Below are 55,721 nucleotides of genomic sequence, written 5' to 3' on the forward strand. Positions count from 1 at the left end.
CCCCCGACCAGGCCGAGGACGGCGGCGCAGGTGAACCCGGCGGCGACGGACCGGTTGACCTTCGCCCGCACCAGCCGCCGGTGCAGGGGGAGGAGCAGCGCGGTGCCGAGCAGGGCGAGCAGCACGGGAACGACGGCCGGCCGGAGTGACACGCACACCTGGATCCCGACGTAGACGACCCCGGCGACCAAGAGGATCACGGCGCACCAGGCGGCCAGCCGGCGAACGGGCTCCGGGAGCAAGTGCACGCGCCCAGCGTAGGGACCGGCGGCCTGGTTCCCCGCGAACGGCTCGCCCGCGTTCACACCGGGGGACTTCCGCACAGGACCAGAGCACAGGCCGCTGTCCTCCGACGCGGAGTCATCCCCACCCTCCTTCGCCACAGCGCCCCCGGCCACGCGACCCGGCGAACGTTCCCGCGCAGCAGGACGGAGATGCACAGCTGTGCGGAACCGACCGGCCGTACGGCGGCCGGACCGCAGAGTTCGCTTTCGCGGATCGGCGCCGGAAGCCTGAGGACGGACGGCGCCACTTCGACAGGTGCCCGCACGTCGCCGCGAACGCAAGAACCGGGCACGCCGCCCTCAAGTGGTCGCTCACCGAGGGCTCCACGGTGCACATGGGCCGTCCATCGCCGATCGTGTCCGGCTCTCGGACAATCCGGTGCCGCCGGACGAGGGCCCCGACGTCATCGCCGACCCGGGCCTTCCCGCTTCCATCACCCGCGCAGCGTCTGCCGGCCGCCCGTGTCCGTGCTGCCGTGGAGGAACACTGCCGTGCCGGCACCGGCCGTCGGCCCATGTGCGTCGATCGGAGGCCCGGCTATCTCTCCGGACGCCGCCTCGATACGCCGATGGAGGAGGTCTGCGGCACGCGCCGCCAGGACCCCCGGTGCGGAAGGTCGGGTTCAGAGCATCGACAGGCGGCCGAAGTCGGCAAGCGCCGAACTCAGACCTCGCCGTCCGCACGCTGCTGAGCTTCCGTCAGTTCTTCCAGGACTTCCAGCAGCGCCTTGGCTGTCCCGGGGCCTGCTCCCGGCAGCGCGGTCGAAGTGCCCGCACTGTCCCAGCCTTCGGTGCCGGCCAACTCCGGCGCGCCGTCGACCGTGCTCATGAGCGTGGTCCGTGAGGTGGCGACGCATTCCACCGCCCATGGCTCCTCCCGTACCCACGCTCGCTGCACCGCGTCGTGGAACGCCTGCTCCGTCGCGTGCTCGTCCTGCCCGTGTTCGTCCAGCAGCCGTTCCAGCAGCTCGGTCACGTACGGCACGGTGGTGTTGCTGATCCGCGGGCCGTCCGTCGGCCCGCCCTGCTGCGTGGGGCGATCGTCCATACCCCGGTCAACGAGCCGCCCGCCCGGGCAGCGGGGTGAAACCACGTGCCGCGGGCTGACGCCGGCCCGGAATCCCTCCGTTGCCCGATCCGCTCAGACACCGAGGGAGGCGCGGACGGTCGCGATCTCGTCGAGCAGCTCCTCCATGCGTTCGAAGCCCCGGTCGACGCAGCTCATGTCGACCCTGCACGCGGCCTGCCGGGCCCGCAGCAGCGGGTGATGGGCCACGGACACCGGGAAGGCCAAGGGATCGAGGTCCGGCGCTCCGGCCTGGAGCAGGTCGAGGCCGGAGCGGGTGCCGTCGGAGACGGAGAGCGACAGGGTGTCGAGTGCCTCCCCGTCGGCCGGCCACGGGAGCAGTTCTCCGCCGTTGGTCAGGAGCCGCTGCCCATGCCATCCCCGGGGCTGGAGCCAGGCGACCTGCTCCGCGACACGGTCCACGCCGAAGAGCCGGTGGACGAGGTCCGGCGGGGGCCGTACGCCGGACGGGGCGTCGGCCGCGGGCCAGGTGAGGCCCACGGCGGACGCCGCCGCCCGGTAGCCGTGCGCTGCCTTGCGCAGGGCCGGCAGGTCACCGAGCATCACGGGGTTGCCTTACACGACGGGTTTGCCTTCATGTCCTCACGGACGTGCCTTGGGTTGCATGCACAGGCCGGTCCCGCCCGGATTGATCCGGAATCCGAAGCTCGGCCCTTTCCCCCCCGACCCAGGGCGATCGGCAGCACGATGAACCTGTCCGTGTCCTTCACCTGGCACTTGCCGAAGAACGCGGAGAGGTCATGGGCTGAGGCAGCGACTCCGAGGTCGGCACCGGCCTCAGGGAAGCCCCCGCTCGCCGGCTACTACGCCTGGTCGCTCGGAAGTCGCCGCCGAACGGCCACGTCGCGACCCTCCGGTACTGGTCGGTGACCTCGTCGCCGTCGGTGTCGTTCAGTTCGGTCAGCTCGTGCTTCCGCGAGACGTACAGTTTGCCGTCCACGTACTTGATGCCCATCGGCTCCTTGAGGTTCCCGGCCTCGCCGACCGTGTTGTTGCTGCCGCCCCAGGTGGCCACAGCGAGGCGGCCGTCGGGCAGCCGGTCCATCGCGGAAACCTGCGGCTCGAAGCCGTTCGGCCGGAGGTCGGTCAGGGTGTAGTTCGGGTGCACGCCGGTCAGCGGCAAGCCGTCACCGGGCGAGTCCGTGCCTCCCTCGCACTCCTTGCGGCCCGGCGACGTCACGCGTACGACATCGGCGTCCGTGCTGAGCGCGGAGTTCGGTACGACACTGAAGCCGGAGGCGCCCGGAGGCTTCCAGGCCAGTGTGAGCTGCTGACCGCCGTCGCGCTCGAAGCGCTCGATGCGCAGCGAGCGGTGACCGGACGTCAGGTCGACCGTGGCGTCCTTGGGCGTCGGGCCGTGCGCACCGTCGTGATTGACGACCAGTTGGTCGTCGATCCACAGCCGGGACCCGTCGTAGCTGGTGAGCCGGAAGGTGTGGCTTCCGGCGGTGGGGACACGGAGGTTACCGATGACGTGTGAGACGAAATGGGACTCCAGGCCGAAGTCGTCGGCCGAGGACCAGTTGACCACCGGCATCAGCTTGTCGGTGCTCGGTGTCTGACCCGCCTTCAGGGTGCAGACCTCGCTCAGCGGTACCTGAACGTCGAAGACGCGCAGGGTGACTCCGGGTTCCTGGGGAGGGAGACCGGCGCCTGCTGAGGCGGGGGGCCTTGGTGACGACACCCAGGTCGATGGGCGGGTCCAGCGTGTCGAGGTTGGCCGTGGGCGGGATGAGCTGGTGGTCCAGGGTCAGCACGGCGACGGCCGCTTCGATGGCGCCCCCGGCGCCGAGCGCGTACCCGATGACAGTCACCACAAGCGGTCAGCAGCGCAGCCGAGGCGTTTCACGCAGATGCGCAGCCGGGTTCGTCGACGCCTGCCGAGAACTCTGCGGTGAACGCCGTCATGCCCAGCGCTGCGAGCGCGCCGGCGCTGATGCGGTCCACGTCGCCGCGTTCGGCCTTCGGCAGGGGAGCACCGGCGGCCTCGCGGGCGCGGGAGGCCGTGCCCAGCAGGCGGGCGGCCCGTGTCGGCTGCCCCAGCAGGACGCAGGCGCCCGCCAGCCCCTCGTAGGCGAGGGCGACGGCCCGCGGGTCGCCGCCTTCGCGGGCGACCGCGAGGCCTTGGCGGTGCAGGGAGAGGGCCTCGTCGGCGCGGCCGCGCTGTTCGGCGAGGAAGCCGAGTTCGGCGAGCAGGAGCGCGGGGCCGGGGCCGAAGTCGGCCTCCCGGTGCCAGGCGAGGGTCTTGTGCAGGTGCTGTTCGGCGAGGCCGAGGTCGCCCTCGCGCCGGGCGGCGAGCGCGAGGCCGATCTCCGCGTGGATCTCGCCCGCCGCGTAGCCGTGCTCGGCGGCCAGCTCCCTCGCCTTCCGGTGCAGTGCGGTCGCCTGTGGGACGTCACCGGTCAGCAGGGCGATCCTGCCGAGCCCGGTGAGCCTGTCCGCGGCGTGGGTCCAGAAGCCCAGTTCCTCGGCGCGGCGGAGGCCGTCCCCGTGCAGCTGAGCGGCGCGAGCGTAGTCACCGGTGATGCCGGCCAGCGCGGCCAGCGGATAGCCGGTCTGCAACTGCCCCCAACGGTCGCCGAGATCATCGAAGAGGGCGTGGCCCTCCTCGGCGCTGCGGCGCACCGTGGCCAGGTCGCCCCGCAGCAGGGCCTGCGTGGCCCGGGTGCTGAGCGCCGCGGCGGTTCCCCACCGGTCGCCGGCGGTACGCAGGCGGTCCAGGGCGCGGTCCACCAGGGTCTCGCTGCGGGACAGGTCCTCGCCCGCGCTGAGCAGGGCGTGGCCGAGGAACCAGACGCCACGCGCGCAACCGGCTTCCTCGGCGGCTGCCTCGTCGGGCGTCCGGACCGCACGACCGGGTCCCTGCGCGGTCAGCACGGTGAAACCCGCCTGCCACAGGAGTGCGTCGGACCGCAGCGCGGCCTCGGTGTCGCCGGGAACCCGCAAGGTCTCCTCCAGCGACCGCCGGGCCTCACTCAGCCGCCCGCGCAGGAACCAGTACCAGGCCGAGGCGAGCGCCAGGCGCAGCGCCCCTGAGGCGTCCTTCGACCGCACGGCGCGTTCCAGGGCACTGCGCAGGTTGGCGCGCTCCTGGTCGAGGAGTGCCAGCCGGCGCTGCTGCCCGGATCCGTGCAGGTCGGCTGCCGCCTGCTCGGCCAGCTCGGTGTAGTGGGCGTGGTGGCGCAGGTGCAGGGCGTCGGTCTCGCCCGCCTCCGCCAGCCGTTCCCGCGCGTACGCCGCTATCGACTCCGGCAGCCGGTACCGGGGGCCGTCGGCCACGGTGACCAGCGAGCGGTCCACCAGACGGATCAGCGGGCCGAGGACGTCCTGGTCACCGCCGCCGCACACCGTCTCGGCCGCTTCGAGGGTGCAGCCGTCGGTGAAGACCGCCAGGCGGCGCAGGACCGTCCGTTCGCCGTCGGTGAGCAGCCCCCAGCTCCAGTCGATCACCGCACGGAGGGTCCGCTGGCGCGGTGGTACGCCTCGGTGGCCGCCGGACAGCAGACGGAACCTGTCGTCCAGCCGGGCGGAGATCTCGTGCACGCCCAGCGCACGGACCCGGGTGGCGGCCAGTTCCAGCGCGAGCGGGATGCGGTCGAGGCGACGGCAGATCGTCGCGACGGCCGCCGCGTCGTGCTCGGTGACGGCGAATCCGGGCGCGGCGGCCGCGGCGCGCACCGCGAACAGGCGCTCGGCGTCGGCGTGCGACAGCGGTGGCACGGTCCACACGGTCTCCGCGGCCAGCCCGAGGGGTTCCCTGCTGGTGGCCAGGACGCGCAGCCCCGGGGCGGCGGCCAGGATCCGGCGTACGGTCTCGGCGGCCGAGTCGACGACGTGCTCGCAGTTGTCCAGCAGCACCAGCAGCCGCCTCGGACGCAGGGCCTCCTCCAAGCCCACCGCGCCCTCTTCGCGGATGTCCAACGCGGCGCTCAGCTGCTCGGCCACGTCCGTGGAACCGGCGAGGCCGACCATCCGGACCCCGTCGGGGTAGGCACCGGCCAGGCGGCCCGCCACTTCCTCCGCCAGACGGGTCTTGCCCACTCCGCCCGCCCCGGTCAGCGTCACCAGCCGGTGCGCGGCGAGCAGTTCACGTACCGCGGACACCGCTTCGGTCCTGCCGATCAGCCCGGTGAGGGGGGTCGTCAGGGTGCCGTGCCCGCTTCGCCGGGGGACCGGAGCCGCCCGCAGCGCCTGGTCGTGCTGGAGGACCGCCTGGTGAACGGCGGCCAGTTCAGGCCCGGGATCCACGCCCAGCTCCTCGGCCAGCCGCCCCCGCACCTCGGCGTAGACGGCCAGCGCCTCGGACTGCCGTCCGGACCGGTACAGCGCCCGGAGTTGAACGGCGCGCAGCCGCTCCCGCAGCGGGTGACGGGCCGACAGCTCCGCCAGTTCGCCGGTCAGAGCCTGATGCTCGCCCAGTGTCAGACGGGCCTCGGCGAGCGCTTCCAGGGCGGTCAGCCGCTGCTCCTCGAGTTGCCCGGCCGCGAATCGTACGAAGTCCAGGTCGCCGAGGCCGGCGAAGGCATCCCCCTGCCACAGCGCCAGGGCCTGCGTCAGCAACTCCGCCCTGCTGCGCGGGTCCTCGGTGGCGTACGCGGCAGTGGTCGTCGCGGCGAACCGGCCGGAGTCCACGTCGTCCGGGCCGACGCGCAGCAGGTATCCCGGTGCCCTCGACTCGACCAGCCGCTCGGCCCCGGGTTCGGCCCGCCCCAGGGCGCGGCGCAGCCGGGAGACCTTCGTCTGCAGGGCACCGGCCGGGTCGCGGGGCAGGCGGTCGCCCCACAGATCGTCCACCAGCCGGTCGGCCGAGACGGTACGTCCCGCGTGGACGAGCAGAACTCCCAGCAGCGCGCGGACCTTCGCCTCGGGGATGCCGACCGGCTGTCCGGCGGTCGTCGAGACGGTGAGCGGCCCGAGCACGGAGAAGTACATGGCCAAACCGTAACCGGGCGCCTTCCCGGCGCGGCCGCCCGGAGACCGACATCGGCCCGACAGCGTCCCGACAGCGCCGTTCCGCACAGTGAGGGCACACCGGATGAACCGGTCCGGGGAAACCCACGAGAACGAGCAGGAGTTGCCGCATGCCGGAGAGCGAAAACGAGGAACGGTCGGACGTCTCGGTGATCGGCCTGGGACAGATGGGGACCCGGCTGGCCCAGGCGTTCGTCGCCGCCGGCCACAGGACGACCGTATGGAACCGCACCGCCGCGAAGGCCGACGCACTCGTCGCGCAAGGCGCCTCCCGCGCGGCCACCGTGGACGCAGCGGCCGCCGCGAGCCCGCTGGTGGTGGCCTGCCTGCCCGACTACGCGACCGTACGGGACCTGCTCGGGCCGGTGGCGGAGAACCTGAGGGGCCGGACGCTGGTGAACCTGACCTCGGGCACGCCGCAGGACGCCACGCGGATGGCCGACTGGGCGGGCGAACACGGCGTCGGCTACCTGGACGGCGCCGCGATGAGCGGCACCCGGCTGGTCGGGCGCCCCGAGGCGCTGTTCGTGTTCAGCGGCTCCGAGCACGGCTTCGCCACCCACCGCGCGGTGCTGGCCGGTCTCGGCAACTCCGTACACCTCGGCCCCGACCCGGCGCTGGCCCCGGTGTACGACACCGCGCTGTTCGGCCTGGCGTGGGGCGCACTGTCCGGCTTCTACCACGCCCTCGCCCTGGCGGGCGCCGCCGGAATCGACCCGACCGCATTCGCCGCGGTGGCGACGCGGCACATGCCGTTCGTCACCTCGCTGATGACGGACCACGCGCACCAGGCCGAGGAAGGCCGTTTCCCGGACGACGACGGCACGGTCGAGGTGCACGCGGCAGCGGTCGAGCACCTCGTCCGCACCAGCAGGAGCCACGGCCTGCGCACCGACGTACCGGATCTGTTCGCGACCCTGCTGGAGCGGGCGGTGGCCGACGGGCACGGCCTCAGCGGCATCGCCGGCGTCATCGAGACGATCACGGAAGGAGAGCGGAATGCCTGAGCGGGCCGAGCCGCACATCACGGTCCTCGGCCTCGGCAGGATGGGCCTGCCGATCGCCGAAGCGTTCATCGACGCCGGCTACCGGACGACGGTATGGAACCGCACCGCCGCCAAGGCCGACGCGCTCATCGCGCGGGGCGCCACTCGCGCGGCCACCGCGGCCGAGGCGGTCGCGGCCGGCTCCCTGGTGATCGCGCCGCTCCTCGACCACAGCGCCGTACGGCGGACCCTTGACCCCGCCGGCGCGGCACTGCGGGGCCGCACTCTGGTCAACCTCGCCACGGTCACCCCCGACCAGGCCCGCGAGCTGGCCGCCTGGGCCGCCGGCCACGGCGCCGACTTCCTCGACGGCGCGATGATGGCCCTTCCTCAGACCGTCGCCACACCGGAGGGGTTCTTCCTCTACGGCGGCTCCCACGACGCCTTCACCGGCTACCGCCGGGAGCTGGAGACGATGGCTCCGGCGCACTACTTCGGTCCGGACCCCGGCGCGGCGGAGACCCATTCCCTGGCGCTCCTGGGCACCGGCTACGCGGCCCTCACCGGATTCCTGCACGCCGCGGCACTCCTCGACACGGTGGGCACCACCCCGGAGGAGTTCGCCCCGCTGGCGGCCCGATGGCTGCACGGCATGGCGGAGTTCGTGCCCGACCTCGCCCGCGAGGCGGGATCAGGGACATACGCGGACGGGGTTTCCACCGTCGACCTCAACCGGGTCGCGGTCGACGGCCTCATCCGCCTCAGCCGCGCCGGCGGGATCGCCTCCGACGTCCATGAGCCGCTGAAGGCCCTGCTCGACAGGCGGTCGGCCGACGGGCACGGGCAGGACAGCTTCTCCAGCGTGTTCGAGCTGCTGAGACCGCAGGGCACCCCCGAAGGATGAGCGCTCACCACACCGGCGGTGGCTCACCGTCCGGTCGGACCGGGTCGGCGACCCACCGACGAGCAGCCCGGCGAGGCGCCCCTCACCCACCGGTGCCGACTGCCGTGGGCCGCCGCCCAGGCCCCCCACGGGAGACCATCCCTACGACCGCTGGTGCGCAGCAGCCGGCGACCTCGCTAGGGTGGGCACCGTGCTTCAGCATCGGATCATCTGCCCGCCGCCCCGCTTCTGAGCGGGGCGTCGACCGGGGCCCGGCCGGATGAACAGGCCGTGGCCCTCCTCCGTGTTGCCTGATCGGCCGCTGATCCGCCGCTGGTCGGTTGACGCCCCGCTTTGACGCCGTTTCCTTTGTCGCGTCGAAGCCGGAGCCCAATTCTCATGTCCGCACGCTCATCTCTTTCCGCTGCGCCCATGCCGCGGAACGGCATCGCCCTGCTCGTTCTCGCCGGGGTGCTGTGGGGGACCGGTGGCCTCGCCGGTTCGGTCCTCGCCTCGTACACCGGCCTCGCCCCGGTGGCTGTGGCCACCTACCGTCTGCTGACCGGAGGCATCCTCATCACCGGATACGCCCTGGTGACGGGGCGACTCACCACCATGCCGCGCGAACCGCGGGCGCTGGCCCGCATCGCCACCGCCGGCCTGTTGCTGGCCTGGTTCCAGGCTGCCTACTTCGCAGCGGTGGCCGCCACCTCGGTCGGCCTGGCCACCTTGACCACGATGGTGGCCGTCCCCGTCCTGATCACTGCTGGGACGGCACTTCTCGACCGGCGCCGGCCCACCCGCCGTGCCGTCGTCTCTTTGGCCATCGCGCTCACGGGACTGGTCCTCCTGATCGGCTCGCCGGCCGCGGGTGCTCACCGGGTGGCCGGAACCGGCCTGGCACTGCTGGCCGCGGCAGGCTTCGCCGCCCTGTCCCTGGACCGCCGCGAGGCGCTTCCCGGCCTGGACCGCGTCTCCATGACCGGGCTGGGCTTCCTGGCCGGAGGTCTCCTGCTGCTGCCCGTGGCGCTGACGGTCGGCATGGACATCCCGGCCAGGCCCGGGGCGATCGGCGCCGTGCTGTTCCTGGGCCTGGTTCCGACCGCCATCGCCTACAGCAGCTACTTCGCCGGCCTGCACCGCGCCGGTGCAGGCGCGGCGGTCATCGCCGTCCTGCTCGAACCCCTCACTGCCACCCTGCTCTCCGCACTCATCGGCCAGGAACGGCTGTCCGGCCCGCAGGTGCTCGGAGCGCTCCTCATCCTGGTCTCGACCGTGATCCGCCAGGAGCCCGTCGCGCGACCGTCAGCACCCTGAGACGCCCTCGCCGGTCCGGCCGTGCGGATGGCCGTACGCGCCGCTCCCCAGGCACCTGTCCCGCGCTGGGACAGGTGCCTGGCGTCCGGCGGAGAAACCGCTCGGTCTGCGGGTCCGGTGCGTGTGCGTCAGCACGGCGCGTCCAGCGAGCTCGTCAGCCGGGATCGATCCAGGCGGTGATGTCGGCGTTGCGGGAGTGGACCAGCTCGGAGAGCACGACCGCGGTGGTGGTGTCGCCGAGGGCGGTGAGCTCCTCGATCACCTCTTCGAGGTGGCGAGCGTCGCGGACAGCGATCGAGAGCTCGTAGCAGTTGTCGCCGGTGAGGTGCACACAGGACAGGACATGTCCGGTGGCGAGCAGACGTTCTCGCAGCCGTTTCGCGTCCCGGCTGGAACGGTACCGGGGGCGCAGCGCGACACGGGCCTGCAGGTTCAGCCCGAGCCGAGCGAGATCCAGTTGCGCGCTGTACCCCTGGATCACGCCGCTGTCCTCGAGCCGGCGGATCCGCTCGGCGACTGCGGGGCGGCTCAGGCTCACCCGGCGGCCCAGTTCCGTATGGCTGATCCGGGCATCCCGCATCAGCTCCCGGATGATCTTCAGGTCGGTGGAGTCGACGGCCGACACTTCGACGGTGGACATGCGCAAGAGCCTCCGGATCGTTCGGTGAGAAGCCGCAATGCCTGCACTATGGCATGTGCTGACCCGAACTGGACCCCTAGTGTTCCGATCATGAAAGCAACCGTTCTGGAGGGCGTCCGCGACATCCGGCTGATCGACGTGCCCGACCCAGTGATCCGTGCACCCACGGACGCGGTGGTGCGCGTGCAACTGGCCGCCGTCTGCGGATCGGACCTGTGGCCCTACCGGGGCCGGGAAGAGTTCCGGTCCGGCGACCGGATGGGCCACGAATGGATCGGGATCATCGAGGAGACGGGACCAGAGGTCACGCGCCTGCGGCGGGGAGACCTCGTGGTCGCACCGTTCGCATTCGCCGACGGCACCTGCCCGGCGTGCCTCGACGGCATCCATACGTCCTGCCGCCGCGGGGGTTTCTGGGGCGGCCGCAACGACGGTGGCCAGGCCGAGGCGGTCCGGGTCCCGTTCGCCGACGCCACGTTGGTCCCTGTCCGTGCCGACGTCGACGAAGACCTCGCGCGCAGACTCCTGCCGCTCACCGACGTCATGGTCACCGGCCACCACGCCAACGTCCTGGCGGGTGTGGCCCGTGGCGGGACCGTCGTCGTGATCGGCGACGGCGCTGTGGGTCTGTGCGCTGTCCTGGCCGCCCGGCGAGCGGGAGCCGAACGCATCCTCAGCGTGGGGCACCACCCGGACCGGGCCCGTCTCGCCCGGCGCTTCGGCGCCACGGAAACCTATCTCGGTGACCCCACGGAGACCGCTGAGCTGATCGTCGAACTCACCGGCGGCGGCGCCGCGTCCGTCGCCGAATGTGTCGGGAGCCAGTCCGCGCTGGACCTCGCCCTGGCGGTCACCCGCCCCGGCGGCACCATCGGCTCGGTAGGAGTGCCCAACGGCGTCAACCAAGTGGATCTGTACCCCTTCTTCCGCGCCAACATCGCCCTGCGGGCCGGCGTCGCGCCGGTACGGGCCTACCTCGACGCGCTCATCGCCGACGTCCTCGGCGGAACGCTCGATCCGTCGCCGGTCTTCACCACCGACGTCACGCTGCCCGACATCGCCGACGCCTACAGCGCCATGGACCGACGCCGAGCGATCAAGGCCCTGGTACGACCCACCACGAACTGATCCCGGCCCGGCACACCACGACCGGAGGGAGGAGCCCCGGCAACGGCGTGCTGCCGAAGTGCCCTTCGGCGGTGGCGCTCCGGGCCGTTCACGGTGCGGCACGATGACCCGCTGTGCGCCTTCAGTGGTCCAGACCGGGTCGTCGATCCAGTCGACGCAGCTCTCCGGCTGCCAGGACGGCATACGCGGCGCCGACGAGGAGCAACCCCGGGATCGCAAACATGCTGCGCTGATCACTCTCCAGAACGGCCTGGTAGCGGCTCCGGGAGACCTCGACCGTGCCGCGCGCGTGCGGGGTGGTGTCGAAGGCGTAGTACCGCCCTCCCTTGACCTCCGCGGACTGCAGGTTCCCCTGCGCAGCCGTACTGAAGACCATCATCACAACACCCGACACGGCCAATGCCCCAAGTCCCGTCTGCACTCTACGAGGAAGGCACCGAAAGGCCAGCCAAAGCGAGTGCCGGTCCGCCCGTGTCACGAACACACGCACCAGAGCGGATATGAAGATCGGGAAGAGCAGCACGACAATCACCGCCATCGGCCACCCCGACTCCGTCAGCGGCAGAGTCCCGGGCAGCCAGGTGAGCGCTGTCAGCACCAGCAGTACGATGCCCGGCACAGCCGCCGCACCGGCGTGCAATTTGTATGTCCACCCCATGCTCCGCAGCCTGTCACAGGGACCGTCCCAGCTCATTGCCGTACGCCGGCAACGATGACCACTGGGCGATGCCGTCCGGCAGGAGCCCCACTGTGCGGGCTGCTGCCCGGCCGGTGGTGCCGGGTGTCAGCGCGGTTGCCGGAGGAAGGTCATGAGAGCGGCTGTGAGTTCGGCAGGGGCGTCTTCCTGGACCAGGTGGCCGGCACCGGCAATGGGCTGAAGTCGCGCGCCTGGGATGTGGGCGGCGAGCTCCCGTCCTTTCGCCAGAGGGACCCAGGTGTCGTCCTCGCCCCAGCACACCAGCGTCGGGAAGCCGATCTCCCCGTACCGGCCTTGCACTTCGTCGGTGTGGAGCTGGTCGGCCTGGGCGATCTGCCGGTAGAAGGCCGCTTGGCCGAGGTCGCCCAGCCAGGGCTGGACGAGCCGGTCGACGACGGCCGGGTGCAGACCGGGGCTGCTGGCCGAGCTCACGTACTCGCGCACCAGCGCCTGGTGCAGTGCGGGCGGCAGTTGCTCGAAGACCTCGGAATGCTTGCCGACGAGCCGGAAGAACGAGGTGCCCCAGGGGGCCAACGCGACCGGGTCGACCAACGCGAGCGCACGGTAGCGGGCCCCGTGCAGCAGATGCGCCCGCAAGGAGACGGCACCGCCGAAGTCGTGGGCGACCACCAACGGTTCCTCAAGGCCCCAGTGCGCCAGCAACTCGGTGAAGACCCTGCCCTGGGCAGCCAAGGAGACATCCTGGCCGACAAACTTCTCCGAGGCCCCGTAACCGGGCATGTCCCACACGAACACGTGGTGGCGGCCGGCGAGTGCGCGGGCGACAGCGCGCCAGACATACGAGGAGAAGGGGGTGCCGTGCAGGAGCACGACCGGATCCTGGCCGGGTTCGCCGAGGCTGCCCCAGCGGACATCGCCCGACGTGCTGCGGAACGTCTCGGACAGCTGCCATTCGCTCACGGGTGCTGTTCCTCTCGGTTGTGTCTGCGGGCCGAAGGGATGATCAGGCCGGGGGAGGCAACGGGCATCGGCATTGCGCCGGCGAACCGGGGCCCCGGTGGCAACACCTGATTCCCAAGCGATCGCGCATCACACCACCCTACGGCGCGCCGGCGTCGGCGCGCGGCACAAAAGAAGCCCCCGTGATCACTCGCGGAAGCTCCCTCGCGGCAACCCGGTTCAGCCGCGGCCAGGGGCGACGACGACGGCCGTCCCGTTGTGTCGGAAGCCCCGGAGTACGGGGCGGCATCGCCTCATGGCCGACCGTGTGCCCTCCCCGGACGAGGCAACTGTCGCAGGACCTGGGAGCCCGGGCCGGCGCCCTCCCCTGGGAGATCGACTTCTGAGCGCGAAGGACCATCCCGTCAGGGGTTCCGAGAACTCCTGACGGAATGCGAGGGACGTCGCCCTTGTCAGGCGCCGGGCGGGCGCGTTGGAAGGTGGCGCGCAACCAGCGCGCGCATTCCATCGACGTCCGCCCCGTCACGCAGTCCGCGCTTCGGCAGCAGTGCCATTCCGCCCACTGTGTCGTCGATGTCCAGTACGAAGAGGTTCACCGTCTCGACGGAGTACCGGAACGACGACCAGGGGATCCGACTCTCGGCAACCGCCGTGACGGCGTCTATGCCCTCGTCGTCCGCTCGCATGGTGTACGCACCCTGGGAACGCGCGTACCTGGTCATCTGCCGCACTTGGTGGAGCCGGTTCACCCACCCGCCCAACAGGCTGCCCAGCGTCGTCGCGGCGCCTGCGGCTGCCACCGCGGTGGCGCCTTCGGGCACACCGAGCACTTGGAGAACAATGACAACGGCCGCTGTGATCAGCCCGGCGGTCAAGGGAAAACGCCAGCGGGCAGCGGGACTCGTCCGAGCGCGTAGTGCCTCGGCCATGTCGGACCGGCTCGGCAGATACACCACCTCCACGGCGGCTGGCCCGGGCGCGTTCCTCCGCTCCTTGTTCTCCATGAGGCGGGATCGTAGTGCCGGCGGCGGGCCACCCCGAGGGCGGGGGCTTCCGGTTCCCGAGTGGGAGAATAGCTCTCGGACCGCGATCAGCTCTTCGCGGCGGGGCCACAGCGGCTCCCGGCGCTCGGGAGTTTCCGCTCCGTGAGGTAGTCGTCCACGGCGTCACGTGTGCGTCACTGCGCCCGTAGACGCTGTGTCCCGGGCCCTCGTACGGCAGCAGGACGGTCGTTCTGCGCGTCTGCCGGTGCACATGGGCCGGCCCACGCGTAGCTGTTCGCCGGATCGTGCAGGGAACGCAGCAGGAGGATCTTGGGTGCCGGCCGTCACACGCTCGCCGGTGAGGACGGTCGTGGGACCGTCGAGCCTGGGCACCTGCGTCCGACCTGCCGCGTCGGCGGCAGCGGGTCGTGACTTCCCGGACCGCGATTTCACGGTCCGTCGCCCCACACAGCCGGACGTCCACCTTCTCCTTCCTGAACGAGAGCCGGCCGCACTCGTCCCCGAACTCGCGCCGACTCGGCTTTCCGTAAGGGCCAGCAGCGGCAGGGGAACGGAGTAACCGGCAGGGCCTTGCCAACGCCCCGCGTGCGACGGTAAGCGCGCCGGAACCCACGAGGACGGGGCGCCTCGCCGGTACCTCGGCTCGGTGTAGGCACGTCCGCCGAGGTGGCCCGCCTCAGGCACACCATCGCTCTCGTCTCGGCGTGCTGTGGCACCGTAGCGTAATCGATTCCGCATGACGAGGACGTGTCAGGCATTCCGCGAGACGTTCCGCGAACGCGCAGGTCAGCTGCGGGTTAGCCGCTCATGGTGATGTATCGAGCTGGTCACGAAGGGGCCTCGGAAGGCAGGAATTCATCTCGGGGTGTTGACTTCTGTGGGGTCCTGATGTCTCTTGTGGCCACCGCTTCGTCGGAGCGGACCTCGGCGCAAGGAGCACCCATGGCGATGCGTGATCGCATTTCACCGGCCAGACGCACCCTGATCGGCGGAACGATTCTGGCCCTCACGGCGCTGACCGCCTGCGGTGGAGGTGGCGGTGGCGACCAGGCCGACGGCGGGGCGGGGGCGTCCTGTGAGCCCGCCTCCGGCAAGGTCACCCTGGACTACTGGTCCTGGGTGCCCGGCATGCAGGAGGCCGTCGACCTGTGGAACAAGGAGAACCCCGGCATCCAGGTCAAGCTGAAGACGACTCCGGCGGGCAACGCCGGCACCTACCAGAACCTCTCCAACGCCCTGAAGGCCGACAAGGCTCCGGACCTCGGCCAGATCGAGTACGACTCCCTGGCCAGCTTCCGGCTCAAGGAGGGGCTGCGAGACATCTCCTCGTGCCCCGGGGTGCGTGAGGCGGCGAACGGGTTCGTGGACTGGACCTGGTCGCAGGTGGAGTTCGGAGCCGGCGGCAAGGACGGAGTCTGGGCGATACCCCAGGACACCGGCCCCATGGCCCTGTTCTACCGCAAGGACATCTACGACAAGCTCGGCCTCGAGGCCCCCACCACCTGGGACCAGTACGCGGAGCAGGCCCGCACGCTGAAGAAGGAGGGCAAGTACATCACCCACTTCTCCCAGACCGACCCCAACTGGTTCACGGGCCTGCTGTGGCAGAACAAGGCCACCATGTTCGAGCGCGACGGCGACAAGTGGAAGGTCACCGTCGACCGGCCCGAGAGCCGGGAAGTCGCCGACTACTGGCAGAAGATGATCGACGACAAACTCGTCGCCACCGACTTGCAGGGCTTCTCACCCGCGCTCTACAAGGCCTGGAACTCCGGCGAGGTGGTCACCTGGATCAGTGCGGCCTGGGGCTACAGCACCATCCGGGACAACGCCAAGTCGACCGACGGCAAGTGGGCGGTGGCTCCGATGCCGCAGTGGGAGGAGGGGCAGCAGCAGGCGGGCAACTGGGGAGGCTCCACGACCGCGGTCCTGGGAAGTACCGAACACCCCGCGGAGGCGGCCGAGTTCGCACTGTGGCTGAACACCGACCGCGAGGCGCTGGAGATCCTCAACCGCGAAGGAGGGCTCTACCCGGCGGCGAAGGCCGGTCTCGGCCTCCCGGCGCTCCAGCAGCCGGTCGACTTCTACGGCAAGCAGCCGATCTTCGACGTCTTCGCCGAGGCCTCGGCGAATGTGGACACCGACTTCACCTGGGGCCCGACCATGACCGACACCTACCGCTACCTCAGTGACGGAACGGCGGACGTCATCGCCGGCCGGGACACCCTCGGCGGCGTGCTGGAGAAGACCGGCGCGCAGAGCGCCGAATCCCTGCGCAAGCAGTCACTCGACGTCGCCGAGTGACCGGTCCCCTCCTGTCTGCCCCGCCGCCCCCGGGCGGCGGGGGACAGCACCGCAAAGGCTGCCCGTGACACCCACCACCGCAACGGCACCGGCCCGCCGCCGTTCACGCCGTACCCTCGCCCCTTACGCCTTCCTGGCCCCCTTCCTCATCCCCTTCGTACTGTTCACCCTGGTACCCGTCGGCTACGCGTTCTGGCAGAGCCTGCACAGGACCGAACGAGTCGGCGGGACCTTCGGCCGGACCGAATCGGTGTTCGCCGGATTCGACCAGTACGCACAGGTCGTTCAGGAGCCCTACTTCGCCGAGAGTGTCCTGCGCGTCACCGCCTTCGCCCTGGTCCAGATCCCCGTCATGCTGCTGCTGTCCCTGGCCCTCGCCCTGCTGCTGGACTCGGCGGTGGCGCGGGCCAAGCGGTTCTTCCGGCTCGTCTACTTCGTGCCGTACGGCATTCCCGGTGTCGTGGCCGCACTGATGTGGGCGTTCCTCTACGACCCGCGGCTCTCCCCCCTCGTGGACCTGCTCGAGTCGGCCGGTGCCCACGTCGACCTGCTGGGCCCCGACGCGATCCTGTGGTCCATCGGCAACGTCGTGACATGGACCTACACCGGCTACAACATGCTGATCCTCTACGCCGCCCTGCAGGCCGTCCCCGCCGACATCGGCGAGGCGGCCCGGGTGGACGGCGCGAGCGGCTGGACCATCGCCCTGCGCATCAAGATCCCCATCATCCGGCCCGCACTCGTCCTCACCGGGGTCTTCTCCATCATCGGCACCTTCCAGCTGTTCACCGAACCGCAGGTCTTCCGCTCCATATCCACGAGCGTGACCAGCACCTACACCCCCAACCTCGCCGCCTACTCGCTCGCCTCCGGTGACAACTACAGCGAGGCGGCCGCCCTGTCGGTGATCCTCGCCGTCGTCACGTTCGTGCTGTCGTTCGCGTTCCTGCGCTTCACCTCCAGGAGACAGGGATGAGCTTCCTCACCCGCACCGCGGGGGCGCACGCCGCCTCCGCCCCGTCGAGTCCCCGGCCCCGCACCGGTGCGTCCACCGTGGCCGCCATGGGCTTCATGACCGTGGTCGCCTGCTACATGCTGCTGCCGGTGTACTGGCTGCTCGTCTCGTCGACCAAGAGCCAGAGCGACCTCGTCACCACACCCGGGTTCCTGCCCGCCGACTGGCACTTCGGCGACAACCTCTCCGCGCTCTTCCACCAGCAGGACGGCGTCTTCGCCCGCTGGCTGCTCAACAGCCTGCTGTACGCGGGCGCGGGAGCGGCCGTCGCCACCCTGCTGGCCGCGGCGGCAGGATACGCACTGGCCAAGTACGCCTTCCGCGGACGCGAGGCCGTCTTCTCCGTCGTCCTGGGCGGCGTCCTCGTACCGGCGACCGCGCTGGCACTGCCCCTGTTCCTGCTCTTCGCGGAGGTGGACGCCACCAACACGTTCTGGTCGGTGTTCCTGCCCAGCGTCGTCAGCCCGTTCGGCGTGTACCTCTCCCGCATCTTCGCCGCCGCCTCCGTACCGGACGAGGTCATGGAAGCCGCCCGCATGGACGGGGCCGGGGAGTACCGCATCTTCCGCACCATCGCGCTGCGCCTGATGGCTCCGGCGCTGGTGACCATCTTCCTGTTCCAGTTCGTCGTGATCTGGAACAACTTCCTGCTGCCGCTGGTGATGCTGCAGGACGAAGGCCTCTACCCCGTCACCCTGGGCCTGTTCACCTGGCAGTCGCAGACCAGCCGCCTGCCCGAACTGCAGACCCTCACCATCGTCGGCGCCCTGGTCTCGGTGGTGCCGATCGTCCTCACCTTCCTCCTCCTGCAGCGCTACTGGCGTGCCGGACTCGCCGCTGGAGCCGTGAAATCGTGAACCACTCCCTCGCCGCAGTGACCCACCGACTCGGCGGAATCGCCTACGGGGGCGACTACAACCCGGAGCAGTGGCCGAGAGAGACCTGGTACGAGGACGTCCGCCTGATGCGCGAAGCGGGGGTCAATCTCGTCACCGTCGGCGTCTTCTCCTGGTCCCGCATCCAGCCGCGGCCCGGCACGTACGAATGGAGCCTGCACGACGAGGTCCTGGACCTGCTGCACGACCACGGCATCGCCGTGGACCTCGCCACCCCGACCGCCGCACCGCCCCCGTGGTTCACCCGCCGGCACCCCGACGCCCGGCCGGTCACCGCCTCGGGCACCCGGCTGGCCCACGGCAGCAGGCAGGTCTTCTGCCCCAGCAGCCCCGCCTACGCGGAGGCCGCGGACGCCCTCGTCACCGAGCTGGCGACCCGCTACGGCACACATCCCGCGCTCGCCCTGTGGCACGTCCACAACGAGTGGGGCAACCACAACGCCCTGTGCTACTGCGACGTCAGCGCGGACGCCTTCCGCACCTGGCTGCAGGAGAGGTACAAGACCCTCGACGCCCTCAACGACGCCTGGGGCACCGACTTCTGGAGCCAGCGCTACGGCGACTGGGGCGAGATCGACCCGCCCCGGGACACCACCGCGTTCCGCAACCCGGGGCAGGAACTCGACTACCACCGCTTCTCCTCGGACGCGCTGCTCGCCCGGCACCTCGCGGAAAGCGCTCTGCTGCGCCGGATCGCACCCCACGTGCCGATCACCACCAACGTCATGGGGACGCTGGAGAAGAAGGTCGACGGCCACGCCTTCGCGGCGGAGTGCGACCTGGTCTCCGTCGACCACTATCTGCCGGCCGCCGACCCCGACGGCCACATCGACCTGGCGCTCAACGCCGACCTCGCCCGCGGCATGGCCGCCGGCCGGCCCTGGCTCCTCATGGAGCACTCGACCTCGGCCGTCAACTGGCAGCCGGTGAACGTGGCCAAGCGGCCCGGAGAGACACGGCGGAACAGCCTGACCCACCTCGCGCGCGGGGCGGAAGGCCTGATGTTCTTCCAGTGGCGGCAGTCTCGCGCCGGCGCCGAGAAGTGGCACTCCGCGATGCTCCCGCACGCCGGAACCGCCGGCCGCATCTGGAAGGAGGTCAGCGCGCTCGGCGCGGAACTGGCCTGCCTGCGGGAGGTGACCGGCACCCGAGTGCGCGGCGATGTGGCCCTGCTGTTCGACTGGCACAGCTGGTGGGCCCTGGAACTGCAGGCCCGGCCGTCCGGCGAGTTCCGCTACCTCGACGCGGTGCGCGACTGGTACGAGGCGCTGTGGACCATGAACATCACGTGCGACGTCCTGCCCCCGGGCGCCGACCTGACACCGTACCGGGCCGTCGTCGCCCCCAACCTCTACCTGCTGTCCGACGACGACACCGACAACCTCACCGAGTACGTGCGGCAGGGAGGCCACCTCGCCGTCGGCTGCTTCAGCGGAGTCGTCGACGACTGCGACCGGGTGCGACCGGGCGGCCATCCGGGAGCCCTGCGGGAGGTGCTCGGACTCGTCGTGGACGAATTCCTGCCCCTGCGGCCCGCCGACCGCGCCCGGCTCGCCGACGGAACGTACATCCGGCAATGGGTGGAACGCGTCGAACCGCGTGGCTGCACCACGGTGCTGCACTTCGCGGACACGGCCGACGGCGGCCCGTCCCGCGGCGGTCCGGCCGTCACGCGGCACACCTTCGGCCGCGGCACCGCCTGGTACGCGGCCGGCCGCCTGCCCGTACCGGCCCTGCGCCAAGTGGTCCGCGCGGTGTGCGAGCAGGCCCACGTCAGCCCCGTGGTCGAGGCACCGCCAGGTCTGGAGGCGGTGCGGCGCGTGGGAGAGCGGCACTCCTGCCTTTTCCTGGTCAATCACACGGAGGACACTGTCACCGTGCCCGTCACCGGAGTGGGCCTCGCCGGTGGTGAGGTCACCGACGGCCGGGCAGTGGTGCCGCCCGGGGGAGTGGTCGTCGTCCGTGAGGACCACTCGCCCGACGCGGCCTGACCCCCTGACACTGCCGGGAGAACTGTGAGGAACGGTCACGTGACCACCAAGCCCGCCCGTTCGGCCCCGTCCTCCACCGGGGCGCCACGCCGTGTGGAAATGGACGAGGGCAGCGGCACCGTGCTGCTGCGCACCCCTCACGTCGCCTACGTCTTCCGGGTGGACCGGGCCGCGGGCACGGTGCGGCACGTCCACTGGGGCGATCCGCTGCCGCTCGTCGACGCGGCCTCGCTGCCGACCTGGTCCGAACACGACAACAGCTTCGCCGGCCGCTGGGACGGCACCGAGGAGTACCCGGTCGACGGCGGCGCCCGATTCGGCATGCCCGCCTTCGAGGTGCGTTTCGCCGACGGCAGCAGCCCGGTCGAAGCGGCCGTACAGGACGTCGTCGTGCTCGGTCACGACCATGTGGCCGTGCACATGCGTGACCGCACCCGCCCGCTGGCCTGGCGCCTGCACTACCGCGTCCCGGCCGGCGGTGACGTGGTGGAACGGTGGGTGGAGTTCCTCCACACGGGCACCCCGGACGACGGGGACGTGCTGCTGGTCCGTCCCGCCTCGGCCCACTGGCCGCAACCGCAGCGGCCGAAGTGGCGGATCAGCTCCGTGCACGGTCAGTGGTCGGCCGAAGGCCGTCTCCAGCAATCAGAACTCCCGGTCGGCGAGACGGTGCTGGGCAGCAGGCGAGGCCACACGGGCCACCATGCCAATCCGTGGGCCGCCCTGGACCCCGGCGACGCGGGGGAGGAGCACGGGGAGGTCTGGGTCGTCGCGCTCGCCGCGAGCGGCAGCTGGCGCATCACCGCCCAGCGCACCGCCGCCGGCCGGACCGGGGTGCTGGCGAACGAAGGCCACGACGGGGCGGAACTGCGCCTCGCGCCCGGCCGGCGGCACAGCACGGCGGTCAGCCTGGGCCTGTACACGAGCGGCGGTTTCGGCTCGGCCGCCAGAGCCTTCCAGCGCCACCTCCGCACGCACGTCCTGCCGCACCCCGAGGAGCCGCGGCCGGTGCTGTACAACTCGTGGGAGGCGACGTCGTTCGAGGTGACCGAGGACAATCAGATCGCCCTGGCCCGCCGCGCCGCCGCCCTCGGCGCGGAACTGTTCGTGCTCGACGACGGCTGGTTCCGCGGCCGTGACGACGACCGGTCCGGACTCGGCGACTGGACGCCTCACCCGACGCGATTCCCGCGAGGGCTGCGCCCGCTCGCCGACGAGGTGCACAGGCTGGGCATGTCGTTCGGCCTCTGGGTGGAGCCCGAAATGGTCAACGCCGACAGCGACCTCTACCGCGCCCGTCCCGACTGGGTTCTGCACCTTCCCGACCGCACACCCACCGAACTGCGGCACCAGATGGTCCTGGACTTCTCCCGGCCGGAGGTGACCGAGTGGGCCCTGCGGTGGCTGCGCCGGGTGGTGACCGAGAACGCGGTCGACTTCCTCAAATGGGACTTCAACCGATCGTTCACCGAAGCGGGCCACCGCGGCGGCGGGCCCGACGCCAGGTGGGTGCACGTCGAGCACGCAAGGGGGCTGTACCGGGTGCTGGACCGACTGCGGGCGGAGTTTCCGCGGCTGCGGATCGAGGCGTGCGCGGGCGGTGGCGGACGCGTCGACCCGGGAATCCTGGGCCGCACCGACCAGGTGTGGACCTCCGACAACACCGACGCCGTGGACCGCCTGCGCATCCAGCACGGATTCAGCCGGCTCTACCCGGCGGGCGTCATGTCGGCCTGGGTGACCGACAGCCCCAATCCGCTGACCGGGCGGTCGGTGCCGCTGCGGTTCCGCTTCCACAGCGCCATGGCGGGTGTGCTCGGCATCGGAGGGGACCTGACGCGCTGGACGGACGCGGAACTCGACGAGGCCGCGGAACTGGTCCGGGTGTACAAGGACATCCGTCCCGTGGTGCAGCGCGGAGAGCAGTTCCCTCTCCTGGCACCCGGACAGGGGCCCTTGACGGCCGTGCAGTATGTCGACGGTGACCGAGCGGTCGTTCTGATCTGGCGACCCAGCACCGCCTTCGGGCCCGCGGAGCCGCCCTTGCGCCTGCGCGGCCTGGAACCGGCGGCCCGGTACCGCGACGAGGACACCGGACACGAGTGGTCGGCGGCGACCTTGACGGGCTTCGGCCTGCCGCTGCCCGACCTGCCGCCGGGCGACTGTGCGAGCGCGCTGGTCCGGCTGCGCCGCGTCGGGAGCGCCGAGGGGGACGCCTAGCTGTTCTGTCCCGGGAGGTTGTGGACGGGGGAGCCAGGTCTCGGCTGAGGGATTTTGAACAGATGAGGGCCTTCCGGTTCGGTGTGGATTGCGACATCTACACCAACAGAAAGGCCCTCGTGCCCCACCGTAATGCACCCCTGACCGAGACCGGCCGCCTGCGCCTGGCCCGCTGCGTGGTCGAGGACGGCTGGCCGCTGCGGCGGGCCGCGGAACGCTTCCAGGTCTCGCCGACCACGGCCCAGCGCTGGGCCGACCGCTACCGCCAGTTCGGCGAGGCCGGGATGTGCGACCGCTCTTCCCGCCCCCGCACAAGCCCGCGCCGCACCCCGACCCGCACCGAGCGCCGGATCATCAAGGTCCGGCTCCTGCGCCGCTGGGGACCGGCCCGCATCGCGGGCCTGCTGCGGCTGGTGCCCTCGACCGTGCACCGCGTGCTGACCCGATTCGGCCTGGCCCGCCTCGCGCACCTGGACCGGGCCACCGGCCGGGTCATACGCCGCTACGAACGCGCCAGGCCCGGCGAACTGGTCCACGTCGACATCAAGAAGCTCGGTAACATCCCCGACGGCGGCGGACACAAGGTCCTGGGCCGGCAGACAGGCCGGAAGACCCGCTCGAACGCCGGCTACAGCTACCTGCACACCGCCGTCGACGACCACTCCCGTCTGGCCTACAGCGAGATCCTCACCGATGAGAAGAAGGAGACCGCCACCGGCTTCTGGCAGCGGGCCCACGCCTTCTTCACCAGGTGCGGGATCACGGTCGAGCGGGTGCTGACCGACAACGGCTCCTGCTACCGCTCACGCGACTGGCGCGATCTGCTGGCAGCGGCCGGGATCGCCCACAAGCGCACCCGGCCCTACCGCCCGCAGACCAATGGCAAGGTCGAACGCTTCAACCGCACCCTGCTGGAGGAGTGGGCCTACGCTCGCCCCTACCGCTCTGAAACCGAACGACGCGAGGCATTCCCCGGCTGGCTGCACACCTACAATCACCACCGCGGACACACCGCGCTGAAGGGCCAACCACCCGCCAGCCGCGTCCCCAACCTCACAGGGCAATACACCTAGCGCGGCGTTCGGGCACCGGGGGCCGTCGTTGGAGAGCGCTCTCTTGATGGAGTCGCACGTGAAGTAGGGTGACCGTCGAAGGGAGCGTGTGTGGTGCGAGAGCGGGTCACCATGGCCGACGTCGCCCGTGCGGCAGGGGTGTCGTCCGCCACGGTCTCCTATGTGCTCTCCGGCAAGCGACCGGTGGCGCCCGAGACCCGGGCCGCGGTGGAAGCCGTCATCGACGAGCTGTCGTTCACCGTCAACGTCACGGCGCGCAGCCTGCGGACCGGCCGGTCGAGCCTGGTGGCGCTGATCGTGCCGGACATCGCCAACCCCTTCTTCGCGCAACTCGCGGCGACGCTCCAGGAGGAGCTGCGCGGCCTGGGGCTGCACGTCGTCGTCTGCGACACCCGAGCGCGCCGGGACGAGGAGCAGGCCCTGCTGGCCGAGGCCGTCCAGCAGCGTTTCGCCGGCGTCGTCATCACCCCTTTCCGGCTCAGACCGCGTGACTTCCAGCCCCTCGCCGACGCCGGCATGCCCCTCGTCGTCAGCGCCGACGTCTCCTTCGGCCCGATCGATCTCGTCACTCCCGACGCGCGAGTGGCGACCCGGCGCGCTCTGGAGCGGGTCGCCGCGGCACAACGACGGCGCATCGCCATGATCGCGGGCCCGCGGGACGCCACCGGCGGGGACCCCCGCCTGGAGCATCTGCGGGCTCTGGCCCTTCAGTACGGCATGTCACTGCCGCACGACCTGGTGGTCAGGGGCGAGCACACCCGGGAGGCGGGGGCGGCCGGATTCGGTGAGTTGATGAGCCGGCGCTACCGTCCGGACGCGGTCTTCTGCGGCAATGACGTGATCGCCGTCGGAGCCATGGACAAGGCGCACGAACTGGGCATCGACATCCCCGGTGACGTGGCCCTGATCGGCCACGACGACGCCTCCTTCGCGTCCCTGGTCCGCCCCCGGCTGACCACCATCCGGTATCCGGCGGCCGAGGTGGGCAGGGCGGCCGCCCTGCTGCTCACGGAGCGCCTGAACGGCCGACAGGTCCACAAGACGGTGCACGTCAAGGCCGAGTTCGTCGCACGCGCCTCGGTGTGAAGCCGGTTCCGAGAGCTCGACCGTGCGATGAATCCGGCGGACCTGACCCGGCTCGGCGGTTAACGTGAGCCGGAACGATCAGAGTTGAGGCAGGCGAGGGCACACAAGCCGCGTCGAGCAGGCCGGCCAGTGCCGCTCTGTGGAACAGCAGGCGGTCGAGCCCGGCAGGGGCCGCGCGCCCGGCCGTGCGGTCCATGAGAGGCAGGGTGCGGGGCATGCGCGTAGGCATCATCGGTTTGCGAATGGGCCTGTACCTGGCGACGTGGTGCCGTCGGGTGGGCATGGACGTGGTGACGGCTTGTGACCTGGATCAGGAACTCCGCGCCCAGGCGGCCGCCGAGCTGCCGGGCGTGGTGGTGACCGACCGATGGCAGGACCTGTTGGACCAGGGTCTGGACGGCGTTGTGCCGGCCAATGACTTCGATGCCCATGCGCCGATGGCCATCGCGTTCCTCGACCGCGGCATCCACGTGCTCTCGGAGGCTGCCGCGTGCGTGACCTACGAGGAGGGGCGCCGGCTCATCGCTGCGGCCGAGCGATCGTCCGCGAGCTACTCGCTCGCCGAGAACTACGTCGTCCATCCGCACGTACGCGCCATCAAACAGGCCGCCGAGAACGGTGAGCTGGGGCGGATCGGTCTCATCGAGGCCGACTATCTTCACGGTATGTCCCCGGACGAGGTCACCGCACTCATCGGTGACCCCTCGCACTGGAGGGGACGTATCGCGCCCACCGCGTACTGCACGCACACGGTCTCGCCCGTGCTGGCGCTCACGGGGGAGTGGCCCGTCGAGGTGACGGCCTTCTCCGTGGACCAGGGCGATCCGCGTGCCGCCGTCGTCATGGCGGTTCGCCTGTCGAGCGGGGCGCTGGCCCTGACCCGTCACGGCTTCCTGCAGGGGGAGCCCGACAGCCACTGGAGCTGGGTGTCGGCGCGCGGCTCACTCGCGTTGGCGGAATCGGTGGGGGGCCCCGCCGATCGGGCCTGGTCCGTGCGCCTCCGATCGGAAGGCTGGGCCACCCCCGACGGCCTTCCCCGCGACGAGGAACGGGTTCCGCCGGAACTGTCGCTCGCGGGCGAGCCTGTCGAGCGCAAGGCGGAGGGCACCGTGCTCGTCCTCCAGGCGTTCCGGGCCACCGTGGAGGAAGGAGCACCACCTTTGGTCCCGGTGCGGCCCGCCGTCGCGGCGTCGCTGGTCGGCGTTGCGGGGGCCGAGTCGCTGGAGAACGGCTCCCGGCCGGTGGCGCTGCCCGGCTTCTTCCTGCCGGCCGGTAGCGCACCTACCTCGCTCGGCGTCGCCCTCACCAGCGCTTGGGGAGGCGGGTCGCAGTCCTCCGGCGGAGGTGATCGGTGACGAATCGGACGGGCTCCTCCACGGGCACGCGCGGGAGGTAGCGGAGCGTGCGGACGGCGGTGTGCGGGTGTGGGTGCGAACGGGGCGTCCTTCGAGGCGCAGGCAGCCGATGATGCCGGGGATGCCCCGGTCGAAGAAGACGTGCCCCTTCCGAGTCGCCGCGCCGCAGTAGGAGCGCGGTTCCCGGCAGACTCGGCACGCAGGATCTACGGCGCGGCCACCTCGGTGAGCTCCAGGGCCGGCGGCCCGTCCGGATCGGCACGGAAATACACCGTCCCCTGGCCCTCCGTGTAGAGCTGGATGCCGTCGATCCTGCCGAGGCCACCGTCGTCGATCGACAGGTAGATGAAGTCGCTGGACGACTGGTTGTCGAGAACCTCCCATCGACCACCGAAGCCGGCGGGGCCGCCGGAGTGTCCGGTCGATACGTCCGTGGCGGAGAACGTCCGGTCGGAACCGAGCAGGATCTCGCCGCCGGTCGCCTCATTGCGGTACACGCCGGGCAACTCGTCGGTGTCGACAGAGGCCGTGCACCCTGAGGTGAGTACCGCGGAAGCGGTCAGGGCGCCGACGAGCCACTGTCCACCTGTCCTCGTGTCCACTGCCCTCTTGCCCGTCACTGCCCCAGGCTGACGTCGAAACTGCCCCAGGCTGACGTCGAACTCGATCACCGGGCCTTGGCGGGCGCTGAGGGAGCCGCAGCCGGGTGCTCCGCCACCGTGGCCGCAGAGGCCGGTCGGCCCCGGGCCAGTGGACGACCGGCTGTGCCGGTAGAGGCCTTCCGCTTCGGCGAGTGACTGCTTGCGGTCGGCGTTCCGCCGGTGGATCTCCGGCCGTTCGCCTCGGCGGGACGTCCTGAGCGGCCCCGCGGGGCGCTCCCGTGCCAGGTGCCGTCACTCCCTTCGTCCGGCACCTTCCGGACGTAGGAGATCCGGTGGCTGAGGGCCAGAGTCACGGCGTTGAGCGGTGTGCGGGGGCGGAGCGGCCGCCCGCTGCCGGTGCCGATCAGCGGGGAGTGCTGCTCCCTCCTCCCTCGGGCACGAGGTTCAGTGCCGCCGGCGCGGCCGCCGCCCCGGCGGCATGGGCCGAGGCCGTCCCGGCGGAACCCGCCGAGCCGGAAGCCTGACCGCGGCGGAGCCCGCACCGTCACCCGACGACAGGCGGCGACGCCGACGCCGGCCGCACGGAGCCCCGGCCGCGCCCGCAGGAGCCCCGGCCGCGCCCGCAGGAGCCCCGGCCGCGCCCGCAGGAGCCATGTCCGCGCCCGCGCGGCGGATTGATTCGGCCTGCCCGGGTGACTTGCCTGCTCATGAATGTGGAAGCGAAGTTGTGCCAGGCGGAGCAGGGCCCCTTGCGGGGCGTGGCCGAGTGGCGGCCCGAGTGGGTGCGCAGGTGTGCGCCGGTGGTGGCGGAAGCAGCAGAGCGGACCAAGCTGTGGTGGGGCGCCGCGCTGGCCATGGCTGCCTGGGGCGGGGTGCGGGGCAAGCGGGCCGCGCTGTCGGGACTGACCGCGATGGCTGTGTCCGAGATCGCTTCGAACGCGGTGCTCAAGCCGCTGTGGGATCGGCGGCGCCCGCCCGAGGAGTTCATTCCCGGCGACGATGTCCACGACCGCCCCGACTCGTCCTCCTTCCCGTCCGGGCACACTGCCGCCGCGTTGGGTTTCACCGCCGCGGTCGCGGTGGTGTGGCCGGCGGCCGGTGCGGTGTGTGCGCTGCCGGCCGCGGCCGTGGCGGTGCAACGGGTGCACTCGGGAGCGCACTATCCCAGCGACGTGGCCGCTGGTGCCGTCATCGGCGGCGTCGGCGCGTGGGCGGTGCACCGGCTGCCGCGCCTGCTGCGCAGGGCGATCTTGTGAACGCTCTGTGCCGCTGCGGCCGGACAGGTGTTCTTTCCCCTGGTGGTGGGACTCGGGTGGTCACTACGGCAGGAAGGTGATGACCATGGCTGAGACGGGCCGCCCCGCCTCCGGCAGCCACACCGAGCGTTCTGCTTCGGGTGGTGAGCCGGTGGGGGAGCTGGTGCAGCGTGCGTCGCAGCAGCTGACCGAGCTGGTTCGGGCGGAGATGCGGCTGGCGCAGGCGGAGATGAAGGAAAAGGGCAAGCGCTACGGCAAGGGCGGCGGTCTGTTCGGCGGGGCCGGCCTGGCCGGGTTCTTCACCCTGCAGGCGCTGATCGCCACGGTGATCGCCGCCCTCGCGGTGCCGCTGCCGGTCTGGGCCGCCGCCCTGATCGTCACGGCCCTGCTGGGTGTGATCACCGGTGTGCTGGCACTGACGGGCAAGAAGGAAGTCAGCCAGGCCGCCCCGCCGGCTCCGGAGCAGACCATCGACAGCGTGAAGGCCGACGTGGCCGAGATCAAGGAGAGTGCCAAGCGATGACCCAGCCGCCCCACGACGAGCCCACCGCCGCCGGCCCGCAAGAGTTGCGTGAGCAGGTCGAGCAGACCCGCCAGGAGCTGGGCGAGACGGTCGAGTCCCTGGCCGGCAAGACGGACGTCAAGGCCCGGGCCCAGGAGAAGGCGGCCCAGGCCAGGGACCAGGCGTCCGCGAAGACGGCAGAGCTGACCGGTCAGGTCAAGGCCAAGGCGGCCGAGGCCGCGCACCTCGTGCAGGAGAAGCTGCCCGACCCGGTCAAGGACAAAGCCGCCGCAGCCGCGGAACAGGCCAGGGCCAGGGCCGGGCAGGCCCAGCAGATGTGGCAGGACCAGGCGCCCGAACCGGTGCGCGGCAACCGCGCCCCGCTGATCGCCGCAGGCGCAGCCCTGGTCGTCGCCTGCCTGCTGCTGCGCCGCAGGAAGAGGAAGTAGACGCAAGGAGGCAGAGCATGCAGGCGTCGAAGGCGGCCTACAAGCCGGTCGGGCTGGCGCTCGGAGCCCTGAGTGGTGTACTGGCGGGCGGGCTGTTCAAGCAGGCGTGGAAGATGCTCGGACACGACGAGGACGCACCCGATGCCACCGACGAAGAACGCCGGTGGGGCGAGGTCGTGACGGCTGCCGTACTGCAGGGCGCGATCTTCGCGGGCGTCAAGGCGGCTGTCGACCGGGGAGGGGCCGCTGCCACTCGGCGCCTGACCGGTGACTGGCCCGGCTGATCAGGAAGAGGTGCCGCTCGTGTCTGCACCCCGTCTGATGCCCGCACTGATCGCGGGCGCGGTCACTGCACTGGTCCTGATACTGCGCCGGGCCGCCACCCGCTCGCGCGCCCAGCGCCCGGGGGCGGGCACAGCCCGCCCACCGTGGCGCCGCGCCGCCGCACCACGACACCCGGCACCGCGCAGGAGTCCTCCGCCGCGGCCGGACGCGCAGGCCGACGCCCTCCTGCGGGAGGCCGAAGCACACGTCCACCAGCACTGGGAACGGCTGCGCGCCCAGCACCCACCGTTCGACTGAGCGCACCATGGCGTCGTTGTGCCGTCGGTCGTTCTGCCGCGACTCACCCGGAGTCCCCGTGCGGAGAGTCAGGCGGCAGCTTCCGGGTGTCGCGCGGCTCGGCGTAGCGCTCGGCATCCGGTGAGTGGCCGCCTTCGATCGCCCTCTGCCGCTCGGTCTCGGCGTTGAACTCCAGGCCGAGCAGGATGGCGATGTTCGTGATCCACAGCCACACGAGGAAGATGATGATGCCTGCGAACGTGCCGTAGGTCTTGTTGTAGCTGCCGAAGTTCGCCACGTAGAAGGCGAACGCCACCGACGCGACGATCCAGATGAGGACGGCCAGCAGGCTGCCCCGGCTGATCCAGCGGAATCGGCGCTTGACGTTGGGCGCGCCCCAGTAGAGCAGGGCGATGGCCACGCTGACCAGAAGGACCATCACCGGCCATTTGGCGATGTTCCACACGGTGACGACGGTGCTGCCCAGCCCCAGGACGTCCCCGGCCTTCTGGGCCAGGGTCCCGGAGACGACGACGCCGACCGCGGTCAGGGCCAGCAGGATGATGACCGCGATGGTGATGCCCACTCGCGTCGGCAGTGTCTTCCACACCGGCCTGCCCTCGCCGATGTCGTACACGCTGTTGGAGGCGCGCATGAAGGCCGCCACATATCCGGAGGCGGACCACAGTGCGAGGGCGAGGCCGATGACGAGGGCGATGCCGGCTCCCCCCCGGCCGCCGCCGAGTTGGTTGAGCATGGCGGTCAGGATGTCGCCCACGGCACCGGGAGCGAGGGTGGCGACGTTGTCGAGCAACGGCTGGATCGCCGACTGCCCGATGAGTCCCAGAATGGAGAGCAGGGCCAGCACAGCGGGAAAGAGCGCCAGGATTCCGTAGTAGGTCAGGGCCGCTGCCCAGTCGGTCAGCGCATCGGCCTTGAACTCTTTGACCGTCCGCTTCAGCACACTGGTCCAGGACCCCTTGGGGAGGTCTCCCGGCCTCTCCACCGGATCAGACCCGCGATCCCCGGCTGGGCGGTCAGGTTCTTCGGATCGTGCCATGAATCCTCCGACACATTCCATCCCCGCCGCTGATCGGCGGGGATGCTGCTGTAGCACCACCGACGCTAGGGCCGCGGAACTGCAAAGTCGGCGAACGAAGCCCTGCACCGCTGCGCTGTCGCTCTGATGCAGCAACGAGCCATCGGGAGTCAGGCGGCGTTCCTGCGCGGCAGGGACCGCTGGTGAGAGGGCGCCGTGCCACTGTCGGCGCTCTTTCCGCCGGTGACCAGGCGTAGGCGGCGACGGGCGTGCCGGGCGTGGTGAGCTGAACGGGCGTCCTCGAGCAACCGATCCTCGATGCGGCTCATGACCAGCAGCAGCAGACTGAGTGCAGGAAGTACCAGGACGGCAAGCAGCAGCACGGGTTTTCCCTCCCTCGGGGCGGAGAGAGGCGGGTGCCCGCGCACGGCGGATGGATCGCCCGAGTCGTGTGAAGAATACGCAACCGTCCGGCAATCCGGCTATACCGGGACAGAAGTGCGGAGTCGGGGTCGGGGTCGAGGTCGGGGCCGGGAGCGGGGTCGTGCGTATCCCCGCGCACGGCCGACAGGCGGATCAGCCCCCGGCGCCGCGCAGCCGGTGAAGGGTCATGCGCAGGTCACGGATCGCCGCGGCGCGCAAGACCGGACGGCCGTCGCGGTGCCGGTTCCACCCGGCGCCCTGGAGTGCTGTTCCGGATACGGGCCCCCGACGGCGGTGGGGCCACGAGGGCACGCGCGATGCCCCCCCGGGCACCACGGGTCACGTCACCGTGCTCGAGGCGGCGCGCAGCATGGACGCCCCCACGGGCGTGAGGGTGTGCAGCACGGTCGGGCCGTTCCGGATGCTGGCGATGAGCCCCGCGTCGCGCAACGCGGTGGCGTGCCTGCTGGCGGAGGAGGCCGAGACGCCTACCGCACGGGCGATCTCGCCGGTCGTGGCGCCGGCGGACGCGGCACACAGGGCAGATGCCCGTGCGCGCCCAAGCAGAGTGATCAGGGGCTCGCCGGGAGCGCTCGCAGAACCGTCCGAGGTGTCCCGTTCGTGGCGCGGGCTGCTCGTGGAGCAACGGATACCAGAGTACGGGCGGTAGTTCCGGGTCGGCGAAGGTGACCGGTTCCCCCCAGAGGAAGTACGAGGGGACGAGCGTGAGCCCACGGCCGTCCAGATGGAAGTCCCGGTCCCCGGCTGGGTAGGTGGTCTCCAGGACGGGAGGACGCCAGCGGATCGAAGGCCCGAGCCCCTTCAGCATGCCGTCCAGGCCCCCGTCCAGGAGCCCACGGCAGCGCGCCGCCCGCTCGGCCTCCACGCGTGCCTGTACCTGCTCCTGGTAGGGGGTGACGACCGTGTCGTAGTACGCGCGCAGAGTCCGCACGAACTCCTTGCGTGCTTCCAGCCGGGCCAGTTGCCGGGCCCACGAGGGGGCTCCGACGGTCCGGTCGAGAAGGGCCACTTCCTTGAGAATGCGCTGCGGAGAGGTGGCCAGAAGTGATTCCGTTCCCGCGTCGAAACCCTCCACTCCCTGCACCGGATTCAGAAAGTCCGGAAAGTACGCCGCCCTCGGATACATGGGGAGGAGCGCTGCGCGTGACGTGTTCGAGTCCCTTCTCCCGCAGCTGACGCCGTGCCGTGCGGTACCACTCGGCGTAGGCCCACCGCCCCTTCCGTGTCTGAAGCCGGTGCAGGCTCGCGGTGATTTCCCGGAGCGGATCCGGAGCGGTGGCAAGCCTGGTCCTGGCCAGGTCTGCGTCGCTGAAATGAATGCGGAGCATCCCGTTCTGGCCCCGATGAACTCAGCTTTTGCGGTCAGCTGCACGAGCATGGCTCAGCTCCGTCGTATCGGCAATCGTAGGGCGCACGGATCAAGCCCTTTCACGCGGACCTGAAGAATTTCAGGCTGCGTTTTCCGGTTCTCTGTAGGCAGGAAGCACGCCGGTGCCGCCCGAAGTGGTGCCGCGGCAAAACGGGGGTTCAACGAGCATGAAGCGAACATTCGTTTCCGCCTGTGCGGGTGTGGTGATCGTCGCCGTCACCACCGCGGGCTGCACCGCGGCGGCGACGGACGATCCGGCCGGATCCGACCGTCGGCAGCGGTCCGGGAGCACCGGCGCCGCCGAAGCCGGCGGCCAGGGCCGTGAACTGACCGACGCCGAGCGGATCCTGGTCCAGCGCGCCGAGCAGACGCTCGTCAAGGAGTGCATGGAGAAGGAGGGCTTCAAGTACTGGATCGGGCCCCTGCCGACGGTCGACGAACTGAAGGGCGGCGGCTACGTTCTGACCGACGTCGGCTGGGCCAAGCGGCACGGCTACGGCAGCCGACTTCGGGCGAGGCTTCAGGACCTCCAGAGCAGCGACCCGAATCACGCGTACGCGGGCACGCTTGCGCAGGAGGAACGCGTTCGCTACAGCAAGACGCTCGAGGGCGGGCCGTCGAGCGGGATGCTGACGGCGGAGCTGCCCGGGGGCGGCACCGTCCGAACTCCCGGCCGCAGCTGCCAGGTTGAGGCCAAGGAGCAGCTCTACGGCGACTTCGAGACCTGGTTCAGGGCAGAGAAGACGGCCACGAACCTCAGCTCCCTCTACACATCGGCCCTGCTCGAGGACAAGCGCTTCGTGAGGGCCCTCGAGAGCTGGTCGGCGTGCATGCGGAAGGCGGGCCACGCCTACGCCGACCCGCCGGAGATCCGTGCGAAGCTCCCGGCGCTCACGGAGGGGCTGAGCGCACAGAAGGCGTACGCCACCGAGGTCGAAGTGGCGGTCGCCGAAGCCACCTGCGCCACCGGGACGCCCTTGGCCAGGACAGCACGCGAACTCGACGACGAGTACCGGAAGAAGCAGCTCGAACGGTACGGCGAGGACGTCGCGACCTACGAACGCATGAGCCTCACCGCCCTCGCCCGGGCAGAGGACATCACCGGCTCGACGGCCTGATCCCACACCTCGTGTCCGGAGAACCGGACATCACGGACTTCCGCGACGTCACGGTCGCGGGGACACCCGCACAACACCCGAGTACAAGGAGTGATGCACCATGCGCAAGATCCTGGCCACAGCCGCGACTCTCGGCCTCGCCGGCCTCGGAGCGATCGTCCCGGCGACCGGCGCCCAGGCTGCGACTCCCTGCGACAACGCGTGGCACAACGCCGTCTCCGGCAACTTCTACGCCTACAACTACACCAACTGCAGCGGCTATCTCGGCAGCACCGCCAGCTGGGACTCGGACTGGGGCAACAGCTCCGGGCCCTTCCAGGGCGGTGACACCAACAAGGCGTCGTCGATCCTGCACAAGGGGACCTCCGGCATGGCCGTGCAGGTCTTCAACGGTACGGGGCAGGACTGGGGCGGCGGTCACACCTGCATCAAGAAGTCCGAGTACTACATGAGCAGCCTCTCCGGGCACACGTTCACGAGCGGCGCCGGCGTGAACAACGGCATCAGCTCGCACCGGTGGGTGTGGGACTCGTCCTGCGGCAGGTTCCTGAACTCCTGACCCAGCCGGTCATCCGTCGCCCCCAGGCACGCCCAGGCCGCCTCGCACTGCGAGGCGGCCTGGCGGTACGCGACCGGGACCGGCGCACCGAAAGTTCCGCGATGGAACGAATGCGGCGTACACCCATCCTCGGGATCTACGCCCCGGGGAGAGGAGTACGGGGAGGCACTACACCCAATGCAGTACGCCGGTCCAGCCCCAGGGGCGGATCAAATGAGGCAGAACCCGGGTGAGCATGAACGGGTACCCCGGTCAGAACCCCTGCCTCCCCCATCTGCCGGGTCTCGTCCTGCCCGTATCCGACGGATTGGTCCCAGGTGGCTACGTTCCTCTATCGACTCGGCAGACGCGCGTTCCGGCGCCGCGGTCTCGTCGCCCTGCTGTGGGTAGCCATACTCGTGGGCGCCGGCGTCGCCGCGTCCACCGCGCCCGCCCCGCCCGAAGACTCCTTCTCCATGCCCGGCACCGAGTCCCAGAAGGCGTTCGACCTGCTCGATGAGCGCTTCCCGGCGGCCAGTGCCGAAGGCGCCACGGCGCGTGTCGTGATCCGCGCCCCCGAGGGCGAGAAGATCTCCGACCCGGCCGGCAAGGCCAAGGTCGAGCAGCTGGTCACCGCCCTCGGAGACGGCCCGCAGGTCGCCTCGGTGGCCGACCCCTTCGAGGCGAACGCCGTCAGCCAGGACGGCACGACCGCGTACGCGTCGGTGACGTACAAGGTCAACGCCATGGAGCTGACCGACCGGGCCCGAGAGTCGCTCACCGCGGCCACCGACGACGCGCGCGGTGACGGCTTCACCGTCGAGACCGGCGGCGACGCGGTCATGGCCGAGCAGGAGATGGGCGGCACCGCCGAGCTGATCGGCATCGGCGTCGCCGCCGTCGTGCTCCTGCTGACCTTCGGCTCACTCGTCGCGGCCGGTATGCCGCTGCTTTCGGCGATCACCGGTGTCGGCATCGGCATCTCCGGTATCGGAGCACTCGGCAGCACGCTGGAACTGTCCGCCACGACCTCCACGCTCGCCATGATGATCGGCCTGGCGGTCGCCATCGACTACGCCTTGTTCATCGTCTCGCGCTACCGCGCCGAGATCGCCGAGGGCCGCACCCCCGAGGACGCGGCCGGACGCGCGGTCGGCACCGCCGGCTCCGCCGTCGTCTTCGCCGGACTCACCGTCATCGTGGCCCTGGCGGGCCTCGCGGTGGTCAACATCCCGATCCTCACCAAGATGGGCCTGGCCGCCGCCGCCACGGTCGGCATCGCCGTGCTGATCGCGCTCACCATGACCCCGGCCCTGCTCGGCTTCGCCGGTAGGAAGGCGCTCAGCCGCAAGGACCGCAAGGCCGCCGCCGGACAGCGCACGGCGTCCGCCAAGCCGAAGCTCGGCACCCGCTGGGCCCGCTTCGTCCTGCGCCGTCCGGTGACCGTGCTGCTCACCGCGGTGATCGGCCTCGGCGTGGTCGCCGTGCCGGCCACCAGCCTGGAACTGGGCCTGCCGGACGAGGGCAGCTCGGCGCCCGACACCACCCAGCGCAAGGCCTACGACATGCTGTCCGAGTCCTTCGGCGCGGGCTTCAACGGCCCGCTGATGGTCACCGTCGACACGCGGGGCGCCGACGACGCGAAGGCCGCCGCCGAGACCGTAGTCGAGGAGATCACCGGCCTGGGCGAGGCCGCGGCCGTCACCCCGGCGAACTTCAACGAGCAGGGCGACACCGCCGTCCTCACCGTCGTGCCCAAGACCGGGCCGAGCGACACGGCCACCGAGGAACTGGTCAGGGACATCCGCTCGCTGTCCGGCGACATCAGGTCCGAGACCGGCGCGATCATGCTGGTCACGGGCATGACCGCGATGACGATCGACTTCTCGCAGACCCTGGACGACGCGCTGGTGCCGTACCTGGCTCTGGTCGTCGGCCTCGCCTTCCTGCTCCTGATGCTCGTGTTCCGCTCCGTCCTCGTCCCGCTGAAGGCGGCCCTGGGCTTCCTGCTCTCGGTCGCGGCGGCGCTCGGCGCGGTCGTCGCGGTGTTCCAATGGGGCTGGCTCGCGGACGTGTTCGGCGTGGACCAGCCGGGCCCGATCATGTCGATGATGCCCATCTTCATGATCGGCGTGGTCTTCGGCCTGGCGATGGACTACGAGGTCTTCCTCGTGACCCGCATGCGCGAGGCCTACGTCCACGGATCGTCCGCCGCCGAGTCCGTCACCACCGGCTTCACCCACGGAGGCCGGGTCGTCGCGGCCGCCGCGATCATCATGATCAGCGTCTTCTCCGGCTTCATCATGGAGAACGACGACATGATCAAGATGATGGGCTTCGGCCTCGCCATCGCCGTCCTCTTCGACGCGTTCGTCGTCCGCATGGCCATCGTGCCCGCCGTGCTCGCACTGCTGGGCACCAAGGCGTGGTGGCTGCCCACGTGGCTGGACCGGATCCTGCCGAACGTCGACGTCGAGGGCGAGAAGCTCCACAAGGAACTCGGCGACACCTCCGAGTCCGCGGAGCGCACTCCTGAGCCCGAGAGGGCCGGGGTCTGACGGGTACGCGCGAAGACGCGGCTGCTCCACGGCAGCCGCGTCCTCGCGGACGGAACCTGACCGCGAGTGTCCCTACGGTCGTTCCATGACTCACACCGAGACTCAGTCCCAGGCCCGGCCCCAGAAGATCCTCGTCACCGGCGCCACCGGGACCGTCGGCCGGCAGGTCGTCGCCGAACTGCTCGCCCGCGGGCACGCGGTCCGTGCCCTCACCCGGGACCCGGCAGGGGCCGGCCTGCCCGGTGGCGTCGAGGTCGTCCAGGGCGATCTGACCGAGCCCGACAGCCTCGCCCCTGCCCTGGAGGGCGTCACCGGCCTGCACCTCATCACCTTCGGCGGGCCCTACTTCGCCCCGCTGGAGACCGGCCCGAGGATCCTGGAACTGGCCCGCGCGGCGGGCGTACGCCGCGTCACCGTGCTGCACGGCGGCGGGCCTTCACTCCTGGAGGACGCCGTGCGTGCCGACGAGGGGGTGGACTGGACGGTTCTCATGCCGGTCGAGTTCATGGCCAACGCGCTGGAGTGGGCCGACGGCATCGCGGCCTCGGGCGAGGTGCGCGAACCGTTCATGTCCCGGCTGAGCGCCATGGTCCACGAGGGCGACATCGGAGCGGTCGCGGCGGTCGCGCTCACCGAGAAGGGGCACGGGCGCCGGGAGTACGTGATCACCGGACCGGAGCTGCTGACCGTCGCCGACAAGGTGGCGGCGATCGCCGCCGCCCGCGGCCGGGAGATCACCCTGGTCGAGCTCACCGAGGAGCAGGCCGTCGCGCAGTGGCGGGCGGCGGGGCACCCGCAGGAGGTCGTCGACTTCCTGCTCGAGGCGTACGGCAACACCCCCGAGGTGGGACGCACAGTCGTCGACACCGTCGAGAAGATCACCGGTCATCCGGCCCGTACCTTCGCCCAGTGGGCCGCGGACCACGCGGACGCCTTCCCGGCGGCCATCGCGGAAACGGCGTAGCGCACGTCGAGCGCCTGCCCCGCCCGGGGCAGGCGCTCGACACCTGCGGAGGAAGCGCCAGGCGACCTGCACGGGCGGCCAACGGCCGTACAGGTCAGCTGAATGACGCCGCGTCAGCCTTCGGCCCGCCACCCGTCCCGTCGAGCACGGTTGGTACCCTCCCGGAGTGACTGCGACCTTCGACCAAGCCGTCCGCGCTCGGCTGCAAGCCCCCAACATCTGGTACGTCGGCACCGTGTTCGCCGACGGAGCGCCGCAGGTCAGCCCGATGTGGGTGGATCTGGAGGGGGAGGGGGAGCTGACGTTCAACACCTCGGTGGGCCGAGTGAAGGAGGAGAACCTGCGCCGCGACCCCCGCGTCTATCTCTCGCACGCGGACGCCGGCAACCCCTTCGACCGAGTGCAGATCAGCGGTGTGGTGACCCGCTTCATCGAGGGCGAGGAGGCGCACGACCGGATGGACCGGCTGGCCCGGAAGTACCTGGGCGGCGAACGGTTCGAGTGGATCATGCCGGGGGAGCAGCGGGTCGCGGTGATCGTGCGTCCGGTCAAGGTGCGGCACATCGTCGGGGTGGAGCGGTTCCGGCCCGGCGGCCCTGTTCCCGCCCCCTGACGGCCCACCCGAGCGCCGCCCCCTTCTCCACCATCGCGGCGCCGCATCCGGCGCCGCGATGGGTCCACCGCCCGGCCCCCGGCCGATGGAGGCCATGTGGGCAGCGCGGCCGGCCCCGGCATGACAAGCTGTGCTTCCACTGCCCGACCTCAGGAGGTCACCATGACCGCAGAGTCTTCATCAGAGTCTTCATCAGGGTCTTCACCGCAAGAAGGTCCGGAGACGGCTGACACCACGAACCGTGCCCTGACGCCTGACGACGACGGCCAGTACGACCTGAAGGGCAAGTTCCGGGAGGCCTTGGCACGCAAGCGAGGCAAGCAGGCGGAGGGTGCGGCCCTCGCTGCGAACACCGACGCCTCGAAGATCCGCGGCGCGCACGGCCCGGCCGCGAGCCAGCGGTCCTTCCGGCGAAAGAGCGGCGGCTGAGGCCACATCGCACCGCCGCCCCGGTTGCGCAGGCGGGCCGGACTCGGTGAACCACTCCGGCCGCCGCCGCACGACTGACCTGACCTGACCGGATCGTCCGCGCCGTGCAGGAGCGGCTCGTCCGGCCTACGGAGTTCGCCCGGCGGATTGCCGAAGACCGCCGGGCGAGCGGCCCGTGCCGAGCCGGGGGCGGGGCCGGCGGGCTGGGTGCCCGACGGTACGGACAGCCGGACACGGCGCCCACCTGATGCGAAACCAGTCTGCTCCCCGGACCCCGGCGGGGCCCCGTCGCTGCGATGGTGTGCCTCGGGTGTCGCCTCAGACGGGCAGTTCCGTTCGGAACGCCGTCACCGCCGTACCGGCGATGGAGACGAGCAGTTCCCCGCCGGTTCCTGTCTCCACGTGGACCTGGACCTCACCGGGGCGCCCCAGGGCCGCTCCCTGCCGTCCGGTGAAGGCCAGGCGGCCGCCGGGAGCGGGGACGATGCCGTGCCGGAGCAGATACGCCCCGAGGGGACCGTGGCCGTTGCCCGTGACGGGGTCCTCGTAGATCCCGATCGCGGGGGCGAACATCCGGGACCAGGTCAGCAGGCGTTCTTCGCCGGTGGCCCTGGTGAACACGAAGAATCCGTTGGTGTCGACGTCACGGCTGAGGGCCGTCAACGCGGCCGGGTCCGGCCGCAGTGCGTCAACGGCGGCACGGTCGCGCAGTTCGACCAGTACTTTGGCGTGTCCCGTGGACACGATCTGGACCGGGCCGTTGTCCGCGAGATCCCCGGGGGCGGCGCCCAGGGCGCGCAGCAGCCGGCTGACCTGGAGACTGTCCAGTTCGGGTCCGAAGACGGCCGCCCCCTGATGCATGCCGATCCGCACTCGGTCGGCGTCGCGGTGGATCCGCACGCGTTGCAGCAGCCCGGTGCCGGTCTTCTGCACCAGTGAGCCGGAGGCCAGCCCGTATTCGACGGCCCTGGCGAAGTGGGTGGCCACGGTGGCGTGTCCGCAGGTGGGGACCTCCGTCGTCGGCGTGAAGAACCGTACCCGCAGATCGTGGTCGATGCCGTCGGCGGGCAGGACGAAGGCCGTCTCGGAGTTGTTCAGCTCCCGCGCGATGGACAGCATCTGCGCGTCCGTCAGGCCGTCGGCCGCCGGCACCACGCCGGCCGGGTTGCCGCTGAAGGGGGTGCGGGTGAACGCGTCGACTTGGTAGAGAACTCTCACCGGGCCTCCGTTCTGCTGCACGCGCCGGCGGTGGCCGGGGTACGGCACCCGAGGCCGCCGCCGGCTGCCGCGTTCTCGGCGAGCCGGACCAGGGTGCGCACCGCGCAGCCCGTACCGCCACTGGGCGTGCAGCCGTGAGGCCCGCCTTCGTTGAAGGCCGGTCCGGCGATGTCCAGATGCGCCCAGGGAACACCGGCCGGCACGAACTCCCGCAGGAACAGGCCGGCCACCAGACCACCGCCCATCCGCTCGCCGTAGTTGGCGATGTCCGCCACCCGTGAGTGCAGGCTGTCGCGCAGTTCCTGCGGCAGGGGCATGGCCCAGGCCTGTTCCCCGGTCTCCCGGGCGGCGGCCAGCACCCGGTCACGGAAGGCGCCGTCGTCGGCCATCACCGCGAAGACATGGTCCCCGAGGCCGAACCGCGTCGCGGCGGTCAGGGTGGCCACGTCCACGATGGCGTCCGGTTGTTCCTCGCCCGCCCGCACGAGCGCGTCGGCCAGCACCAGGCGCCCCTCGGCGTCGGTGTTGAGCACCTCGACGGTCCGGCCGCCGTACATCCGCAGCACGTCACCGGGGCGCACGGCCGAGCCGGACGGCATGTTCTCGGCCAGCGCGAGCCATCCGGTGACGTTGACCGGGAGATCGAGCCGGGCGACGGCCAGCACTGCGGCGAACACGGCCGCCGCGCCGGACATGTCGCGCTTCATGATCTCGTTGGCGCCGACCGGCTTCAGCGAGATGCCGCCCGAGTCGTAGGTGATGCCCTTGCCGACGAAGGCCAGCGTCGTCGTGGCCTCGGCGTGGGTGTGGGCGATCCGTACCAGCCGCGGTGGGCGGGCCGATCCCTGCCCGACTCCGAGGATGCCGCCGTAGCCGCCCGCGGCGAGCGCCTCCTCGTCGAGTACTCGGACCACCGCACCGTGCTCCGCACCCGCCGCGGCCACGGCGGCGGCGAAGCTGTCCGGATACAGGTCGTTGGCCGGGGTGTTGACGAGGTCGCGGGCTCGGTTCAGTTCCTGGCCCAGCGTGCGGGCACGCCGTACGGCGGCCTCGGCGAGTGTCCGGACGCCGTCGTCGACGAGGATCGTCACCTCGCGAACCGGCAACGCCCGGGTGGTGGTGCGGTAGGCGGTGAAGGCGTAGGCCCGAGCAGGGCGCCCAGCGCCACCGCCTCCACGGCCTCGCCCGTCCCGGCCGGCAGCGCCAGGGCGACCGTGCCGGCGCCGGCCAGGGTCCGGGCGGCCACACCGGCGGCCCGGCGCAGCGCCTCGGCGTCGTAGCCCGCGCCGTCCTCGGCGGGGCCGAGGCCGACCGCGAGTACCAGCGACGCCCGGACGCCGGCGGGCGCGGGAAGCCTGAGCGCCTCACCCCGGGCGCCGGTCGCCCCGAGGTCGGCGAGGAGCCGGGTCAGGCTGTCGCCGAACACTTCGTCCGTGCCCGCCCCGGGCGCCGGCACGGGCCCTTCGGCGCCCTGGGCGACGCCGATCACGACCCAGTCGGCGGGCACCGATGCCGCGGCCGTCGTGGCCACTGTCAGCACTGTCACTGTCGTACGTTCCGTTCCTGTCGTGGGAGCCCCCCGCTTCGGGTGGGCGCCGGCGGTCGTCGTCCGCCCCGGTGCGAAGGCCCGGGCCGGCCGGCGGGTCAGTCCGACCCCGGCGAGCACGACCGCCATCCCGAGGGCGATCCGGAGGCTGAAGTCCTCGTGGAGCAGGACGACCCCCAGCGCGACCGAGACCACCGGGAGCAGATAGCCGACGGTGGCCGTGTTGGTGGCGTCCTCGGCGGCGATGTTCCGGTAGGTGAGGTGAAAGGTGAAGCCGGTGCTGACGACACCCAGGACCACGACGGCGACCAGCTCCTTCGCGCCGATGTCGATCGGCGTCAGCCCTCCCGCCGGCAGGGTCGGCGCGGTGAGGGCGGTCGCCGCGATGAGCTGCGCCGCGGACAGCGAGACGGTCGGGATCCTCTTGCCGACCAGGAAGCGGCTCATGAACGTGAACCCGACCGCGTAGCTCGCCGCCGCGCCGACGATGGCGAGCGCTCCCCAGCCGCCCGACTTTGTTGCCTGCCACGGCGCGAAGATCAGCACGACTCCGGCGAATCCGAGCAGCAGCCCACCCAGCCGGGACGGCCTCAGCCCGCGTTCGGATCCCATGACCACGCCGATCAGCAGCGACCACAGCGGGGTCGTCGCGTTCAGGACACCGGCGACCCCCGAGTCGATGGTCTGCTGCCCGATGCTGAACATGGCGAACGGCAGGGCGTTGCAGAAGAAGGCGGCCACGACGACACGACCCCAGATCGCCCGGCTGCCCGGCAGCCGCCGGCCCGTGCCCAGGCAGACCGCCAGGAGCGTGACCGACCCCAGTAAGCACCGGCTGAAGGTCACCTGCACCGGGGTCAGCGCATCGAGGGCCATCTCGATCCACAGGAAAGTCGATCCCCACAGAAGGGCGAGCACGCCGATGCGCGCCCATCCCCGGCTCCTGTCCGTGAACCCGTTCAGCGTCGTCTCCTTGATCAGCCCTGATGAAACGGTGCCGTACCTCTCCTTCAAGGACAAGAAAAAGGTTCTGCACCATCGTTAAGCTGGCCTACATGCTCGACGTCAGACGTATGCAGGTGCTGCGCGCCGTGATCACCAGCGGCTCGGTGACCGCGGCGGCGGCGCACCTCGGCTACACACCCTCCGCCATCAGCCAGCAGGTCTCGGCGCTGGAGAAGGAAACCGGGATGGCGCTGTTGGAACGGGTCGGCCGGGGCGTCGCGCCCACGGCGGCCGGCCTGCTGCTCACCCGATACGCGGCCGTCATCAGCCGGCACCTCGCCGAGGCCGAGACCGCTCTGGCCGATCTGCGCGCGGGGCGCGCGGGCCGGCTGGCCCTCCGCTACTTCGCCTCGGTCGGTCCGACCTTGCTGGCGCCCGCCCTGGCCCAGGTGCGCCGCGAACACCCGGGGGTGGCGATCGACCCGAAGCTGGCCGACCCGGATGACGCCTTGTCAGAGGTGGACCGAGGCGACGCCGACCTGGCCGTCGTCGTCCGGCGGCCGGCCGGGGCCCACCACCAGGGCATCCGCGTGGTGCACCTGATCGACGACGCCTACCGGGCGGTGCTGCCCACCGGACACCCGCTCGCCTCCGGACGCGTGGTCGACCTGGCCGATCTCGCCGGTGAGCCGTGGGTCGGCAGTGAACCTCCCGGCCCCTGCCTCGATCCGATCATCGATGCCTGCGCCGCGGCAGGCTTCAGCCCGGACTTCGTGACCAAGTCGGAGGACTACGCCACCGCTCAGGGGTTCGTCGCAGCGGGCCTCGGCGTCAGCCTCATTCCCCGACTGGGATTGAGCGCCCGCCATCCCGGCGTCGCCATCCGCCGGGTCCGGCGCCCCGAGCCGATCAGGACGATCCACGCCGTGATCCGGGCGAGCTCCCTGGACCAGCCCGCCCTGCGTACCCTGCTCGACGCCCTCAAGGACTCGGCACAGCAGTGAGTGACGCGGCGGTATCGCCAGAGGACGCCCGCCCCGGCCACCACATCGAGCAACAGAAGGCGTACTTCGGTACGCGGTACCACCACGGCGTCGGCCTCGGCCGCCTGGTGCTTCCTCTTCGGCCGGTCCATGGGGGCGTACCCCGTACAGAAACTCGCCAGGGCGGGCGGCGCCCACTGGCGGCGACGCCCGGTGGGGAGGCCGGCGGACGAGAGGTGGGGGGCGTGGTGCCAGCGCACGGGGTGCCGCCGGCGTCCTCCGGCCCGGCCGCCACCGTCCGCCCCCCATGCCCGCGCCCGTTGCCGCCCTCGCCGCCTGCGCGGACACCCGTGGGGGTGACTCACGGCCTGGCCCTCGCCGTGGCTTGGCGGCTGGACGGGTCGTCGCGGCGGGTGGTCAGTCGACCAGGCCCAGGATGCCGAGGCCCGCATTCCCGCACTGCGGCGTGTTCACGTTGGGGTTGAGGGGGATCAGGCCCTGGGCGGCGGAGGCGGCCGACTGCGCGGTGGAGCACACGTCGGGCATGTCGGCGCCGCCGCACTGGTTGAGGGGGCTGCCGACGGGCAGTCCGGCGAGGTTGCCGTTGGCCGCTCCGGTGTCGTGGGTGGTGGTTCCTTCGACGCGGGCGGAGTGGTCGTTGGCACAGCTGGTGCCGAAGGCCGGGGACAGGAAGTCCCCGACCCCTCCGGCGGACGCCGGGGCGGCCGTGGTCAGTGCGGCTCCCGCTGCTGTGACGGAGAGCGCGAATGCGGTGAGTGCCGTGCGCATGGTCATACCCGCGCAACGACCACCGGCCCTTGCCAGTCACGCGTGCCGGCCACCGCCCCGGACACGCCCGGCCGAGCCGAGCTCCCCAGCTCTCCCAGCCCCTCTGCCGTCACCCTGACAGTGGGGAGATGACACAGTCGGCATCCAGCACGCTGACCACATCACCCGGCGGGTGGGCTCTCCTGCGGTGCAGGCGGAGGCTCGCAGAGCCGGCGTCGATCCCTCGCCCATCAGGGTGAGACGTCGATGGAGAAGACCACGCGGTCACCATTGCCGGTGTCGATCTTCTCGTTCAGTCCCCACAGCCGACCCCACTGAAGTGCCCAGGACAGGTTCTGCGTCATGCGGGGGCCATGGCGAAAACGTGGGGTGCCTCTCCCGGTTTGGCGTGGTGGATGCAGCTGTAGGCCATGTTGTCGTCCGCTGGGACGTCGTTCCAGCCCTCCGGGCACTGTCCGCTCATGTAAAAGCGCTCGCCGTCGGTAGCGACTCCCTGCATCGACCAGACCGGGGTGGTGTAGGCGCGCACGGCCTCGGCCGTGACGATCTGGCTCCCCTCCTTGGCCGTGGGCAGCGCCACGCCGGCGTTCAAGTGCCACCGGATGATGCGTCCACCCGCGGCCCTCCGGTACTCGCCCGAGACCAGGGTGTCCGCCCCCGTGCGGTCGAGGCTGAGCGAACGAGGCAGACCGTCGTCCCACTGCCCGGCGTGCACTGCCGAGACGTGGCGCTGCGGTCCCCGGTCCAGTAACGGCCGATCATGGGCATGGCGCCACTGGTGCCAGAGCGCGGAGGAGCTTCCGTTGTCCACGCCCACGCTTCCGGAGATCTTTCCCACCTTCCACAAGTGCCCGCATGTCGTAGACCTGAAGCTCCGACCCATTGGCGACGAAGAGCCGGTTTCCGTACCACACCATGCCGTCCACGTGGATGTCGCGGGTGGGTTCGAAGGACCCGCCGGCCGTGGGGGTGACGAGGAGGACGTGGCCGTAGGTGACGGCCGTGTTGTCGTTCTTGACGAGGGAGACGCGCGCGTATTCGTTCTGGCTGCCACCCGTTCCGTGATACCAGCCGGCGAGGTACAGGTGGTTGCCGTTCACCGTGCCCTCGGGGCTGGCGCCGTGGCTTGCCGTCAGGCCCTGCGGAACCCAACCGCCCTTCTCGCTGTCGGCGCGAGATCTTTCCCAGGTGTTGGGCGTGAATGCCAACACGGTGCTGCGCGGTCTGAGAACCCTGCGCGACGAGGGGCTGCTGGAGTTCCGGCGGGGGCGAGGCGTGACCGTGGCTCAGGGTGCGGACGAGCGTTCGGCGCTGCTGGATCGTGTGCGTGATGTCGTGGCTGATGCGGCACGTCTCGGATACAGCAAGAACGACGTCATCGACATGATCGAGGGAATCTCGTGACCTTCCGAGCAGTGCGCGGGAGTGCTGCGGCGTGGGGTGCCGGCGGCTGGATCTCAGGGGTGCTGGTGCTGTTGGTGGCCTTGCCCCTGGCTGCCGGCGGCCGGCTGCCGGATCGGCTGGCAACCCACTGGGGCGCAGGATCCGGTGAGCCGGACTCTTCCATGCCGCTCTGGGCCGCGACGTTCGTCCCTGCGCTGATATCGGTGGTGATGACGGCGGTTGTCGCGCTGGCCGCGTGGCGGGCTCGCGGCAGTACCGACGGGGCACCGCGCGGCTGGGTCGGCGCGACTCTGGGGTCCGGTGGTGTGACGCTCCTCGGCGGACAGGCGTCTGTCGTGCGGGCGAATCTGGACCATGCGGACTGGCGCCAGGCCGATTCGGAGACGGACTGGGTGGTGACGACCCTCGTGGTGGCGGTTGCCGTGGGTGTGGTTGCGTTGCTGGCCGGTCGCCGGGCACCTGCCGCGGTGCCGGCGGCAGCCGGGCCGATGATGGAGATACCGGAGGGCGAGCGGTTTGTGTGGCTGTCCCGCACGTCCAACCCGTGGCTTCATGCCACGGCGGCCGTGACCGGAGTCGTCGCGGTGGCAGCGTTGGTGGTGGCGGTGGGTGGCTTGATGGGGTCGGAGGCTGCGCTGCTGGCCGCGCCCTTCGCTCTCGCCTCCGTGCTGGTGCTTGGCTGCGCGTCGGTGCAGGCGCGCGTCAGTGAGAAGGGACTGGAAGTCGCCCTCGGTCCGCTGGGCTGGCCGGCACGGCGGTGGGCGCCCGAGAGCATCGCCTCCGCCCGCGTGGAGACGCGGACGGCTGCCCAGGTCGGCGGCTGGGGGTACCGGCTGAGCGGGCTGGGCACCACCGTGATGCTGCGTAGCGGCGAATGTCTGGTGGTCCGCACCGAAAAGGGCAAGGACTTTGCCGTGAGCGTCGACGACGCTGAGCGTGGCGCCGCCCTGCTGAACTCCTTGATCGGTCAGCGTTCAAGGTAATGAGCCGGTCCAGGCCGGCGAATCCTCCGCGCCGGCCCGGACCAGCCTGAACAGATGCCAACATCTCTTCCCGGCCCGGCGAGTCAAGCGAGAAACAACTCCTACGCCGATGTTCAGCCACTGCTCTCTCGCGCCTCGACGGTGATATTTCGCATGTGACTGCATGATGGAGAAAGGTGAGTTCTGGGACGGCTGTTCGGTGACGCGAGCGCGCTCGCGGCCGGGGGAGAGGAAGCCGTTGTGCGTCCGGGATCGGCGTGCCGTTCGGTGATGTCGAAGGCTCCTGCCGTCTCGTGGGTGGCGGTGATGCCGTTGATGAGCCCGTGTGTGTGGGGGCGGGCCGGTTGGTGACTGCGGGCCGGTGTGCTGGGGGTGCCCAGGCAGGTACCGCCCTCAGGCGTGGAAGGGGTCAGTCGGCCCCTGGTGAATCCTGCTCCGCAGGGTCGCCCCGTCCTACGATGACTGCCCAGATGACGGTGGATGGCGCGGTCACCTTCACGGTGCCGGCCTTGTGGGCGGCTTTCAAGGCGAGCTGGTTGTACGTCACGGCGGGTCCCCCGGGGCTGCACTCCAGCGGGAAGGTCGTCTGGAGCACGGGCACTTCGACCTTGACCGTACCCGTGCCCTGGCAGCTCACCGCGACGATGAGAGCTTTGCCCTGAGCGCCGGCCCTATAGGGAAAGTTGGCGTTGCCGCGGGTGACGCCGTGCTGTCCGGCCGTGCTTTCGCCGAGTCCGGGGTCGAGCGCGGGCGGGGCGACCGCCGCGGTCTGTCGTGCGGTCGGGGTGGGTGAGGAGGCGGCCGACGTCGCGGGAGCGGCGCCGTCGCCGGTGTCGTTGTCCGGCGTGCAGCCGGCCGCGACCAGCAGTATCAAGGTGCAGGCCGCTGTCCTGCGACGCAGTGTCACTTGCTCTCCCACAGCGCCCAGCCGAGCCGGCGGGGCGGGCAAATGGTGGACGTTCTTCTTCACGCGTCTCGTGCAGTTGGCGTACACGTACTGGCTGTAGTCCCACGACTTGAGCCGGTGGACGCCGTAGCGGGCGTGGGTGGTCTTTTTCGAGGCGGCGTCGTCGGAGATGGTGTTGCCCATCTTCGCGGTGAGCTCCACAGACAGGATCACGTCGACCTTGCCCTCGGTCTCGACGACCGCGACGGACCCGCCGACCTTCAGCTCGCCGCTGCAGGCGATGCCGACCTTCCTGGTCACTGGTGAACGTCGACTTCGCGGTGTGGGAGGTGCCGTTGTGGTTGGCCTGCTCCTTGCCGACGCCCTGGTGGGAGTCCTTGCCCTTGCTCATCGGCACATACCGGTAGCCCGGCTCGCAGGCTCTGGCGTCCAGGCCGGCACGCAGTCCGACCCCACGTCCGTGATGCGCGGGACGAGGGCCCGAGGCCCGGGCACCGGGTGGGGTGCTGTGCGGCGGAGGCTGTCTGCTCGCCGGTGGTTCCGTATCCGGACGACAGCTTCACCTCCTGCCCCATGGCCACCTTCGCCGACGCCGCATCGGACGCCCGGCCTCGGGAGGCAGAATGGGAGGAACGAGGCCTGTGATGCTGCCTCGTTCCTGGAGGATTCTGATCATGGCCTGCTCCTGCGCGGCCGCGTACTCGGCATCGGCCTGGCGAGCCAAGTGGTGGTAGCCGTGCAGCCAGATGTACGTTCTGGGCGAGAGAATCGACGTGTTGACGACAAGTTCGTTGAGTTCGCTGACTGCCGACCTCCACCCGTCCAGATGCGCGGGATAGGTTCCACCGCCGCCGATCGTCAGACACGGCTTCCCCTGGTCATACTTCAACTTACAGTACGTACCGCCATATTCGACGTGGCGTACGTCGAAGTGATACTCGCTCGCGCCGTCTTCCAGCCTGGGCAGATCGCACATCAAACCCTTCTGCATCCACCCGTCCACGTCGAAAGGCAGCGGCCCCATGAAGCACCGCAGTCGCAACTCGCGCCCGGCAGCCAGCAAGACTTCAGCGGCCTCACTCGTCATCACAGCAGTATGCGGCAGGGGGCACGGCGCCGGGGAGTGTCCGGTCAACGGCCCTGTCGCGTATGCGGCTTCTTCCGTGGTAGCGGTCAGTTCGGGCAGCGGTTGATCGGTGGCTCTTCCCACGCCGGTCTACCGCTACTGGGCGGTACGGAAGTCCACGAGCCGGTCTCCCTGCACGAGCGAGTGGAGGCGGCTCCGCTGCCCTTGGCCGGCCAGGGACCGTCCGGGCGGAGCGTCAGTGCCATGCGGGGTCGGCCGGAAAGGTGATGCCTCCGGTGTGCCAGGTACGGTTCTCGTAGAGCATTGCGTCGGTTCCGCTCGCGTCGGGGGTGGTGGAGTGATGGGAAGCGGTACGCGGTCGGACATGGCAGTGCCTGCACGGACCACGTCGGCGCACGCCGCGGGCTGGGTGCTGCGTTCTGCGGTGGCAGCGGACATGGAGGTGATCGCGGAGTTGCGGGCCACGGTCCTGCGTGCGGACTTGGAACGCCTTGGGCGCTACGACGAGCACCGGGTACGGCAGCGGCTGCGGGAATGCTTCTCCCCGCAGCACACGTCGATCATCATGATCGACCGTGAGCTGGCAGGATGCATCACGGTCCGGCCCGCCGAAGGCAGACAGTGGCTGGAGCACTTCTACCTTGCTCCGCACTGTCAGGGCCGAGGGCTCGGATCCGCTGTGTTGCGCACGGTACTGGAGCGAACGGACGCGCAGGGTATGACCGTGAGCTTGAACGTCTTGCAGGGCAGTGCTGCCCGTCGACTCTACGAGCGCCACGGATTCGTCGTGGAAGCCCAGGACCCGATCGACGTCTTCATGACGCGCCCGCCGGGGGCGATGGCGAGTGCTCCTGCGAAAGGCTGACCTGCAATGGTGCGAGGGCCCCGCCGCGGTCCGAGAGGCTGTTTTCTACGGCCGTGACATGACAGCGGTCGCATGGTGCTTCGAGTGTGACCAAGAAGTGGGCTCGTGCGGCCATGTCCCATCCTGCCTTCTGCGGCATCTCCCGTGCGCATCGGGGGAATTTCATTCAGGGTTGGCAGACTTGTGGCTGGCTGTACGGCACGGCCCGCTCCCGGTCTCCCGCGCCATCGGCGTGATCCGCCCGCTCCTGGCGGCGCAGGGCTTCTCCGTCCCCGACCGCCCCGGGATGCGGCTGCACAGCCTGACGGACGTGTTCGCCTATGTCGAAGCCGAGGGGGTCCGGCTGAGGATCGATGGAGGCGCGGACCGACCGGGCGGCATGTACGACCAGACCGTGGTGCGCACCGAGGGCATCGCCGAACAGTCCCAGCTCCGCCCGGAAGTGGGAGCCGAGGTCGACGAGGGCTGCCGGGGTCTGGCCGACGCATTCCGTGACCAGGTCAGCGCCCCGCCGAAGAAGCCGAAGCGCAACGCACGGCCAGCACGCCCCGGCCTCGATCGCGGACCGGGTCGTTAGCGGGTTGGGACCGGCACGGTCGATGGCCGCCATTCTCGCCTGATCAACCCGAACACCCACGTGTCGGATACCTCGCCGTTCACGACGCACTCTTCCCGCAACGTCCCCTCCCGTACGAATCCGATCTTCTCCAGGACCCGGGCGGATGCCACGTTGCGCGTATCGGTCTCGGCCTGGACTCGATTCAGGTCCAGTGTGTCGAATGCCCACTGCAGCAAGGCGTGCGCGGCTTCCGCCGCGTAGCCGTGGCCCCACATGGCATCGTCGAGGCAGTAGCCCAACGACGCGCTGCGGTGACCCGGGTCCCATTCGGTCAGACCGCACCAGCCGACGAAGGCCCCGTCAGAAGCACGGTCGATGGCCACCCGCGCCCCGGTGCCTTCGGCCGCCACCTTCCGGCACATCGCGATGAAGCGCTCGGCGCGAGCCCGTTCGTTCCACGGCGGTGAGTCCCAGTAGCGCATCACGAGGGTGCTGCTGTGCAGCGCGAAGAGGGGGTCCGCCTCGGCTTCGGTAAAGGGTCGCAGTCGCAGGCGAGGGGTGCGCAGTGTGGGGGTGGCCAAAGTCATGGGCGCCATCTTGCTTCCTCACGGGGCGGACAGGACACCGAATATCCGATCCCGGTCCGGTCCTCAGGACCGATGCACCGCCTATCAGCAGGTCGTGCACGCCTTCCTCCAGCACTCCGACCGGGCATTGAGGTTCGCGGCCGACTTCGACCTGGAGCTGATCGGGAACAGGACGCTCGATGGTCACATCCAGGAGCTCACCTACCGACCCACCCTCCACTGACCGGGACGCGTACGAAGAAGATCTCCGGCCCTGTCGCGCTTCGGGTACGGAGGGCCGCACCCGCCGCCGTCAGGAGTCGGTGATGGACGCATGGCGGGCCAACTCCGTGGCCAGCCGCTCCATGACGGTGCGGTTGGCGCGCCGCATCGCGGTTCGCACGACGGGGGCCAGGAGCCGGTCGGCGAGAGGGGCGCGCGCCCAGGCGTACGTGAACGAGATGCGACTCCCGCCGGTTTGCAGCGGTTCGATGGTGTAGGTGCCGTGGGCCAGGCGCCGGCCGGCCGCGCTGACGTTGCGCTCGACGATGGTGTGCGGCGCTTCGGTCTCGACGACCTCGATGGTGACGTCGGTCTCCGTGCCCCCCAGCGCGGCCGTGACCGTGGCGCACGCTCCGATGCCGCGGTCGGGGCCGCTGTAGCGCCAGTCGCTCAGGTAGTGGTTGGTGAAGCGCTCGTGGTGTGCCAGGACATCGAGAAAGTCGAAGACTTGCTCGGAGGTCTGCGGCACGTCGACCGTCACGGTGACAGACTTCATGTACCACATGGTACATACGGCCTGTGCTGATGGGTACACTCGCGACGTGGTGCATACGGAAGACTCCCGTCCCCCGGGCGGGACCGGACGGGGTACGGACGCGGACGCGGACCGGCGCGCACAACTGGTGGACGCCGCCGTCGACCATGTCGCGGCACACGGCATCACGGACCTGAGTCTGCGCCGTCTGGGCGCCGCGATCGGCGTGAGTCACCGCATGCTGATCCATCACTTCGGGTCCAAGAAACAGCTGTTCGTGGAGATCGTCCGGGCGTCGGAGCGGCGCCAGCGCGATCTGCTGTCCAAGCTCCGCCTGGAGCCCGGATTCTCGCCCACCGACGTGGCACGGCTGCTGTGGCGGCAGCTGGCGGACCCCCGGCTGGCCGGTCAGGAGCGCCTCTTCTTCGAGATCTACGGGTACGCGCTGCGCGGCCGCCCCGAAGCCGTCCCCGTCCTCGAAGGGCTGGTGACGGACTGGCTGGAGCCGCTCGTGGCCGCCGAGATCGCGGCGGGGGTGGCTCCTGCCGCGGCCCGGAGGCGCGCCAGACTGGGACTCGCCACCGTCCGCGGTCTGCTCCTCGACCTGCTCGCCACCGGTGACCGCGCCTCCGTCGACGCGGCGATGGAGGAGTTCCTCCGGCTGTTCTACGGCTCGGACTGACACGGTCGCCGATCCGGTGGCTGGACGGTGCGTCGGTCAGCGGCCGAGCCACGACCGCCGTGACCGCCGACGAGTACCGATGTCAGTGGCGGCTGGAACCATGGAGGCATGAACGGCGATGAGCAACTGCTGCGCGGCCGGGTGTACGGCCAGGACCACGACAACCCCAACCCCGGCCCGCTCCCGCATCAGACGTACGCCGCGCTCACGGGCGGGCCGCTGGACGGACTGCTGCTGGACATCACCGGCTGGCGGCCGCAGGAGATCGACCACGGTGTCGCTCTGCCCACCGAGCTGTCGCAGTGGCCCGGCGGCCGGGCCCTGTACGGCCCGCACCTCGGAGAGCCGCGCACGCCGGGTCCGGGGGTGATGTGCCGCTTCCACTACTCCGGCGACACGCCCTGACCGCTGCCGGTGGCCGATGCGGCCGATAGGCGTGACTGGACGCCGGCTGGCGGTAGCGCTTGAAGTGACGCTTCATCAGGAGGCGGTGGCCTCCAGTCGTCCAGTTGTCCAGGGTGCCGTCGGCCGGATACAGGGCCTCCATGGAACCGACCTGGGACCCACCCGGAACCGCCGGTCCGGGTACGCCTCGCGGGCGGGGCGTGCGGCCCGGCGACACGCGTGACGGGTGCCGTCTGCTGCCCGTTCCGGGGTGGCGGCGTCGGTGGCGGGAACGGTGCGGTGAAGCGGACCTCGTTCAAGCACTGGACGGACGCGGACAAGGACGGCTGTACGACCAGGGCGGAGGTGCTGAAGGCGGAGGCGCTCATCGCCTCCCGTGCAGGCCGCGGGCTGCAAGCTCTCCGGCGGCGAGTGGTACAGCCCCTACGGCGACGTGTACGTCGACGCCCCGAGCGAGCTGGACGTCGACCACCTGGTTCCGCTCGCCGAGGCCTGGGACTTCGGCGCCTCCGCCTGGACGGCTGCGGAGCGGGAGGCCTGCGCCAACGACCTCGGGGACGACCGGTCGCTGATCGCGGTCAGCGCGCGCGGCAACCGGTCCAAGGCCGACCGGGACCCCGCCGAGTGGCTGCCGCGGTATGAGGGGTACCGCCGCCAGTACCTCACGGACTGGATCGCCACCAAGCTGCGCCGGCAGCTCTCCGCGGACGACCGCGCGCGCAGCACCCTCACCGAGGTCATCGCCGCCTGCCCCAACCTGCCGGTCAAGGTTCGCCTTCGCCCGCTGGTAGTGCTTCGTTACGACGGGTGATCTCACCTGATGACGGGCATCTTCTTCGGTATGAGGCTGGGGGAGGTGGAACGGCTCCGGGGTGAGTTGTCGGAGTCCGTTGCCGATGTGTTCGCCTCGCTGCCGCGGGGGATCAGCGGCGGTGACCCAAGCCGCCTGCACCCCCGCTGGTCCCCGCCCGACCTGGACTAACTAACGTATGCCGTCCGGAACAAAGGAACGGAACACGGCATGGCGCACCAGGGGTGGGGACCACAGGGGCCGAACGGGCCGCAAGGACCGTACGGTCCGCAGGGGCCATATGGTCCCTACGGCTGGGGCGGCTGGCAGCCGCCGCCCAGGCCGGGCGTGATACCGCTGGCACCGCTCGGGCTCGGGGCCGTCTACAACGGTGCGTTCTCGACGATGGGGCGGTACGCGCGGCAGTTGTTCGGCGCGATGGGCGCGGGCCTCGCCCTGCTCCTCGCCGTGACGGCCGGCGCGTTCGCGCTGGCCTGTCTCAGCGTCGAGGACGACTGGCAGGCATTGATCCACGCCGACGAGCCGACCTGGGCCATGGTCCGCCCGATCGTGATCTCCGTCGTGGTGGCGTACGCGGTGCTCATGCTGCTCATCCTGCTGGTGAACTCGTTCCTCTCCGCTGTCAGCCCGGTGGTCCTGGAACACGCCGTGCTGGGCCGGCGCACCACCTTCGGCGCGGTATGGCGCCGTGCCTGGGCCCGTACACCGTCCGTGCTCGGCGTGACGCTCCTCATGTATCTGCTGGTCGCGATCCCGATCGTCCTCTTCTTCCTGCTCTGGATCAGCCTGATCGCCCTGCTGTTGGCGGCCGAAAGCCCCCTGATGGCGCCGGGGCTCGTGCTCGTGTTCTTGCTCGGGCTGCTGATCCTGCCCTTGGTGACGTGGCTGCTGGTGTCCTTCTCGTTCGCGCCCGCCACCGCGGTCCTTGAGTCGGCCGGCCCGATCACCGCCCTGAAGCGCTCGTTCCAGCTGGTCCGCGGTGCCTGGTGGCGCACGTTCGGCATCCTGTTGCTCACCTGGGGCATGGTGGCCGTCGGAGGGTGGATCGTGCAGATCCCACTGCTGTTCGCTGCTCCGCAGCCCTCGTACGACGCCTACGGCCCGTACGACGAACCGCCCGCCGACGTCGGCGACTTCTTCATCGACGTGTACGGCGACGCGCTGCCCGGACTGTGGACCTATCTGGTCCTCACTGTCGTCGCCACGCTGGTGGTCCAGCTGCTCGCCACCGCCTTCACGCAGCTGGTCAGCACCCTGCTCTACATCGACCAGCGCATCCGCCGCGAACGCCTCGGTGAGAGCCTGGCCCGGGCGGCCGGCCACCAGTAGACCGGCACACGGAGGCACAGGAAGCACACGGAAGGGCGGTCGGGCACTCGGCGGTACCGACCACCGGGCCGCCCTGTTGATAACGTCGGGGTTCGCGGTCCGTGCCTTGCGCGGACGGGACCCGGCGGGCACCGGCCGGCCCTCCGACGGGGCCCCACGAAGAACCGGTTGTACCAGCAGCCCCGCTTCCCCAGCTGAGCTTCCATCCCGTAGAACTCCGCGTCGATCGACGACTTCGGCAGCCGGTCTGCAACGGCCAGTCCCTCGTCGGAGGCGTCGTTCACGTACAGCTCGGCGGCCGTCTGCGGCAGCTTCTCCGCGAACGCGGCCTCCTCCTCCACCCGCTGGTGGAACGGCACTCTGCGACGCCGGGGAGCCGCCCGATCCGCACCGGAGTCTCCTGGCGTGACCTGCCGGAACGGCTACGGACCAGGGAAGACGGTCTACACCCGCTTCCGCCGCTACGCCCTGGACGGCCTGTTCATCCGCGCCCCGCAACAGATCCAGGCCCAGGCTGACGCCATCACGCCCCCGGCCGATCCCGAGGAGGCCTGGCCACCGAGATCCACCTCGCCTGCTACGACAATGGCCGCCCACTCACCGTGCTGGTGACCCCGGGACAGCGGCACGACAGCATCTGTGCGCGCCCGCTCCTCAAGCGCATCCGGGCCCCGCGCGCCGGCCTCGCCGGCCCCGCTGCAGGCCCGATCAGGTCATCGCGGACAAGGCCTACAGCTCCCGTGGGTTCCGCGCCTATCTGCCTAAACACGGTGTCACGCACACCATCCCAGAGAAGACCGACCAGCGACGCAGCCAGCCGGGCCGCGGTCACCGTGGCGGACGGCCGCCGACATGCGTCCGGGACGCCTACCGGCAGCGCAACACGGTCGAGCGCTGCTTCAACTGCCTCAAAGGCTTCCGCGGCGTCGCCACCCGATACGAGAAGACCGCCGTCCTTTACGGGGTGACCCAAGCCGCCTTGCTGACTGTCGCGCACCCCACCGGGGGAACCTTCCGCCCGGCCCCTCGCCATCCGCTCGATGACGTGCTCCACCACGACACCTGGTAGGGGGCGCCAAGCCGTCCGGTCGCCAGTTGTCTTGCGCAGCAAGCAGCACGGCAGAAAGGTCACCGATCATGGTGGATCCGGGCAACCCGCCCGCCCCGCCGGCACCCCTGCCCGTGGGCATCGACGGTCCCTTCGCCGCCGCCCGGCGCACGATCCTGCGCGAGATCGACGCCCTGCTCGCACGCGCCGACGAGGAACAGGCCAAACAATTCGTCGATGCTTTGTACGGCGCCCGCCGTACCGTCGTCCTGGGCGTCGGCCGCTCCAAACTCGCGGTGGACGCATTCGCCATGCGGCTGATGCATCTTGGACTGCCCGTTCACGTCGTCGCCGACGTGACCTGCCCCGCGGTCACCTCCGGGGATCTGGTTGTCGCGTGCAGCGGCTCCGGACAGACACCGACCGTCGTCCAACGCGCCACGGCCGCGAAGGAGCCGGGAGCGCGGGTCGTCGCCGTCACCGCCAACGACGACTCGCCCCTGGCGCACCCGCGGATCTCGTCGTCCACCTGGCCGA

The 55,721-nt window shown here is 70.8% G+C and carries 54 protein-coding genes and 8 pseudogenes (2 of these 62 running past the window's edge); 37 read left to right on the top strand and 25 right to left on the bottom strand.

All coding sequences use genetic code 11. The features are described from left to right. The 6 genes and pseudogenes from ACLGIH_RS32870 to ACLGIH_RS32895 form a co-directional block, all read right to left on the bottom strand. A protein-coding gene (locus ACLGIH_RS32870; RefSeq protein ID WP_416528923.1) for an AI-2E family transporter crosses the window boundary here: on the bottom strand, positions 1–248 show its beginning. Its footprint begins 820 nt before the window's first position; the window shows 248 of its 1,068 coding nt (coding positions 1–248); its start codon is at positions 246–248; its stop codon lies beyond the left edge, outside the window. Between the two features lie 700 nt (positions 249–948). Continuing rightward, on the bottom strand, positions 949–1,332 hold the full coding sequence (locus ACLGIH_RS32875) for a hypothetical protein (RefSeq protein WP_416528924.1): 384 nt from the start codon (positions 1,330–1,332) through the stop codon (positions 949–951). A gap of 93 nt (positions 1,333–1,425) precedes the next feature. Beyond that, entirely contained in the window at positions 1,426–1,914 is a 489-nt protein-coding gene (locus tag ACLGIH_RS32880; protein WP_416528925.1) for a hypothetical protein, read from the bottom strand. A 277-nt stretch (positions 1,915–2,191) separates the two neighbouring features. Beyond that, positions 2,192–3,037: pseudogene (locus ACLGIH_RS32885) on the bottom strand (PA14 domain-containing protein); the annotation flags it as partial. Positions 3,038–3,095: 58 nt separating this feature from the next. Continuing rightward, positions 3,096–3,188: pseudogene (locus ACLGIH_RS32890) on the bottom strand (hypothetical protein); the annotation flags it as partial. A gap of 28 nt (positions 3,189–3,216) precedes the next feature. After that, entirely contained in the window at positions 3,217–6,303 is a 3,087-nt protein-coding gene (locus ACLGIH_RS32895) for an AfsR/SARP family transcriptional regulator (RefSeq protein WP_416528926.1), read from the bottom strand. A gap of 149 nt (positions 6,304–6,452) precedes the next feature. On the opposite strand from ACLGIH_RS32895, the gene ACLGIH_RS32900 reads away from it, so the two are divergent. From ACLGIH_RS32900 to ACLGIH_RS32910, 3 genes are all read left to right on the top strand, one after another. Then, a complete protein-coding gene (locus ACLGIH_RS32900) occupies positions 6,453–7,349 on the top strand; it encodes an NAD(P)-dependent oxidoreductase (RefSeq protein ID WP_416528927.1) in 897 nt (298 codons plus the stop codon). Beyond that, positions 7,342–8,232 (top strand): NAD(P)-dependent oxidoreductase, encoded by an 891-nt coding sequence (locus ACLGIH_RS32905; RefSeq protein ID WP_416528928.1) that lies wholly within the window; start codon positions 7,342–7,344, stop codon positions 8,230–8,232. The genes ACLGIH_RS32900 and ACLGIH_RS32905 overlap by 8 nt, the downstream gene beginning before the upstream one ends. Before the next feature lie 411 nt (positions 8,233–8,643). After that, on the top strand, positions 8,644–9,528 hold the full coding sequence (locus ACLGIH_RS32910) for a DMT family transporter (RefSeq protein WP_416528929.1): 885 nt from the start codon (positions 8,644–8,646) through the stop codon (positions 9,526–9,528). A 154-nt stretch (positions 9,529–9,682) separates the two neighbouring features. Here ACLGIH_RS32910 and ACLGIH_RS32915 read toward each other — a convergent pair whose 3' ends face one another. Continuing rightward, the gene (locus ACLGIH_RS32915; RefSeq protein ID WP_416528930.1) at positions 9,683–10,168 is read right to left on the bottom strand and encodes an Lrp/AsnC family transcriptional regulator; all 486 of its coding nucleotides are present in this window, start codon (positions 10,166–10,168) and stop codon (positions 9,683–9,685) included. 90 nt (positions 10,169–10,258) lie between these two features. Here ACLGIH_RS32915 and ACLGIH_RS32920 point away from each other — a divergent pair, with 90 nt between their 5' ends. Then, complete coding sequence (locus ACLGIH_RS32920; protein WP_416528931.1) at positions 10,259–11,296, top strand: alcohol dehydrogenase catalytic domain-containing protein; 1,038 nt, start codon at positions 10,259–10,261, stop codon at positions 11,294–11,296. 121 nt (positions 11,297–11,417) lie between these two features. Here ACLGIH_RS32920 and ACLGIH_RS32925 read toward each other — a convergent pair whose 3' ends face one another. The 3 genes from ACLGIH_RS32925 to ACLGIH_RS32935 form a co-directional block, all read right to left on the bottom strand. Next, entirely contained in the window at positions 11,418–11,954 is a 537-nt protein-coding gene (locus ACLGIH_RS32925) for a hypothetical protein (RefSeq protein WP_416528932.1), read from the bottom strand. Positions 11,955–12,080: 126 nt separating this feature from the next. Next, a complete protein-coding gene (locus tag ACLGIH_RS32930) occupies positions 12,081–12,914 on the bottom strand; it encodes an alpha/beta fold hydrolase (protein WP_416528933.1) in 834 nt (277 codons plus the stop codon). 452 nt (positions 12,915–13,366) lie between these two features. Then, positions 13,367–13,918, bottom strand: a complete 552-nt coding sequence (locus ACLGIH_RS32935) for a YcxB family protein (RefSeq protein ID WP_416528934.1) — start codon at positions 13,916–13,918, stop codon at positions 13,367–13,369. A 942-nt stretch (positions 13,919–14,860) separates the two neighbouring features. On the opposite strand from ACLGIH_RS32935, the gene ACLGIH_RS32940 reads away from it, so the two are divergent. The 8 genes from ACLGIH_RS32940 to ACLGIH_RS32975 all read left to right on the top strand — a co-directional run bounded on the left by ACLGIH_RS32940 (position 14,861) and on the right by ACLGIH_RS32975 (position 25,858). After that, on the top strand, positions 14,861–16,222 hold the full coding sequence (locus ACLGIH_RS32940) for an ABC transporter substrate-binding protein (RefSeq protein ID WP_416528935.1): 1,362 nt from the start codon (positions 14,861–14,863) through the stop codon (positions 16,220–16,222). Positions 16,223–16,286: 64 nt separating this feature from the next. Then, positions 16,287–17,198: a carbohydrate ABC transporter permease gene (locus ACLGIH_RS32945; protein ID WP_416528936.1), complete on the top strand. Its 912-nt coding sequence runs from the start codon at positions 16,287–16,289 to the stop codon at positions 17,196–17,198. Continuing rightward, positions 17,195–18,094, top strand: coding sequence for a carbohydrate ABC transporter permease (locus ACLGIH_RS32950; RefSeq protein ID WP_416528937.1), 900 nt, complete (start codon positions 17,195–17,197; stop codon positions 18,092–18,094). The genes ACLGIH_RS32945 and ACLGIH_RS32950 overlap by 4 nt, the downstream gene beginning before the upstream one ends. Further along, positions 18,091–20,124: a beta-galactosidase gene (locus ACLGIH_RS32955; RefSeq protein ID WP_416528938.1), complete on the top strand. Its 2,034-nt coding sequence runs from the start codon at positions 18,091–18,093 to the stop codon at positions 20,122–20,124. Before ACLGIH_RS32950 ends, ACLGIH_RS32955 begins: the two co-directional genes overlap by 4 nt. Positions 20,125–20,223: 99 nt before the next feature. Further along, positions 20,224–22,344, top strand: a complete 2,121-nt coding sequence (locus ACLGIH_RS32960; RefSeq protein WP_416529548.1) for an alpha-galactosidase — start codon at positions 20,224–20,226, stop codon at positions 22,342–22,344. Positions 22,345–22,463: 119 nt separating this feature from the next. Further along, a complete protein-coding gene (locus tag ACLGIH_RS32965; protein WP_416528939.1) occupies positions 22,464–23,417 on the top strand; it encodes an IS481 family transposase in 954 nt (317 codons plus the stop codon). A 90-nt stretch (positions 23,418–23,507) separates the two neighbouring features. Then, positions 23,508–24,503: a LacI family DNA-binding transcriptional regulator gene (locus tag ACLGIH_RS32970; RefSeq protein WP_416528940.1), complete on the top strand. Its 996-nt coding sequence runs from the start codon at positions 23,508–23,510 to the stop codon at positions 24,501–24,503. A gap of 215 nt (positions 24,504–24,718) precedes the next feature. Continuing rightward, the gene (locus ACLGIH_RS32975) at positions 24,719–25,858 is read left to right on the top strand and encodes a Gfo/Idh/MocA family protein (RefSeq protein WP_416529549.1); all 1,140 of its coding nucleotides are present in this window, start codon (positions 24,719–24,721) and stop codon (positions 25,856–25,858) included. A 206-nt stretch (positions 25,859–26,064) separates the two neighbouring features. On the opposite strand, the gene ACLGIH_RS32980 is transcribed toward ACLGIH_RS32975, so the two are convergent. Then, positions 26,065–26,529 (bottom strand): hypothetical protein, encoded by a 465-nt coding sequence (locus tag ACLGIH_RS32980; RefSeq protein WP_416528941.1) that lies wholly within the window; start codon positions 26,527–26,529, stop codon positions 26,065–26,067. A gap of 638 nt (positions 26,530–27,167) precedes the next feature. On the opposite strand from ACLGIH_RS32980, the gene ACLGIH_RS32985 reads away from it, so the two are divergent. The 5 genes from ACLGIH_RS32985 to ACLGIH_RS33005 all read left to right on the top strand — a co-directional run bounded on the left by ACLGIH_RS32985 (position 27,168) and on the right by ACLGIH_RS33005 (position 29,249). Further along, the gene (locus ACLGIH_RS32985) at positions 27,168–27,716 is read left to right on the top strand and encodes a phosphatase PAP2 family protein (RefSeq protein WP_416528942.1); all 549 of its coding nucleotides are present in this window, start codon (positions 27,168–27,170) and stop codon (positions 27,714–27,716) included. 79 nt (positions 27,717–27,795) lie between these two features. Further along, positions 27,796–28,239 carry a phage holin family protein gene (locus tag ACLGIH_RS32990; protein ID WP_416528943.1) on the top strand — a complete coding sequence of 148 codons (444 nt, stop codon included), beginning with the start codon at positions 27,796–27,798 and terminating at the stop codon, positions 28,237–28,239. Continuing rightward, positions 28,236–28,667: a DUF3618 domain-containing protein gene (locus ACLGIH_RS32995; protein WP_416528944.1), complete on the top strand. Its 432-nt coding sequence runs from the start codon at positions 28,236–28,238 to the stop codon at positions 28,665–28,667. Before ACLGIH_RS32990 ends, ACLGIH_RS32995 begins: the two co-directional genes overlap by 4 nt. Positions 28,668–28,684: 17 nt before the next feature. Further along, positions 28,685–28,951 carry a DUF4235 domain-containing protein gene (locus tag ACLGIH_RS33000; protein WP_416528945.1) on the top strand — a complete coding sequence of 89 codons (267 nt, stop codon included), beginning with the start codon at positions 28,685–28,687 and terminating at the stop codon, positions 28,949–28,951. A 19-nt stretch (positions 28,952–28,970) separates the two neighbouring features. After that, positions 28,971–29,249: a hypothetical protein gene (locus ACLGIH_RS33005; RefSeq protein ID WP_416528946.1), complete on the top strand. Its 279-nt coding sequence runs from the start codon at positions 28,971–28,973 to the stop codon at positions 29,247–29,249. 43 nt (positions 29,250–29,292) lie between these two features. Here ACLGIH_RS33005 and ACLGIH_RS33010 read toward each other — a convergent pair whose 3' ends face one another. From ACLGIH_RS33010 to ACLGIH_RS33020, 3 genes and pseudogenes are all read right to left on the bottom strand, one after another. Then, complete coding sequence (locus tag ACLGIH_RS33010; RefSeq protein WP_416528947.1) at positions 29,293–30,288, bottom strand: YihY/virulence factor BrkB family protein; 996 nt, start codon at positions 30,286–30,288, stop codon at positions 29,293–29,295. Positions 30,289–30,437: 149 nt separating this feature from the next. Next, complete coding sequence (locus tag ACLGIH_RS33015; RefSeq protein WP_416528948.1) at positions 30,438–30,650, bottom strand: hypothetical protein; 213 nt, start codon at positions 30,648–30,650, stop codon at positions 30,438–30,440. Positions 30,651–31,029: 379 nt separating this feature from the next. Beyond that, positions 31,030–32,039 (bottom strand): annotated as a pseudogene (locus ACLGIH_RS33020) (ArsR/SmtB family transcription factor). 208 nt (positions 32,040–32,247) lie between these two features. Between ACLGIH_RS33020 and ACLGIH_RS33025 the strand changes: the two are divergent. The 6 genes from ACLGIH_RS33025 (at position 32,248) to ACLGIH_RS33050 (ending at position 38,300) form a co-directional block, all read left to right on the top strand. Next, complete coding sequence (locus ACLGIH_RS33025) at positions 32,248–33,198, top strand: hypothetical protein (RefSeq protein WP_416528949.1); 951 nt, start codon at positions 32,248–32,250, stop codon at positions 33,196–33,198. Positions 33,199–33,298: 100 nt separating this feature from the next. Then, complete coding sequence (locus tag ACLGIH_RS33030; protein WP_416528950.1) at positions 33,299–33,757, top strand: hypothetical protein; 459 nt, start codon at positions 33,299–33,301, stop codon at positions 33,755–33,757. A gap of 317 nt (positions 33,758–34,074) precedes the next feature. After that, positions 34,075–36,294 carry an MMPL family transporter gene (locus ACLGIH_RS33035; RefSeq protein WP_416528951.1) on the top strand — a complete coding sequence of 740 codons (2,220 nt, stop codon included), beginning with the start codon at positions 34,075–34,077 and terminating at the stop codon, positions 36,292–36,294. Between the two features lie 85 nt (positions 36,295–36,379). Then, the gene (locus tag ACLGIH_RS33040; protein WP_416528952.1) at positions 36,380–37,258 is read left to right on the top strand and encodes an NAD(P)H-binding protein; all 879 of its coding nucleotides are present in this window, start codon (positions 36,380–36,382) and stop codon (positions 37,256–37,258) included. Positions 37,259–37,424: 166 nt separating this feature from the next. Next, positions 37,425–37,871 carry a PPOX class F420-dependent oxidoreductase gene (locus ACLGIH_RS33045; RefSeq protein ID WP_416528953.1) on the top strand — a complete coding sequence of 149 codons (447 nt, stop codon included), beginning with the start codon at positions 37,425–37,427 and terminating at the stop codon, positions 37,869–37,871. Between the two features lie 162 nt (positions 37,872–38,033). After that, positions 38,034–38,300: a DUF5302 domain-containing protein gene (locus ACLGIH_RS33050; protein WP_416528954.1), complete on the top strand. Its 267-nt coding sequence runs from the start codon at positions 38,034–38,036 to the stop codon at positions 38,298–38,300. A gap of 318 nt (positions 38,301–38,618) precedes the next feature. Here ACLGIH_RS33050 and ACLGIH_RS33055 read toward each other — a convergent pair whose 3' ends face one another. The 3 genes and pseudogenes from ACLGIH_RS33055 to ACLGIH_RS33065 all read right to left on the bottom strand — a co-directional run. Next, a complete protein-coding gene (locus tag ACLGIH_RS33055) occupies positions 38,619–39,518 on the bottom strand; it encodes a PhzF family phenazine biosynthesis isomerase (RefSeq protein WP_416528955.1) in 900 nt (299 codons plus the stop codon). Continuing rightward, a pseudogene (locus ACLGIH_RS33060) lies at positions 39,515–41,064 on the bottom strand (leucyl aminopeptidase). Before ACLGIH_RS33060 ends, ACLGIH_RS33055 begins: the two are co-directional and overlap by 4 nt. 156 nt (positions 41,065–41,220) lie before the next feature. Beyond that, positions 41,221–41,940: pseudogene (locus ACLGIH_RS33065) on the bottom strand (DMT family transporter); the annotation flags it as partial. 179 nt (positions 41,941–42,119) lie between these two features. Here ACLGIH_RS33065 and ACLGIH_RS33070 point away from each other — a divergent pair. Then, the gene (locus ACLGIH_RS33070) at positions 42,120–43,013 is read left to right on the top strand and encodes a LysR family transcriptional regulator (protein WP_416528956.1); all 894 of its coding nucleotides are present in this window, start codon (positions 42,120–42,122) and stop codon (positions 43,011–43,013) included. 396 nt (positions 43,014–43,409) lie between these two features. On the opposite strand, the gene ACLGIH_RS33075 is transcribed toward ACLGIH_RS33070, so the two are convergent. From ACLGIH_RS33075 to ACLGIH_RS33085, 3 genes are all read right to left on the bottom strand, one after another. Next, the gene (locus ACLGIH_RS33075; protein ID WP_416528957.1) at positions 43,410–43,781 is read right to left on the bottom strand and encodes a hypothetical protein; all 372 of its coding nucleotides are present in this window, start codon (positions 43,779–43,781) and stop codon (positions 43,410–43,412) included. Positions 43,782–44,121: 340 nt separating this feature from the next. Continuing rightward, a complete protein-coding gene (locus ACLGIH_RS33080) occupies positions 44,122–44,496 on the bottom strand; it encodes a hypothetical protein (RefSeq protein ID WP_416528958.1) in 375 nt (124 codons plus the stop codon). Between the two features lie 43 nt (positions 44,497–44,539). Next, on the bottom strand, positions 44,540–44,992 hold the full coding sequence (locus tag ACLGIH_RS33085) for a hypothetical protein (RefSeq protein ID WP_416529578.1): 453 nt from the start codon (positions 44,990–44,992) through the stop codon (positions 44,540–44,542). On the opposite strand from ACLGIH_RS33085, the pseudogene ACLGIH_RS33090 reads away from it, so the two are divergent. Together ACLGIH_RS33090 and ACLGIH_RS33095 are read left to right on the top strand one after the other, a co-directional pair. Continuing rightward, a pseudogene (locus ACLGIH_RS33090) lies at positions 44,949–45,185 on the top strand (GntR family transcriptional regulator); the annotation flags it as partial. The gene ACLGIH_RS33085 and the pseudogene ACLGIH_RS33090 overlap by 44 nt on opposite strands. Before the next feature lie 59 nt (positions 45,186–45,244). Further along, complete coding sequence (locus ACLGIH_RS33095) at positions 45,245–46,168, top strand: DUF1648 domain-containing protein (RefSeq protein WP_416528959.1); 924 nt, start codon at positions 45,245–45,247, stop codon at positions 46,166–46,168. A gap of 409 nt (positions 46,169–46,577) precedes the next feature. Here ACLGIH_RS33095 and ACLGIH_RS33100 read toward each other — a convergent pair whose 3' ends face one another. Both ACLGIH_RS33100 and ACLGIH_RS33105 read right to left on the bottom strand, forming a co-directional pair. Beyond that, complete coding sequence (locus ACLGIH_RS33100) at positions 46,578–47,375, bottom strand: hypothetical protein (RefSeq protein WP_416528960.1); 798 nt, start codon at positions 47,373–47,375, stop codon at positions 46,578–46,580. A 259-nt stretch (positions 47,376–47,634) separates the two neighbouring features. Beyond that, a complete protein-coding gene (locus ACLGIH_RS33105) occupies positions 47,635–48,162 on the bottom strand; it encodes a hypothetical protein (RefSeq protein ID WP_416528961.1) in 528 nt (175 codons plus the stop codon). A gap of 364 nt (positions 48,163–48,526) precedes the next feature. Here ACLGIH_RS33105 and ACLGIH_RS33110 point away from each other — a divergent pair, with 364 nt between their 5' ends. Next, positions 48,527–49,027, top strand: coding sequence for a GNAT family N-acetyltransferase (locus tag ACLGIH_RS33110; protein WP_416528962.1), 501 nt, complete (start codon positions 48,527–48,529; stop codon positions 49,025–49,027). 172 nt (positions 49,028–49,199) lie between these two features. Then, positions 49,200–49,604, top strand: coding sequence for a hypothetical protein (locus ACLGIH_RS33115; RefSeq protein ID WP_416528963.1), 405 nt, complete (start codon positions 49,200–49,202; stop codon positions 49,602–49,604). On the opposite strand, the gene ACLGIH_RS33120 is transcribed toward ACLGIH_RS33115, so the two are convergent. Beyond that, positions 49,601–50,173, bottom strand: coding sequence for a GNAT family N-acetyltransferase (locus tag ACLGIH_RS33120; protein ID WP_416528964.1), 573 nt, complete (start codon positions 50,171–50,173; stop codon positions 49,601–49,603). The genes ACLGIH_RS33115 and ACLGIH_RS33120 overlap by 4 nt on opposite strands. A 121-nt stretch (positions 50,174–50,294) precedes the next feature. Between ACLGIH_RS33120 and ACLGIH_RS33125 the strand changes: the two are divergent. Continuing rightward, positions 50,295–50,396: pseudogene (locus ACLGIH_RS33125) on the top strand (dihydrofolate reductase family protein); the annotation flags it as partial. A 69-nt stretch (positions 50,397–50,465) separates the two neighbouring features. On the opposite strand, the gene ACLGIH_RS33130 reads toward ACLGIH_RS33125, so the two are convergent. Beyond that, entirely contained in the window at positions 50,466–50,930 is a 465-nt protein-coding gene (locus ACLGIH_RS33130; protein WP_416528965.1) for an SRPBCC family protein, read from the bottom strand. 46 nt (positions 50,931–50,976) lie between these two features. On the opposite strand from ACLGIH_RS33130, the gene ACLGIH_RS33135 reads away from it, so the two are divergent. The 6 genes from ACLGIH_RS33135 to ACLGIH_RS33160 all read left to right on the top strand — a co-directional run bounded on the left by ACLGIH_RS33135 (position 50,977) and on the right by ACLGIH_RS33160 (position 55,205). Further along, positions 50,977–51,591, top strand: a complete 615-nt coding sequence (locus ACLGIH_RS33135; RefSeq protein ID WP_416528966.1) for a TetR/AcrR family transcriptional regulator — start codon at positions 50,977–50,979, stop codon at positions 51,589–51,591. Between the two features lie 108 nt (positions 51,592–51,699). Next, on the top strand, positions 51,700–51,996 hold the full coding sequence (locus ACLGIH_RS33140; protein WP_416528967.1) for a hypothetical protein: 297 nt from the start codon (positions 51,700–51,702) through the stop codon (positions 51,994–51,996). A 376-nt stretch (positions 51,997–52,372) separates the two neighbouring features. Next, a complete protein-coding gene (locus tag ACLGIH_RS33145) occupies positions 52,373–52,807 on the top strand; it encodes an HNH endonuclease family protein (protein ID WP_416528968.1) in 435 nt (144 codons plus the stop codon). A gap of 327 nt (positions 52,808–53,134) precedes the next feature. Continuing rightward, positions 53,135–54,136 carry a DUF7847 domain-containing protein gene (locus tag ACLGIH_RS33150; protein WP_416528969.1) on the top strand — a complete coding sequence of 334 codons (1,002 nt, stop codon included), beginning with the start codon at positions 53,135–53,137 and terminating at the stop codon, positions 54,134–54,136. A 405-nt stretch (positions 54,137–54,541) separates the two neighbouring features. Next, on the top strand, positions 54,542–54,748 hold the full coding sequence (locus ACLGIH_RS33155) for a hypothetical protein (protein WP_416528970.1): 207 nt from the start codon (positions 54,542–54,544) through the stop codon (positions 54,746–54,748). Between the two features lie 25 nt (positions 54,749–54,773). After that, positions 54,774–55,205: a transposase gene (locus tag ACLGIH_RS33160; RefSeq protein WP_416529550.1), complete on the top strand. Its 432-nt coding sequence runs from the start codon at positions 54,774–54,776 to the stop codon at positions 55,203–55,205. Between the two features lie 59 nt (positions 55,206–55,264). On the opposite strand, the gene ACLGIH_RS33165 is transcribed toward ACLGIH_RS33160, so the two are convergent. After that, the gene (locus ACLGIH_RS33165) at positions 55,265–55,528 is read right to left on the bottom strand and encodes a hypothetical protein (RefSeq protein WP_416529579.1); all 264 of its coding nucleotides are present in this window, start codon (positions 55,526–55,528) and stop codon (positions 55,265–55,267) included. Between ACLGIH_RS33165 and ACLGIH_RS33170 the strand changes: the two are divergent. Further along, positions 55,481–55,630, top strand: a pseudogene (locus tag ACLGIH_RS33170) (6-phospho-3-hexuloisomerase); the annotation flags it as partial. The gene ACLGIH_RS33165 and the pseudogene ACLGIH_RS33170 sit on opposite strands and share 48 nt — an antisense overlap. After that, a protein-coding gene (locus tag ACLGIH_RS33175; RefSeq protein ID WP_416529580.1) for a phosphoheptose isomerase family protein crosses the window boundary here: on the top strand, positions 55,582–55,721 show its 5' end (the start). Its footprint extends 160 nt past the window's final position; 140 of the gene's 300 nt are visible here — the first part of the coding sequence; it begins with the start codon at positions 55,582–55,584; its stop codon lies off the right edge, out of view. The pseudogene ACLGIH_RS33170 and the gene ACLGIH_RS33175, both read left to right, overlap by 49 nt.

Source organism: Streptomyces hamibioticus, assembly GCF_047946815.1.
Lineage (GTDB): Bacteria > Actinomycetota > Actinomycetes > Streptomycetales > Streptomycetaceae > Streptomyces.

Excerpts from the sequence above, each read along its gene's own strand:
- ACLGIH_RS32875 (WP_416528924.1), bottom strand. The coding sequence starts at position 1,332 with ATGGACGATCGCCCCACGCAGCAGGGCGGGCCGACGGACGGCCCGCGG.
- ACLGIH_RS32880 (WP_416528925.1), bottom strand. The coding sequence starts at position 1,914 with ATGCTCGGTGACCTGCCGGCCCTGCGCAAGGCAGCGCACGGCTACCGG.
- ACLGIH_RS32895 (WP_416528926.1), bottom strand. The coding sequence starts at position 6,303 with ATGTACTTCTCCGTGCTCGGGCCGCTCACCGTCTCGACGACCGCCGGA.
- ACLGIH_RS32900 (WP_416528927.1), top strand. The coding sequence starts at position 6,453 with ATGCCGGAGAGCGAAAACGAGGAACGGTCGGACGTCTCGGTGATCGGC.
- ACLGIH_RS32905 (WP_416528928.1), top strand. The coding sequence starts at position 7,342 with ATGCCTGAGCGGGCCGAGCCGCACATCACGGTCCTCGGCCTCGGCAGG.
- ACLGIH_RS32910 (WP_416528929.1), top strand. The coding sequence starts at position 8,644 with ATGCCGCGGAACGGCATCGCCCTGCTCGTTCTCGCCGGGGTGCTGTGG.
- ACLGIH_RS32915 (WP_416528930.1), bottom strand. The coding sequence starts at position 10,168 with ATGTCCACCGTCGAAGTGTCGGCCGTCGACTCCACCGACCTGAAGATC.
- ACLGIH_RS32920 (WP_416528931.1), top strand. The coding sequence starts at position 10,259 with ATGAAAGCAACCGTTCTGGAGGGCGTCCGCGACATCCGGCTGATCGAC.
- ACLGIH_RS32925 (WP_416528932.1), bottom strand. The coding sequence starts at position 11,954 with ATGGGGTGGACATACAAATTGCACGCCGGTGCGGCGGCTGTGCCGGGC.
- ACLGIH_RS32935 (WP_416528934.1), bottom strand. The coding sequence starts at position 13,918 with ATGGAGAACAAGGAGCGGAGGAACGCGCCCGGGCCAGCCGCCGTGGAG.
- ACLGIH_RS32940 (WP_416528935.1), top strand. The coding sequence starts at position 14,861 with ATGGCGATGCGTGATCGCATTTCACCGGCCAGACGCACCCTGATCGGC.
- ACLGIH_RS32950 (WP_416528937.1), top strand. The coding sequence starts at position 17,195 with ATGAGCTTCCTCACCCGCACCGCGGGGGCGCACGCCGCCTCCGCCCCG.
- ACLGIH_RS32960 (WP_416529548.1), top strand. The coding sequence starts at position 20,224 with ATGGACGAGGGCAGCGGCACCGTGCTGCTGCGCACCCCTCACGTCGCC.
- ACLGIH_RS32975 (WP_416529549.1), top strand. The coding sequence starts at position 24,719 with ATGCGCGTAGGCATCATCGGTTTGCGAATGGGCCTGTACCTGGCGACG.
- ACLGIH_RS32985 (WP_416528942.1), top strand. The coding sequence starts at position 27,168 with ATGAATGTGGAAGCGAAGTTGTGCCAGGCGGAGCAGGGCCCCTTGCGG.
- ACLGIH_RS32990 (WP_416528943.1), top strand. The coding sequence starts at position 27,796 with ATGACCATGGCTGAGACGGGCCGCCCCGCCTCCGGCAGCCACACCGAG.
- ACLGIH_RS32995 (WP_416528944.1), top strand. The coding sequence starts at position 28,236 with ATGACCCAGCCGCCCCACGACGAGCCCACCGCCGCCGGCCCGCAAGAG.
- ACLGIH_RS33000 (WP_416528945.1), top strand. The coding sequence starts at position 28,685 with ATGCAGGCGTCGAAGGCGGCCTACAAGCCGGTCGGGCTGGCGCTCGGA.
- ACLGIH_RS33010 (WP_416528947.1), bottom strand. The coding sequence starts at position 30,288 with ATGGCACGATCCGAAGAACCTGACCGCCCAGCCGGGGATCGCGGGTCT.
- ACLGIH_RS33025 (WP_416528949.1), top strand. The coding sequence starts at position 32,248 with ATGAAGCGAACATTCGTTTCCGCCTGTGCGGGTGTGGTGATCGTCGCC.
- ACLGIH_RS33030 (WP_416528950.1), top strand. The coding sequence starts at position 33,299 with ATGCGCAAGATCCTGGCCACAGCCGCGACTCTCGGCCTCGCCGGCCTC.
- ACLGIH_RS33040 (WP_416528952.1), top strand. The coding sequence starts at position 36,380 with ATGACTCACACCGAGACTCAGTCCCAGGCCCGGCCCCAGAAGATCCTC.
- ACLGIH_RS33050 (WP_416528954.1), top strand. The coding sequence starts at position 38,034 with ATGACCGCAGAGTCTTCATCAGAGTCTTCATCAGGGTCTTCACCGCAA.
- ACLGIH_RS33070 (WP_416528956.1), top strand. The coding sequence starts at position 42,120 with ATGCTCGACGTCAGACGTATGCAGGTGCTGCGCGCCGTGATCACCAGC.
- ACLGIH_RS33075 (WP_416528957.1), bottom strand. The coding sequence starts at position 43,781 with ATGCGCACGGCACTCACCGCATTCGCGCTCTCCGTCACAGCAGCGGGA.
- ACLGIH_RS33105 (WP_416528961.1), bottom strand. The coding sequence starts at position 48,162 with ATGACGAGTGAGGCCGCTGAAGTCTTGCTGGCTGCCGGGCGCGAGTTG.
- ACLGIH_RS33110 (WP_416528962.1), top strand. The coding sequence starts at position 48,527 with ATGGCAGTGCCTGCACGGACCACGTCGGCGCACGCCGCGGGCTGGGTG.
- ACLGIH_RS33120 (WP_416528964.1), bottom strand. The coding sequence starts at position 50,173 with ATGACTTTGGCCACCCCCACACTGCGCACCCCTCGCCTGCGACTGCGA.
- ACLGIH_RS33130 (WP_416528965.1), bottom strand. The coding sequence starts at position 50,930 with ATGAAGTCTGTCACCGTGACGGTCGACGTGCCGCAGACCTCCGAGCAA.
- ACLGIH_RS33140 (WP_416528967.1), top strand. The coding sequence starts at position 51,700 with ATGAACGGCGATGAGCAACTGCTGCGCGGCCGGGTGTACGGCCAGGAC.